The sequence below is a fragment of the Algoriphagus sp. AGSA1 genome (genome assembly GCF_021390545.1).
Taxonomy (GTDB): domain Bacteria; phylum Bacteroidota; class Bacteroidia; order Cytophagales; family Cyclobacteriaceae; genus Algoriphagus.
Map to the genome: position 1 here is coordinate 57,672 of NZ_JAJUWR010000018.1, position 57,671 is coordinate 115,342.

Below are 57,671 nucleotides of genomic sequence, written 5' to 3' on the forward strand. Positions count from 1 at the left end.
CGATCTGCTCACCACTTCGGAAAAATACAGGGTAACTATAGAAAATTACCTGGACAGCTACATGAACTATTATGTGGTAGATACCGAAGCCCAGGCGATTACGGCCATTCAGCTTTTGAGCGATTCCGCCAGAGGTAAGGCAAACTTCTTTGTGCTGGAGCATTTTGAGCGGTTTAAACCCAGTCAAAACAAGCTTTTTTCCAATGCCACAGCCGCCACGGAAATTATAGAATTTGACGTCAAGTACTCCCGTCTGATCAACTTTATCCTTGATAATGTCTATATAGTCCAGGGTGAACACAGGGACTTTCCGCAGGATAGTGAGGCCATATTCATCAGTGAAAACGGCAAATACACCAAACGGAAATTCAGTTTATCAGGTGGCTCCGTGGGACTATTCGAGGGGAAAAGAATCGGTAGGGCCAAGAATCTGGAAAAGCTGGATAAGGAAATCAAAGAACTGAATAAAAAAGTAAGCAGCACCAGAAATAACCTTGACAATAAGCTTTCGGAACTGATGAAGCTGAAAGAAATCAGCTACAAAAAGACCCTGGAAGAATGGCAGAATAAGATCAATGGTATCAACCAGGAGTTCGTGTCAGTACGGACCAAAAAGGAACAGCTGGCGGAATTGCTGAGCTCAAACGCCAATAAACGGGAGGATATTCTGGATAGAATAGCGTCTATTGAAGAGAGTTTGTCCGAGATTCAGCCGCAGCTATTTGAAGAGCGGGCGGAGTTTGAAGCCCTTCAGGATGAGCTGGAAGAACTGAACGAATCCTACGAGAAGGAATCTGCCTTGCTTACCGAAAAATCACAAGCCTTCAACGCAGAGAACATTCTTTACCATCAGCACCTGAACCGGGTAAATAGTCTGGATCAGGAAATCGAATTCAAGCAATCTGCCTACGAAGGTTCTAAAGAAAGAATAGAAAAATCCCAGAGTGAACTTTCGCAGTTGGACACGGAAGTCAAATCCCTGCTCGACAATAATGAGGTCAAGGATGATGAACTGATCGAGTTGTATGCTGAAAAAGAAGGAATAGAAAAGGGAGTTCAGGAAGCTGAAAAGGATTACTATGCCAGTCGGGGCGCAATAGACGAGACCGATCAGCAGATCAGGAGTCTCCAGAAGTCAAAGGAAAGTTTTGATCAGCTGATTCATGAACTGGAAAATGCCGTCAACGAGATCAAGCTCAAAATGACCGGCATGAAGGAAAGACTGAGCGTGGAATTCGAACTGGATCTGGATGAGCTGATGGAAGAAAATCCTGAAATAGACGAGGAATTCAGGGAATTTGCCGAGGAAAAACTTCGGGAGTTGGTAAGCAAGCAAAAGGAAAAGCTTGAAAAAATAGGCCCAATTAATCCGATGGCGATGGAAGCTTATGATGAAATCAAGACACGCTATGACTTTATCAGCAGCCAAAAAGAAGATCTCATCAAAGCCAAACAATCTCTGCTGACTACCATTCAAGAAATAGATCAGGTGGCGAAGGAGACGTTTTTGGATGCTTTTGCCAAGATAAAGGAGAATTTTGTAAAGGTATTCCGCTCACTCTTTACCGAACAGGATGACTGTGACCTGACTTTGGTAGATCCCGCAAATCCTCTGGAGTCTGCCATTGAGATCATGGCCAAGCCAAAAGGTAAGCGTCCCCTTACGATCAACCAGCTTTCGGGTGGTGAAAAGACGCTGACTGCCACTTCCCTGCTCTTTTCCATTTATCTGTTGAAGCCAGCTCCGTTCTGTATTTTTGATGAGGTAGATGCCCCGCTTGACGATGCCAATATTGATAAGTTCAACCAGATCATCCAGCGATTTAGCGGCGAATCCCAGTTTATCATAGTCACACACAACAAGCGAACCATGGCCAGTACTGATATCATCTATGGGATTACCATGATTGAAGCAGGTGTGAGCCGGGTGGTTCCGGTAGATCTTAGGGAGCTGGTTTAGCCAGAGCCAGTGGTTATAATATTCCCTATCTGCTTGGCGATGCCTAAGCTGTAATGAGGATATTACGGAAGGAAAATTCAGTACATAGGTGAAAAATGGAATTGGAAAGTGTCTCGTTCTGTTGCTGAGTGTTTTATAAATCCCTGAATTTCCTTTCGCTTGACTGGGAATTGTAAATGGGTATTTCTTTGGTCTCCAATAAGTTGAGATAGTACAAAAAGGCCTTCTACACAACTATGTGTGTAATCTTATATTTTGTCCCCATACTATCTTATTACACTTCGATCGCACTGGATTTCCATCCAATATTTCCCTAAAACATTTGTATTTTTTATATATTTAGTTAATTTAAAATCTAATTTTCAAGCTAATGAAACTTTATACCGTAGCTGTTTTTCTCATCTTTATTTCGTTTTCACTGGAACAGGTACATGCCATTAATCCTGATCGGGAATATATCCTAACCCCGGATTCTGTGGGATGGAATTACGAGCAACTACTTATCAAAACCACCGATGGCTATCAACTGAACTCATGGATCTATGAAGCCAATAAGAAAAACGACAAAGATACTGTCCTGATTTTGGCTTATCCTGATGCAGGTAATATGTCTTACTTTGTTTACCATTCCGCGGTTTTAGCCGATGCAGGCTTTACGGTGGTCACGTTTGATTATAGAGGTTTTGGGGAAAGTGATGATTTTGAAATTCAACGGGAATACCTGTATTACACGGAATTTGCTTTGGATTTAGAAGCAGTAGTGGATACTATTTCCCTCAAATTCCAAAACAAAAAAATAGGAATCTTGGGAATGTCCATGGGAACTACAATCGCTTCAAGAGCCTATCCTCAAATTAAAAACCAGATTGACTTTATAATCGGTGAAGGGTTTGTAACGGATACCTCTGCTATTGTGAATTATTACAAAGGCAAAGGTAAAAGTATTTTGCTGCCCGAAGATCCGGAACTATACCTGGATTCCGTCCAGTCCATAGTCTGTCCAATGCTGATATTAACCGCATCAAACGATGAAGTCACTACGTCCAGCGCAGCGTTTAGCCTTCAAAAGATGTTAGGCGCTACTTGTCATATCACTCTATATGAAGGGGAACATCTTGCTGGATTTCAGATAGATTATGAGAATAAAGGTTTTGGAGGTTGGTACATTGAGCAACTGGAAAAATTTTTGGAAAAAGCATAAGTGATAGATTGAGGTATGGAGCATGGTGCCACCTGCAAATCCGTCTAGACTTTAGCCCTTTTACTAATAACTTATAGACTTACAAACTACTGATGATCATGAAATACATTTGCCTGTCATTACCGCTTTTTGCAGTATTCCTATTCACCAACTGCGGTAGTAATAGCAATGTTGATTTCCATGAAATTCCCAATACCATAGAAATCCATAAAAGCGGATTAGTGGGTGATGCTACAACTTTCCAATTTGAGCCTATTGATACCATTCAACTTGATGCTCCAGGAAACCCTGCAATCACCTCCGTCCAGGATATATCTTTTGGGAAGGATTTTTTCCTGATTGTGGATGTAAAACAAGGCTTGTTGAAGTTTGACAACCAAGGGAATTTTCTACAAAAGATAGGCGCTAAGGGAGAGGGGCCGGATGAGTACGATGTGACCCCTGCTATTTATCTGGATGAGAAGGAAAAAGTATTCCTTGTAGCAGATTGGGGAAAAATGCTGGTGATTGCCTATAATCTACAGGGTGATATTATTGGCACCAGTAAGAAACTGCCAGGTAGACCGGTTTCATTTTATTTTGAGCAAGATGAACTTCTTGTGATTCAAGAAGGCACCTCATCAGATAGGGCAAATCAACAAACGGTACTAGTAAGTTCTATAAACCCACAGACGCTAGAGCATAAAGGACTGGAAACTCCATTGTATAGCTTTGTTTCCCCATTAAATAGGATACATAGCTTTCTAAGACCGTTTGGGAATTTCAAAGAAGGAAGTCTATTTTATTTCCCCCGTGAACGTTTTGAAGGTTTGACAGAACACCAGGATACGATTTACAGAAAATCGCAAGATGCTCTTGTTCCGGAATACCTCCTTCAATTCAAGGGATTCAATGTGGCGGATACCCTTCATTTATCCTACATGGAGATAGTTGATGACCATGCTTCTATTCTCTTTAGGTACAAAAAGAAGCCCTACATTATAGTACTGGACTTGGCAAATAATATCCCAATATCTTACCAGAACCAACTTTTTTCAAAGGAGCTTGTTCGGATAGATTATGAGGGTTTTCCTAAACATCTAAAGGAGAATGCTTATTATTCCATTATCCGGGATGAGGAAAGCGTCGAAGAGAAAAATCCCTCAATTGTATTTTCTAAGCTTACTGAACCTAATTAACTACAGTAAATTGCCTGTTTATTAAGCTGATTGGCGAAAAAAATAGCCTTGTATATTCCTCAATCTATTTTCTATTTTGTCCAATAACCGGAAATCACGGCAGTATTGAGCGTAAGAATTGAGGAAAAACATATCAATTGAATGAAGAACCCAGACCTATTTCACCACGAATTGGCGAGTAAAGCTGAAAACCTTGGACATCTTCCTGGGGAATGGTTAGAAAAGATATATAATGAAAAATGGTTTAAGCTTTTTGTGCCAAAAGACTTGGGAGGGCTAGGCTGTACACTGCCCGAAGCCTTGAAAATTGAAGAAAAACTGGCAAAGCTGGACGGGAGCTTGGGCTGGACGGTGACGTTATGTGCAGGTGCAGCCTGGTTTGTAGGTTTTATGGAAGAATCTCTTCGAAATGATATTTTCCCTGACACAAAACTTTGCCTGGCAGGAAGTGGGTTTGTAGGAGGAAAAGCTAATTTGGTCGGAAACAAATACAGCATTTCTGGTAGTTGGACTTATGCGTCAGGGGCTTTGCATGCGACACATCTCACTGCCAACTGTGAGATTTTTGAAGAGGGAAATGCAGTATTGGATAAGAAGGGCGAGCAGGTGGTCAAAGCTTTTTTGCTGGATCGAAACGATGTGGAAATACTTGATGGCTGGAATTACATGGGTATGATAGCCACAGGTAGCCATGCCTTTAGCTGTGAAAATCTAGAAGCACCAATAAACCGTTGCTTTGAAATTCTTCCCGAAAAAGCCCTATTGACTGACTCCGTTTACCAATACCCATTTCTGCAATTTGCCGAAGTTACGCTGGCGGCTAATATCTTGGGCATCTCCCTTCATATGAAGGAGTTGATTGAACAATCCTTCTGGAGAAGACATGAGTACAGAGAATATGATAAAAAGCATCTCAAATACTTCCGTAAACTTCTTAGTAAGCAGGAGGAAAAATTGAAAGAAGTACGGCATGAGTTTTATCATCAAGTCAATGCTTCGTGGGATGAACTGGAAAAGAATGGAGTAATATCAGATTCAAGACTGGAAAAAGTCAGCAGAATAAGCCGAAAACTAACCCAAAAGTGCAGAGCGATTAATAGTAAGCTATATCCTTTTGCCGGATTGGAAGCTGCGAAAACCCATACAGAACTCAACCGGGTTTGGCGGGATTTTAACACGGTGAGTCAGCATGCGCTGTTGATATTTCCTTTTTAGGTCATAGTATCAGTTTTACCCGCAGATTTTTCGCAGATCAATTTCGCAGACTTTCGCTGATCCCAAATTCCGAACAACTTAACCCAAGTAAAATCTGCGTTTATCAGCGGATTTTTCAGCGCAAACCTAAAGGACGGCAGTCAGGTCTGTGGGAAATATCTTTTTACAATAATATCCAGCAATTGCCTACTATTCTATTCTTTCCTTACATTAGACCGCTCATAAATTAACTTTTCTTAGCGCTTTCTATTATTCCATGAAGTTCAAAGTCCCATTTCATTTCCTGTCACTTCTTATTTTATCATTTGCTTTCACCGCTTTTCAGCAACAAACTGTAGAGAAGAAAATCCTCTACCTCATCGGGGATTCCACAGTAAGAAATGGCGGAGAAGGAAATCTACAGCGAGGTTGGGGAAATTTCCTTCAAGAATTTTTTGACACCACGAAGTTAGAAGTGAGTAATCAGGCCATGACCGGAAGAAGCACCAGAACTTTTATCAAAGAAGGAAGATGGGATAAAGTTCTCGAAACGCTGAAGCCTGGAGATTATGTAATTATGCAATTTGGGCATAATGAAGGAAGCGTTCCTGATACTACCAAAGCGGGCTACCGTGGTGTACTTAGAGGCATAGGGGACGACACCAAAGAATTGACTTGGCCTGATGGCACCACGGAAACAGTTCATACCTATGGATGGTATTTGGAGAAATTCATCAGCGACACCAAAGCGAAAGGAGCAATTCCCATCGTGGCCTCCATGATCCCGAGAAACAAATTTCATGATGGAGAAACAGAAAGAGCCAATCAGGATTTTGGAAAATGGGCCAGGGAAGCGGCAAGAAAACAGGGCGCATTCTTTGTTGACCTCAATTCAATAGTAGCTGACCAATACGACAAATGGGGTCAGGAAGTCGTAAAAGGCCTTTTTGAACGCGATCACACCCATACCAATGAAGCGGGTGCACGAATTAATGCATGGTCAGTGACAGAAGGAATACGTAATTTGGAAGAATGTTCACTCAAAGACTATCTGACTAAGGACATCCCTACCCTATTCCTTATCGGTGATTCCACCGTGAAAAATGGCCTAGGAGATGGAGCCGGAGGACTTTGGGGTTGGGGAGATTTTATAGCTCCGTATTTTGATAAAAATAAAATCAAAGTCCAAAATCATGCACTTGGTGGCACAAGCAGCAGGACGTTTCAGACTTATGGACATTGGGACAAGGTGCTGGAGAAAATAGAGCCCGGAGATTATTTGATTATGCAGTTTGGACATAATGATTCAAGTCCGCTGGATGATGAAGCCAGAGCCCGTGGCACGATCAAAAGTGCAGGATTAGAAGCTGAACACATTTACAATCCCATCACCAAACGTCAAGAAACGGTTTACTCCTACGGTCAATACCTACGTCAGATGATTTTGGCAGCCAAAGCAAAAGGAGTCACTCCTATAGTCTGTTCACTGATTCCCCGAAACAACTGGAAAAATGGCAAGGTCATCACAGCGGAGACGGATTATGGCCTCTGGGCAAAACAAGTCACTGAAGATACCGGGACGGCTTTTATCGATCTCAATCAATTGGTAGCAGATCAGTACAATCAATTGGGTGAGGAGTATGTGAAAGCACATTTTTTCAATGACACCGATCACACTCATACGATTGAGGAAGGTGCTGGATTGAATGCCAGGATTGTGGTAGAAGCCATTAAAATTATTCCTGAAAATGATTTGAAGGGTTTTCTAAGGTAATAAAAAGTCCAATCGAAGCAGTTTAGTCCCGTTTTTGGTAGTGCCTTGCTGCCTTATGTACCTCTTATATTTTCTGCCGTTTCCACGCTATTACTTTTACACCATCTGAATAATGTGCCAAGTTTAGCTGCCTTTCATTTAGATCAATTTCACCTATTTTATAATTCAATTTTAAGTTCTTAATATTCACATTCTTTAGTTCCCATTCTTTATGATGAATGTCGTAACGATAGAGCCTGTTGTCTTTGTCAAGATATAGGCAGTAACGTTCTGTAAGCCATTTATCAAGTTCCGTTTTGTTGTCTATTTCCTGCCCAATCTCAAATTCTGCATTTAGACTAAATCCTTTATGTGGGTTTTCTGAGCTGTACAATTTGTCTGTCCGATGGGTTTTTGCCTTCTCGTAGGGTAATCCTGAAATTGTTTTTGCAACAAAAGCAGAAATAGATTTACCTGCTTCAATATTCAAGAAGTAAACTCCTTTTTTGTCGTCATTTTCAATGTATGTCCTCACATTGATTTCATCAAAATCTGATACATATTCAATGGAAGGCAATAATCTTCGTCTTATTTTTTCCATGGTAAAAGCAACCAAAGAAATGTAGCAGTTTCCTTCAAAAGTGTCTATGTTCAAATTTGGAGGAACACATTCTCTTAATAATTCAAAAGGGACTATCCAATGTAAAAATAAAGCTCTGTTCCATTCTTGGTAGTATATCCAATTCCCATGAGGAATTTCAAAAGGTCTGTGGGATGTGCTGTTTAATATTTCATCTATTTCTCTCATTCGGTGGGTCGTGTCAGTATAGTCAGGTAACTATCAATTAATTTCTCAGTTCTACCACGAATTTAAGGGAAACATGGCTAAATAAAGGCAGTCTATGGTTGAGGTCTTAAACGGGAAGCCTTTGATTTTGCATTTAATCGACCCTTAGGGGTAAAATAATTTACAAACCCTTTCAATAAACACTTCGGTCTTCCATGATCAATCCAGCTCTCCTACTCCTCTGTCTTCACCAGCTCTTTCACCTCTTTGCCATTGATTGTCACATTAGTAAACTTGACATCCTTTAAGTGATTAGTTTTAAATAGCTCATCTACACCATTGATCGTACTGTTTATCATTTGGAAGTTTTCCACCGGGGAATCCTCGTAGGCATCTATCATCACGGCATATTTTCCACCGTCTTCTACCTGTAGATTTTCCACGATTACATTCCTGATCTGGGGAATATGGTCTCCCTCCTCTTCGTAGAACATATTGAATCGTACCGCAGCCTCTTTGTATTTACCTACTTTCACATTTCTCATATAGACATTCTCCACGGTTCCGCCCCGCTTTGAGCTGGTTTTGATACGAAGTACACGATCGAGATTCTCACTGCTCATCACTAGGTTTTGTGCGAAAATATTCTTCGCTCCACCGGAGATTTCACTGCCGATGACCACTCCCCCATGGCCTTCTTTCATGGTGCATCCCTCGATAATAAAGTTCTCTGAAGCCACTCCTATATTTCTTCCATCCTGATTTCTGCCAGACTTGATGGCAATGCAATCGTCTCCTGTATCAAAATATGTGTCCTTGATCAATACATTTTTGCAAGCCTCAGGATCTACTCCATCGTTGTTCGGCCCTAAGGTTTCTATCCTCAATCTTTCAATCGTGATGTTTTCGCTCAGCACAGGATGAATGTTCCACATGGGTGAATTGATCAGTTTTATGTCTTGAATGAGAATGTTTTTACACTTGTAAAACTGTACAAACTGGGGACGTAAATAATGGCCTTCTCCAAATATTCTTTCCTCTGCAGGTACTTCATCCGCGACCATCTGATGGAGCAGCGTTCGGGCTTCCGTCTGTCTGCCCATGCCCTCTTTCCATCCATAATGCTTTGCCCCACACCACCACCACCAGTTTTCCATATCCGAATTCCCATCCAAAATCCCTTTTCCGGTGACAGCAATGTTTTCCTGCCCAAAAGAAAATATTTTTTGAATGGGAGAAAAATGTAATTGACTTCATTATGGAATTGAATTATGGTTTCTTTTATAGCTTTTAGCAGATCCGTTTTTATGCAATTTTGATTAAGCCTCTTTGCACAATCGATCCCATCTAAACTAGCTCAAGAGCTACATTTATCTATTTTTTAAGATTTAGAATATGACCTCTTCTGCGCAATAATCATTTGGTTTTTGCACAAAAAACTCAGCGTTTCGCTTGAATAAGCATCTTTTTACGGATTAAATCAATATTTCTATGATTAGCACCTTAATCATTTTTCTAACCAACCAGCTTTTATAAATTACACGCTGAATATATTCTTACTACCAATCTTCACTTTTCAAAATGCCAAGAAAACTAGCCTTCCGGATGAAATTGATCCCGGGTTTCGAAGAGGAATATGAAAGAAGACACAGAGAGATTTGGCCGGAACTGGTCGCTTTACTCAAAGACACCGGAATCGTGGATTATCAGATCTTTTTTGACAAAGAGACTTCCTGTCTTTTTGCTTTTCAGGTGATCGAAGGACAAGCCAACTCGCAAGATCTTGGCAGCACAGAGATAGTCCAACGCTGGTGGAAGCACATGGCTGATATTATGGAAACCAATCCTGACAACTCTCCTATTTCGGTAGAACTCCCAAACGTTTTTGATCTACAATAACCTCCATTTCCAATGACCCCAAAATACAAAGGCTTACTTACCCTCATCATCCCAACACTCCTGTTCTTTGGTTTTCAACAAATAGAAGAAAAAGCACCTATTTCAACTGAATGGCCAGAAATCACCCAAACTGCCAAACCATGGACGCGCTGGTGGTGGATGGGAAGCGCGGTGGATGAAGAGAATCTTTCCAAACTATTGGAAACATACCAGGAAGTCGGGCTCGGTGGAGTGGAAATTGCGCCTATCTACGGAGCAAAAGGCTTCGAAGATCGATACATTGACTTTCTTTCTGAAGATTGGCTGAGTATGCTTGATTTTACGATAAACAAAGCTCATTCACTCGGAATGGGCGTGGATATGACCCAGGGAACAGGCTGGCCATTTGGAGGCCCGCAGGTAAATGTGGAAAATGCAGCAACCCGAATGGTGATTCAGGATTATGAAAAAGAAGATGGCCTGACGCTCGCTACTCCCATTCTTTTTCAGAAGAAAAAAGAAAACCAGCCCGATGCAAAACTCATTGCTGTCATGGCTTACGATGAAAATAACCAAGCCAAAGAAATCACTTCCTATGTGGACGATAAGGGAAAACTAACTTGGGACGAAGCCGGAGATTGGAAGATAAAAGCCATTTTCTTGGATAAAACAGGCCAGATGGTAAAGCGGGCAGCACCAGGAGGAGTTGGATTTACCTTGGATCACTTCAGCAAATCGGCAGTTGATACATATAATTCGCATTTTCAGAAAGCATTCTCGGGTAAGGATTACGGTTTCAGAGCATTTTATAATGACAGTTTCGAAGTGTATGGAGCAGATTTTACTCCCAATTTTTTTGAAGAATTTGAAAAACGCAGAGGATATGATTTGAAGGAGTATCTACCCTACTTGGAAAGTGAAGAAAACTTGGAAATAGTGCGGAGAGTAAAATCTGACTATCGGGAAACCATCAATGATCTCCTACTGAACAATTTCACGAGGAATTGGACAAGTTGGGCTCACAACCAATCCAAATTGACCAAAAACCAAGCTCATGGTTCTCCCGGTAATCTGCTCGATCTCTATGCCGCAGTGGATATTCCTGAATGTGAAACCTTCGGATCAAGCTATTTCCCTATTCCCGGTTTGCGAAGAGACAGCGCGGATATCCGAAATGTAGATCCTGATCCCATCATGCTGAAGTTCGCTTCCTCAGCGGCACATGTGACAGGCAAAAATCTGGTTTCATTGGAGACCTTTACCTGGCTGGGGGAGCATTTTAAATCCTCTTTTGCCCAGATGAAGCCCGAAGTAGAGCAGGCATTTCTTGCGGGAGTCAATCACATTTTCTATCATGGTGTCACCTACAGTCCGGAAGATGTCCCCTATCCCGGTTGGTTGTTTTATGCTTCGCTGAATCTTACCCAGCATAATAGCCTTTGGCCTCACTTCAAGGGATTCAATGACTACATTGCCAGATCACAGGCGATTTTGCAAGCCGGAAAAGCGGATAATGAATTGTTGGTCTATTGGCCTGTATATGATGTCTGGGCAGAGCCAAAAGGCAAAATGGAGATGATTACCGTACATGCGGTAGATGAATGGCTGCATCCTACAGAGTTTTACAAGCAATCCAAAAAACTGATGGATGCAGGATATTCGGTTGATTTTATTTCTGATGATATGATTTCAAAATCCAAGGCAAAAAATGGAACCATACAGACTTCAGAACAAAATTCGGCAAAGGTGCTGCTCATTCCGGATGCGGAATTCATGCCCACTGAAACGCTAAGAAATATTCTAAAGCTGGCAGAAGATGGAGCCTATGTGATTTTTCAATCCAAGCCTAAATCCATCCCCGGGCTACACTCTGACCAGAATTCAAATGAAGCTATTTTCATTCAACTGTGGGAAGCCATAGATTTCAAAAACGGAAAATCAAAAGTAGGAAAAGGTCAGGTATTCCTTTCCGGGGATCTGACAGAGACATTGGAAAGCCTGGGAATCTATAGAGAAACCCTCGTGGATTCCGGGCTTGATTTTATCCGAAGAAAAGTAGCCGACGGTACCTATTATTTTCTTGTAAACCATACTTCCGAGACCGTGTCCCAGGCAATTTCACTTAACACTAAATCAGGAGCAGTGATGGCAATGGATCCTCTTACAGGGAAAACCGGAACGATACCTTCCGGAAATTCAAATTCAGGGACTAGTGTAAACATATTTTTGAAATCAGGAGAATCGATTTTCCTAAAGACTTTTGATGACCAAGTTGACTTAGGCATTTCCGGCTGGCCTGATTACAGTACCCCATCAAATGTCACTGATATTTCAAAAGATTGGAAACTTTCTTTTACACAGGGACAACCAAAACTCCCTGCTTCCCAAACTATGGAAAATATCAAACCCTGGACAGGCAATGGAGATCCTATAGCGGATGATTTCTCAGGTCAAGCTAGCTATTCCTCTGAATTTCAATTTTCAAAGACGGAAGGAAAGCATTATTTACTGACTATTGACAAGGTGTATGAAAGCGCCAAAATATGGATCAATGGAGCGTATGCGGGAAATACCTGGAGTATCCCCTATCAACTTGACATAAGTGAACAACTGCAGAATGGGAAAAACATAATCAAAATAGAAGTGGCCAACCTAATGGCAAATAGTATAAGGCATCTGGATCGAAAAGGCATAGAATGGAGAAATTACCATGAAATAAATTTTGTTACGATAGATTACAAGCCTTTTGATGCGAGTAATTGGAATACCATGCCTTCCGGACTCGATGGGAAAATTGAGATTATAGAGTTTGACTGACAGTATAAAAATTCAAAATTATGTCTATCCGTTTTTCTATCGCTAAAGAGATTAAAGCACAAAAGGATTTTGTAAAGTTTATCTTTTGGGTCACTTAGGTCATCCCTGTCTGTCGGCAGGCAAGGATCTTCTAGCCTGGAAAACAAAGAAAATATGGCTACTGGCATCATTGCGGATCATCATATATACAATTTTCCATCTATCTCTAACCATATACTACAGGATACTTGAAAGCGTCCCATAGCCTAATTTAAACTTCAAGCCCATAAAATAAACCTATGTCATCAAACCAAAACCTAAAACAGCGTCTGGAAGCTGTCAATGAATACGAACGGACTCCCATACCCAAGAACAAACTTAAAGGATGGAAAAGCTTTATAGGTACCTATGCGGGTGAGCATACAGCAGGAACTGAGTTTGTACTAGGTCCACTTTTCGTAGCACACGGAGCTTCTGCCGGGGATTTGGTGAGTGGCCTGATTGTAGGAAATATTCTAGCTATTCTCAGTTGGGCATTTTTCACAGGAAAAGTAGCCGTTAAAACCCGTATCACGCTTTATTACCAATTAGAAAGAATCGCAGGAAATCGCTTTACACTTGTTTATAACTTGGTAAATGCGGCACTGTTTTGCTTCTTGGCTGGCTCCATGATCGCAGTATCTGCTACAGCTGTCGGCATTCCTTTTAATCTACCCATGCCGTCTCTTACCGATGTTTATCCGAATAGCGTGGGATGGATTATCACTGTTTTTGGGATTGGAGCTATTACGACGGTTGTAGCCATGTTTGGATTCAATGTTATTTCAAAATTCGCCAATATCGCAGCTCCATGGATGATAATGATCTTTATTGCAGCTGCAGTAGGCGTATTGCCCAGATTGGGAATCAACTCCTTTTCCGAGTTTTGGCCAGTTGCTGAATCCACGATCTGGACTGGAGTGCCACTTGAAGGCCAAAGTAAATTCACCTTCTGGCATATTATGTTCTTTGCCTGGTTTTGCAATATGGGCATGCATATCGGGATGGCAGATATGTCTATTTTACGCTATGCCAAGAAATGGACATTTGGTTTTTCTACTGCCGGAGGAGTATTCTTGGGACATTTTATTGCATGGATGGCTTCAGGGATATTGTACTCCCTATTCCTCTTGGAATCTCAGGGCAGCTTGGTATTTGCGCCAGGCCCCATCGCCTATGAAGCTGCAGGTATAGCAGGTGCCGTTTGTGTTGTAATCGCAGGCTGGACCACCGCCAATCCTACACTTTACCGGGCAGGACTTGCCATCCAATCCATTAATCCAAAATGGAAAACTTGGAAGGTCACGCTTTTTGTGGGTTTGGTGACGACGATTGCAGCTTGCTTTCCCGCCTTGGTGATGCAATTGCTGGAATTTGTGGCTCTGTACGGACTGATCTTGATGCCTCTGGGAGCGGTGATTTTCTTGGATGTGTTTGTCCTTCCAAAAATGGGACTTGCCAGCAATTATGCAGAATTGACCAAGTCACATTTCAATCCAGCCGTGGGAATCACCTGGGCCATATCTCTGGTCTTCTGTCTGGGATTGAATATCTGGGGAGGAATTGAGATTTTCTTCCTTGGCCTGCCGGGCTGGTTTGTAGCCGTTTTTGTTTATCTAATAGCTTCAAAAACCATTCAGAAAAAAGTGACAACCGCCTCTCCTATAATACCATTAACCTATTAAATATGAAAAGTTTATTAAAAATTATATCATTCGCTGCTTTAGCATTGACACTCATTCCATCTTTCTTGGTTTTAAATGGAATAATTACCCCTGAACTTTCCAAAACATTGATGCTGATCGGCACGATAATTTGGTTTGGCTCAGCTTCCTTTTGGATGAATAAATCAGAGAAAGAAGAGGAAATTGGATAGGTTATATTAAAAAATATGATTAACCGTAATGATGCCAGTACCACTATTCTCTTTGCTTTACTGGACGGAAGACCGAAGACGGGTGACCGAAGTGACCTTGACGCTAGTGTTTTCCGAATCCTATTATGCTTTTATTGTTTTACTGGAAGAAAAGCGGATATACATATTAAAAAAAATAAAGTCCTACTTCTGGATAAGCCAGGCATCTATCATTAAAGCCCAACTGCTAAGAATATTTATAATCAGCGGAAATCTGCGACCTTTTCTGCGGAAAAAAATTCAGGACATCGACAACTTTGAAAAATACAACCGTGCCCTCTGCAGTTAAAAAAATATAATCTATGAAACTTACATCAGATCAAATACAAGATCAGAATTTAGTAAAATTAAGCGAGCATGCCCGAAACTTTGAATTTCTGGAAGCAAGTCTGGATAGGAAAGGCTACAAGGTAGAAGAACTGATATCCAAGCTTCAAGCCTTGCAAATAGCTATCCCAAGTTGGGCGCTGGGAACCGGTGGGACACGTTTTGGAAGATTTTCAGGTGGTGGGGAACCCGCAACTCTAATCCAGAAAATCCAAGATGTAGGAATTCTTCATGCCCTTAACCAATCCAGCAATGCAATTTCACTTCACATACCATGGGATATACCCAATGATTACCAATTCATTAAAGACAGTGCATCGGAAGTAGGAATCGGTTTCGATGCCGTCAATTCAAATACTTTTCAAGACCAGGCCAATCAGGAAAACAGCTACAAATTCGGTTCCTTGGCCAATTCTGAGGCATCCGTCCGTGAATTGGCAGTGGAACACAACAAGCGGGTAATTGAGATTGGGGAGAAATTGGGTTCTAAAGCTTTAACAGTTTGGCTGGCGGATGGAAGCAGTTTCCCTGGCCAACATAGTCTGAGAAAATCTCTGGAAAACACCCACTTGTCCCTACAGGAAATCTATAAAGCCGTACCTGAACACTGGAAGCTTCTTATTGAATACAAGCCCTATGAACCTTATTTCTACAGCACGGTAATCCAGGATTGGGGAACTTCCTTCCTGCTGGCAAATAAACTGGGCAAAAAGGCCTATACGCTTGTGGATCTTGGTCACCACCTGCCCAATACAAATATCGAACAGATAGTGGCCACATTGATGACAGAAGGAAAACTGGGTGGATTTCACTTCAATGATTCCAAGTATGGGGATGATGATCTGACTGTGGGTAGCATCAAGCCATATCAGCTATTTCTGATTTTTCAGGAACTGGTGAAGGGTTTTGAAGAAACCAATAATCCCCCACTTTCATGGATGATCGATGCCAGCCATAATCTGAAAGATCCTATGGAAGATCTGATCCAGTCAGTTCAGGCAATCAAGCTCGCTTATGCACAAGCTCTTTTAGTGGACAGCAATTCTTTGGAAGCGGCTCAGGAAACCCATGATGTGACAGGAGCTCAAGAAATACTGCAGGATGCTTATAGAACCGATCTTCGTCCCTTGCTTGCTGAAGCCATACGTAGATCAGGCGGCGCTATTGATCCAATTCACGCCTTCCGAAGCCTTAAAGTAAGAGAATCCTTAATCAAAGAAAGAGGCTTAAAATCAGTAGCTTCAGGGTTATGATTTAATCAAATTCAAAAATTAACTTTTCCAAAGTTTCGAACTTTGGAAAAGTTACAAAACTCTCGTAAACTGATATTTTAAGGTTCGAGATATTTTTTCTTAATGAACCGCTCTTTGCGGTTCTCTGCGAAAACCTCTGTTTGCTTTGCAGTTTAATTTTAATTTTTTTTTCCTACCCAACTAAGGGTAAATCCTCCCCCTACTGTCATAACTGCAGCACCACAAAAAAGACAGTATGGGAAAATATAGCCAACTCCGAAAAATCACCCAAGTTTTTGGGGAATACGGAATAGTATTGACAGGAGTACGTAAACACGACCACTTTATCTATGATCTCCAAATGGACAAAATCTTCCTGAATGGATTGATTTTCGAACTGGAATATGCACTCAATAAGGAGTTGGAAGATCACAAAGTTTTCCAAGTCAACGCCCCTTCCCAGCTGATCGCTTTGCTGCTCGATTGATCCTTTACTAAAAATATTCATACCATTGGTCTTCCTGCCAATCGACAAGGTTGGCACAAATAGGTAAAAGGGGGTTAAATCCAGCTTCTGGAGAGGCAGGATAACGCTAACCAACGAGGGAGTTAACGTCATTGCGAGACTTAACATTTGGTTGCCAACCGCACAAAATCGGAATGACGGTGTAATGTCATCTCGACCAGAGGGAGAGATCTCAAGCGATGCTACATTGATCACCATTCCCGCAAACGTCATCGGTAGGAACGAAGCAACACTTAGCTCCCGCAGATCCTCGCTGAAAAGGTCGCTGATTGACGCAGATTAAAGAAGCTCCTTTATCATTCGGATTTTCTGCATTCGTGGAGGCCAATTTCCTTCCTACCGATGAGGTGCACAAAAGTATGTCTAAATAAGTACTCCTGATCTGTGCCTTCTCCGAAAACCTTGGTTGATAAGCATGCCGAACTACCGCTTTCTCTGCAGTTAAAATACACTTTCAAAAAATCACCATTTCAAATGAAACCTTTAAAATTAAAAACCACCCTTCTTTCATTTCTTTTCTTGGGAATAATCTCTATTTCTTATGCCCAAGAGGAAAGCCCTGCCCACTTGGGCCTATTTTATCCTGTATCCACCCATGGAAGCACTGCTGCTGACTATACAAACAGCTTCAGTCTTCACTTACTTACCGGGTTGTCCGGTGGGGAAACCGGTGCCGCCATCTATGGTTTGGCAGGTATAGTCAAAGGTGACCTCCATGGCGCGCAGATCTCCGGGCTATGGAACAATGTGTCAGGAAAGGTATCCGGAGTACAAGTGGCAGGCATTCTTAACCAAAGCGCTGACGCAACTGAATCCGCCCAAATAGCAGGAATAGGCAATATAAATTTGGGAAATTCAGCTTTTCAGGCTTCGGGCATATTCAATACAGCCAAAAATGTAACCGGAGGTCAAATCGCCGGAATCTCAAATCTGGCCGACAGTGTAGATGGTTTTCAGGTTGCCGGAATTGCCAACATCTCTAAATCTGTAAATGGACTCCAAGTAGCAGGTATCGCAAACATTTCCCCCGAAATAGACGGAGTACAAGTAGCGGGGATATCCTCAGTAGCCAAAAAAGTGGACGGATTGCAAATCTCGGGAATCGCAAATGTAGCTGATCACGTGGAAGGAATCCAGATTTCAGGGCTAGTAAATCGGGCCAAAACTGTCAAGGGCATACAAATCGGTCTGATCAATATCGCCGATAGTAGCGATCTCACCATAGGCTTGATCAATATCGTAAAGGACGGAGATAAAAGATTGGGGATTTCCATAGATGAGAACCTCAATTCCTTCCTTACTTTTCGCTCAGGCGGGAAGCGGTTGTATGGGATTTTAGGCATAGGAACCAACTTTGATAGGAAAGATTTGCCCTATGGATTTGAAGGAGGTTTAGGCTTTAATCTGATAGAAAGCAGGCTCTTCCGTTTGGAAGTGGAAGGAGTCAGCAAATACCTGACGGATTTTGAAGACAGCGATTTCTCCAAGTTCAGTTTCCAGCTACTCCCTGCGCTGAAGATTTCAGAGCGCGCACATGTCTTTGCAGGGCCTAGCCTCTCCTATATCCACTCAGAAGATTTGGATAAAGTCCAGGTCTCCGGATTGGTGATTTGGGATGAGATAGGGCGAAATAAATACCAATCTGTTCTTCTGGGATTCACTGCCGGGGTAAATGTGAGGTTTTGAGAAGCTGGGAGACCGAAGACCGAAGTATCAAAAAGCGGGAATTGCTAATCAAAAGAACATGTGATACGATTTCATTGAGATGCTGCAATCCTCCCGTCTTCCGTCTTCGGACTTCCCGCTTTTTTACTAATATTCCATATTTTTACCAAAGAACTAAGGGTAAGACCAGCTCAGCTTGTCATATCAATGAAGCATCCCAAAATCTCAGGTGACTGAAAAACTACTACAGCCGTCAAATACGTTAGCGATAATTGATGAAGAGGCATTTGAAGCCATTTTCAAAACTTACTTCAAGCCTTTGCATGCCTATGCCTTGGCAATTCTAAGAGAATCAGAAAATGCCGAAGAAATAGTCCAAAGTGTCTTTCTAAAGCTTTGGGAAAAACGCCAAACCTTGGAAATCAACACTTCCCTCAAAGCCTACCTCTACCGGGCGGTGTACCATGACAGTCTGAACCATATCAACCATCAGAAAGTGAAACGAAAGCATTGGGAACATGCGCATTACGAAATAACCCAAGGAAAACCCGAACAAGTTGGAGATCAGATCAAGGGGCAGGAAAACGAGCTTTATGACCGTTTTCAACTGGCACTTGAGAAACTACCGGAGAAATGCAGGATGGTCTTCAATCTAAGCAGGTTTGAGGAACTGAAATATCAGGAAATAGCCCAAAGGCTGGATATTTCTATTAAAACTGTAGAAGCACATATGGGGAAAGCCCTGAAGGCACTACGGGTGGAACTAGCGGAATTTCTTCCGTTGCTATTGTTATTTCTGATGAATGTCTAAGCTGTGGAAACCATGAATGAAGAAAAACTGATAAAATACTTGCTTCAGGAAAGCGATGTAGAGGAGTCCAAAGCTGTACAGGATTGGATCGAAAGTGATTCAGAGAATAAAAAGCAATTTGAGCAGATTAAATGGATCTGGGATTCCGGCAAATCTCATCTTGAAAAAAGCCAAGTAGATGAAAACCTTGCCTGGACAAAATTCACTAAACTACGGGATCAAAAGCCATTAGTTAAGCCTCAGCCAATCCAGCGTTTCATGGACAATAATTGGCTGAGAGCTGCTGCTTCCATCACGTTGATTTTAATAGCTACTTGGGTATATACGCTCTTTCTCCCCCAGTCCGGAAAAGCATATTATAGTTCGGTTGAATTCCAGTCAGAAAATCTTCCTCTGGAAATCCCATTGCTGGATGGTACAGCTATCACTTTAAATAAAAACTCGCAGTTAAGCTATTCACAAAAGCTTTTTTCGGGAAAAAGAAATGTGAATATGAAAAGTGGAGAAGCCTATTTTGATGTGAAAAGAATTGAAAGCAAACCATTTGTAATTGAAAATGATGGTGTGGAAATCACGGTATTAGGCACCAGCTTTCATGTGAAATCTGTAGAAAAGAACACAGAAGTGATCGTCACATCGGGTTCGGTACAGGTGAAAACAGCGGAAAATATGGAAATACTCCATCCTAATGACAAGCTTCGGATAAACAGGGAGACTGGCCAGATGATAAAGAGTCAGCTGGAAAACTCATTATATAATTACTATGTGAGCAACAAGTTCCATGCTGACCGCACCCCTTTGCAAGAGTTGGTAAATGTTCTGAATGAGGCGTATGATTCAAAAATCGTAATCAAGAGAGTAGAACTTAAAGATTTGCCTATTACCACAACTTTGGAATATGGATCATTGGACGATAACCTTCAAGTGCTTCAAGAAACCCTCAATCTAAAAATATCGAAGTCAGATGATAAAATTATGGTAGAGTAAGTAACTTTATAAGATGGGATCATGGTAAAAAATCATGGTCCTTGCTTTGTTTAATTCAATTAAACTCTTGTTTTTATCTTTAAATGCTCCATACTAAAGCTATTTTTAAGGGGTCTTCCCTACTCTTGTTGTTTCTATGCCTCTCCTATTCTGGATTTTGCCAGATGATGCTGGCGAAAAAAATCCAATTTGAAAATTCTGATGAGCTTACACTTCGTCAGATGCTGGATACACTTTCCACTACCAATAATTTTTACTTTTCTTATGAAAGTAGCTTGCTGAAGCTCGACAGGCCTTTGATAAACAATCACTATTCAGGGAGTATTGGAAATTTACTGGTGCAAGAACTAGGCAATGAATACGAGTTTAAGGAATTGCCCGGCTATATTATTATTAGGTATGCACCTGAGAAACTGGATCTGGATGCGGAGATGGAAACGCAATTCAACCGGGTTACGGTAAAAGGATATATCAAAAACACAAGAACAAATGAGGGGGTAAGTCAAGCTAGTATTTATGATAAAAATAGCCTGGTCTCCACATTAACGGATGAAAATGGATTCTTCAAGCTTAAGTATAAGAAAAATAACGCATCTATCTGGCTGACATTAAGTAAAGAAAATTATCGTGATACCACTTTCTTGCTTTTGCCTGTTGTAAATATAAAAGCAAAGAAAGACAGCAGGACTTTCAGATACATACCCGGAGATGGTACCACGCAGGAGATAGAGGAAAGCTTTCTGGGAAATCTTTTCATAGGCTTCCGACAGCGTCTTCAGGGAATCAATGTGGGAAGCTACTTTGCCGAAAGTCCCGTTCAGATGTCACTAGTTCCAGGAGTCAGTTCCAAAGGCATGTTTAATAGCCAAACCATCAGTAATTTCTCCCTCAATCTTATAGGCGGATATACCGCGGGAATAGAAGGACTAGAGGTAGCGGGTATATTCAATATCAATAAGAGAGATGTAAAATCAGTCCAAGTAGCAGGGATTTTTAATCTAGTGGGTGGAAGCTCACAAGGGCTTCAGGTCGGGGGGATTTATAATTCTGTATATAAGAATGTACAGGGACTTCAAATCGGGGGGATATACAACCATGTAAAAGGCAATGTAAAAGGCTTGCAAATAGGCGGTATAGCGAACCGGGTGGACAGGGTAGCGGATGTCCAGATTGGGGGCATTGTGAATCACGCCCAAACCTCCAGGAATTTTCAATTGGCGGGGATAGGCAACCATGCATCTGAATCTGCCGCTTTCCAATTGTCCGGAATCAGCAATGTAGTTTCTGATTCAGTCAACAATCAATTTACTTCTATAATAAACAGGGCAAAAGTCGTGAATGGATTCCAATTTGGCTTAGTCAATATTGCTGAAGAGAATGACTATCCTATAGGATTCTTAAACTTCATCAAAAACGGTGAGATGAACCTGGCGTATCATTTTGACGAATCTGGATTCTCACATCTCAATTTTCGGTCAGGAGGCAAGAAAACCTATGGGATTTTGGGAATCGCTTATCAACACCGGGATGTAGATGCTCCTTACGCCTTTGAAGTTGGTTTTGGCTTCCATATACTTACTGATCATAAATTCTCCTTGGATTCGGAGTTTGTGGCTTTGACTGCCAGTGATTTTGTGTCTATCTACAATAATGTCCAGTCATTCAGACTGATCGCAGGAGTTAAAATGGGGAATAGTTTAAGAATATTTGCAGGACCTAGTTTAAATTTCGCCTTCCTGGATCCAGGACAGACGGACTTTGTTGGGGGATGGAACATAATGGAGAAAACCACCATACATGGTATATACCGTAGTTATGGAGGGGTTACTGCGGGATTGCAACTGATTTTGTAACATATCAGTCACTATTATACATGAAATTATGAGAAAGACTCTTCTAATGAGATCAACATAGAAGATAGTGTGTCTGAGGCTAGCTAGAAAATAGCGATTTTGGGATTTTCTGGCGTATGGATAAAGACCTATTACTGGCGTTTTCTGCAGGCCTTGGATAATGATGACATCTATAGCAGCAGTTCGTGTCTGAGATGATTCCAGATTGCACATACGAAAAAACCCGGCCTAAGCCGGGTCTGGGCGATGTGAACAACTTTTGATTAGTTCCTTATCCGGATGTTGCCACTAGAGACAACGCCTGACACGGTATAAGGAGAACCGTTATTGATCTTCAATGAGCCGGAAGAGAAACTTTCTCCCACGGTAATGTTCCCACTGGAAGACTTCAGATCAAAGTTGAAATCCTGCAAATTAGAGCTGGTCTGAACATCAAAATTCCCCGAAGAGCCTTCCAATCTCGTTGTAGCTCCCAAATATGATTCCTTCACGGTATAATTGCCTGATGAAGTTTTCAGCTTTCCGATGTCCTGGACTTTATTCAAGTCCCCGTTACCCGAGTTCAATGTGCTGTTTACTTTGCCGTTGATCTCAGAGAAAGTAAATTTCCCACTGGAACCGACTGCATTGATGTTCCCTTCAAGCTTGCTTATTGTCGCATTTCCCGAAGAGATTTCCACGTCAACATTCCCTACCAGATTTGAAGCCTGGATTTTGCCGGAACTTAATTCCAGCTCAATGAGCGGAGCACTGATATTGTTGAGTTCCACATTACCGGAACCACCCTCAAATTCAAATTCATTTGATGAAACATTCTGGATCAGGATACTACCAGAACCTGCTTCCAGATCCAGATTCATGAATTCAGGACCGCTGAGGTTTAAAAAACCACGGTTTTTACCTGTACCCATTCCACGCTTTTCCACTTCAATGATGAGTTTATCACCATCCACTCTATATTCAATAGAATAATTTCCACTCCGGTTGGATTCCATATTACCTACTAGGTGAATCTCTTGTTTGTTTGGGTCTCCTATATAAGTCACATCAAGGAAAGCAGACTCAATGTCTAAAGAAGAAATTCCTGAAAATTCCTGATCTACGGACTGGACCAGTTCCATTTCCGTAGTACAGGAGGTCACTCCTATCACAATAGCTCCCAATACTACGTAAAGAAAAGAGCGAATTTTAAATTGGTTATTGCTCATAAACAGATAGATTTTAAAATAATGTATTGACTTTATAAACTTACTATTCTGCTTGCATATAAATATACGTTGGATTTGTGCGGCCAGTTTCTATCTCATTTTATTCCTTGGTTTAGATCAAACGCCAAGAATTATCCGTATGACCTAATCCCTGTCCAAATTAGGATCCAAAGATTATGTTGCCTTAGAAAGTCTTGAAGCGGGCTTTTTGTTTTCTTGGATTTAAACTAATAGAACGTGATTTCAAAATCATTTTTAGCAGATAAAGATTAGACAGTTAACTTTATATTTACCCTTATAAAAAAAATAAAAATGATCGCCAATACCCCTGAACCACCCTACTACGCCGTGATTTTTTCAAATATCAGAACTGATATTGAAGAGGGATATGAAGAAACAAGTATGGAAATGGTCACTCTGGCTACTCAACAGAAGGGATACCTAGGCCATGAAAGTGCGCGCAATGATCTGGGGATTACTATCAGTTATTGGGATAGCCTGGAGTCAATCCGAATATGGAAGCAGCAGACTGATCACCTGTTGGCGCAAAGAATGGGTAGGGAAAAATGGTATGCTGCTTATAAAACAAGGATTTGTGTAGTACAGCGAGATTATGCTTTTGGCCTTTGAAAAACCAACAATAAAATGCCCGCATAGCATAAGCCATCCGGGCATTTTATTCAGACTCTTTATTTTTTAATATGTATATCCGCTTTTCTGCCAGTAAAATAATAAAAGCATCATAGGATTCGGAAAACACCAGCGTCAAGGCCACTTCGGTCACCCGTCTTCGGTCTTCCGTCCAGTAAAGCAAAGAGAATAGGGTTACTGGCATCATTGCGGATAATCACATTTTTTAAAATGCATATCCAAACCCTACACCGGCAAATAAGGGCCAAAAGCCATTATTGTTGAATATGGGATTCAGGTTGATCTTCCACATAAAACCTCCGTCGGTAGGCATTCTGCGGTAACCAAAGTTCAAAACACCCATCACTGAAGGTGACCCATCAATATCCAATATGAAGTTAGTGCCTGCGTCAGAAGTAGAGGAACAGGTATAAATACCGTTTTGATCGTAATAGCAGTTTGTGTAGGTATCATTGTTAAATGCCAGAAAAGTAGCACCAAACCCCATTTCAAAGAAATGATTACCTTTTCCATACAACTTGTTGACCATTACCGGGAGGGAAAAAAAGGAATCGCCTTCCATAGCATATCCCCCAAAACCGACGCGCATTCCCCAGGAATCTATCCTGTTTTTGTCAAAACGGAAGTCATAATTGAAACTATAGGGTAAACCCACACCTCCCAATTCCGCATATATTGCGCGTGTAGCTGGTTTTGAATCTGTATCTTGCGCAACAACAATGTAACCGCTGAATAAAAATAAGCAGAAGATAAAAAGGACTTTCATAGTGGTTTATTTAAGTTTTATTAATACCAAATAACGTAAATATCCGCAAATAGCTTACTAGATTTAAGTAAATTACGTGGGTAATTATAGATTTCAAACGATAGCACCATACCATATGTCCTCAATTTTAAATATCAAGCGCATAAAGGTGACAGTTGGCATTCTTGCCTCCTATCTGTCTATGATGATTTTAATAGCCTGTGTAGATGACCCTGAGGTCAATCCTTTTGGGGAATGTGGGGGGCCAGTCAAAGCTAATGCTACAGATGTGTCGCTCTTTTATGAGCCTTATAGTAATAACCGTCACGCTATAGAAACAGATACCGTATCTATCGAAGACTTCAATGTTTATCTGCGGTTGGCATTCGAAACTTTCTCCCAAAGCTCCCACACAGGAAGTTTTCCTGGCCGGGCCTATGCGCTTTCCTGTGCTCCAAATCTTAATTTTCAAAATATCGAGGATATATCCATGATTCTTTTGGAGTCCTATGGGAACATAGAAGCAGGAACTGATATTTCAAATTTGGTTACCACTCATGATGATATCAAGATTTCAGATTTAAAGGATTTCACTGGATCTACGGGACTATACAGACTTACTATAGCTATACAACCTGAGAATAAATCACAGTTAAAGACCAAAACTATTTTACAGCTGAAGAATGGCTCTGAAAAAATAGTGGAATCTACCTCACCCGTACTTCTAACGAACTGATTATATGTTAAGAAAAATACTGCTAGGGATTTTTGCCACAGCAATGGTACTCGTACTTGTTTATATACTTGGGCCAAAGGTGGAGAAAAGGGAGATCACCATAGAATTCCCTGAAGTCCCAACCCGATTGAACGAGCTAAAAAACTATGTAAAACAACGGGAAGACACTGTTGTAGGTCTCAAAACCGGAAATGAGGCGTACATCCTCTGGGCAGACAGCTTGAATAAGCATAAGACGCCCTATTCTATTGTCTATATCCATGGATTCGGAGCCAGCCCAATGGAAGGAGATCCTGTACATCGGTTTCTCGCTGCCCATTTTGGAGCAAATCTATTTGTGACCAGGCTTCCGGAACATGGAATAAAACGGGAAAACGGAATGGAATACATGAGTGCGCAAGCACTTGCCAACGCAGCTGGTGAAGCTTATCAAATAGGGAAAAGTCTTGGTGACGAGGTGATTGTAGTGGGGACATCCATGGGCGGTGCTTTAACGCTGTTATTGGCAAGCCAACAACCTGATATAAAAGCTGTGGTGGTATATTCTCCCGCCATCCGGGACTACGAAGAGAGACTTTCCCAGCTTTTCTCTCCATGGATGAAACAGATCATGAATAAAACAGCAATGAAAAAACTGGCTCATCAAAAACGGGAAGGTGAGAAGGCTCTTTACTGGTCTGAAGATTATAATATCAACGGCTACCTCAGTCTTGCGGAAATTATGTATGGGAATATGAATGAAGCCACATTCAAAAAGATCAGCCAACCCCTTTTTCTGGCTTATTACTACAAAGACAACGTGTCGCAGGATATGGTAGTGTCTGTGCCTAAAATGAAGGAAATGTATGAGCAGATCTCTACTCCATCAGATCTGAAAATGGAAAAGGCTTTTCCTAATTCCGGTGACCATGTAATTGGGAGTTCCATCACCTCTGCTGACTGGCAAGGTGTACTTTTCAGCACGATAGAGTTTCTGGAAAATGTCGTGAAAATTCCTGCCAAGCCGGAGTATCAGGAGAAAGTCGAGGAATTGCTTTTAGTCCAAGAATCGTTTTAGGTCATTTAATACAAGAAATAGGGTATAATCACTTAAACAAGATCAAAAAGTATCTTTTCTAGACAAATTACGTTATCTTATTGGACAATTAACCGGTAGTGCTATGTCAAAGAAATCTTCCAAAGTGAGTGAGTCGGCTATGGCCATTTATCATAAAGCACGGTTATCTCCTAATGACATTCTCAACATAGATTCAGAATGGCTGATCGAGCCGCTCACTCGAGTGGATACATTTCGTAGTGGCTTAGACAAAAATGCACTGGAAAGTTTCAAAGAAGTTTCGGGACTTGACTATATTAGCCTTGCTGATGCATTAGGTATATCCGCCAAAACCCTCCAGCGCAAAGACGTCTATGATTCCGCTCAATCGGAAAAATTATACGAATTGGCGCAACTCTATGCAATAGGTATTAACTATTTTGGCCTTGAAGGATTCCGTAGATGGATGGATCGTCCACTTTTTTCAATTGGCAATCGAAAACCACTTAGTTTAATTGATGTGTCGGAGGGTATAGATTTACTTAAATCCGAAATCATGCGTCTTCAACATGGTATTGCTATCTGAATGTTGAAAGTTTACCGATTAGCTTTAACTGAATATTGTGAACTTAGCGGTGAAGGAGCCAAACGATTTGGTGGCCGATGGAATCTACCAGGCCATCCAGCCGTCTATGCTGGAGCAAGTATATCTTCTTCCCTACTAGAACGATTAACTATAGATCCCGAATTATTTTCATCAGAACGCTATGTTTTATATTCTGTAATGGAAATCAGCATCCCTACTGATCTCATCTTTAAACCAGACTTAAATGACCTGCCTTCTGATTGGAATCAAATTCCAGCAGTCAGAGCCTCCCAGGATTATGGAACCAATCTGCTACGATCCGGCATTCTTTGCTTCGCCGTTCCTTCAGTAGTGGATCCCAGCTCGTTGAATTATGTATTCAACCCACTTTCTGATAAATTCTCCCTGCTAAAGGCTAGCAAATTCCCGCTTGAATTGGATAAGAGAATATTGAGATAAAATCAATTACTATCAGCCATTGGAAATGATGTTAGATACAAGGAGGCTCTTTCTCTTTCTAACTGGCGTGATTATTTACTTGAATTTCGCTCTAAAAGGTTCAGCAGGTAATCCCAGATTATTTACCAGATTCACGGCTGGATTATCAGCCCAGGCATATCTGATCTCCCCTTCCTCCAGTCCTGAGGGAAGTGTGATCGTAACAGTATTTTTTCCGGAAAGTGTCGCTTTGACCTGTTGAAATCCTCCTTTCTCTCTAGCGGCTATAAATCCCCATACCTCATCTCCAGCAGTAAGTTTCAAACCTTCACCTGTGGACTTGAAGTGTACTATCAAATCATTTCCCTGTCGTAAAAGAGAATCAAACTGAGGGCCGGAAGCAAGGATTTTTTCTCCATAAGCCACTTTTCTGGCTTGAAGCCAAAGTCTTTCCCCTACATCTTTTTTATTTCTTGGGTGGATATCATCTGCCTCTCCTATATCTATGATCGTAGCCATTCCGGTATTGGGAAGATTCAACGTCTCTGTCTGAGCTTCTCTCAAAAATGCCCAATTGCTTTCGGGTTGCACATCTTTTCTTTCCATATAATTGGCCAGTTGCACAAACAAAAATGGGAAATTCTCCTCTCCCCAAGCTTCCCTCCAATTGGTAATCATACCTGAGAAAAGTTTCTTATATTCTTCATGTCGGCCTGTATTACTCTCTCCTTGATACCAGATTGCACCTTTGATGTTGTATTTGGTAATAGGGAAAATCATGGCATTATACATCATTCCCGGCATCCAGTTATACCATTCTACTTTTGGCAAATGTGGCTCAACAGCGGAATTTGAATAGGTCCAAGCTCCCTCCAATGACATTTTCTTTCCGGCCTGAAGCAGATACATCTCTCCTCCCTGACCTATTCTAGGCTGATTATTCCAGGTGTTTATCGCACGGATAGTAAGCACATTTTCTCCTTTTTGAAGCAAATCCGAAGATATTTCCAAGTCCGGCATGCTGACTCCCCAGTCCTTGTAATATATCTGTTGGCCATTTACATATACGTAGGCCATTTGGTCAATAAAGGGAAGATGAAGTTCAACCTTATCCACGCTGGAAAGCATGAATTTCTTACGTGCCCAAGCGATATGCTGCAAAGGATTTGACTGGGGGAGATTTACTCTCCCCCATTTAGAGTCATCATAAGAAAGCGCAGCTACCTGCAATGATAAAATTGAATCTGGCTTGCTGACCATGGAATCACGCTTGTGTCGGTTTTCATCGTTTTCTTTAAGCTTAGTATCCCAGGTCTCATTATTTTCGATGATATCTACGGCCTGGTCATGAAATGAGCCCTCCATCTCAGCCAGGATTCCTGCATCCATCCAGCCTTCCACCGGTGTTCCGCCCCAGTTTGACTCTATGATTCCTACTGGTACTTTCTTTTCCTGTTGGTTCCGCTTTGCAAAAAACCAGGCTACCGCTGAAAAATCCCTCATATTCAATGTATCTGCTACTTTCCATTCTCCTCCTACTACATCATCGAGTTTTACTGCACTGTATGAATTTGGGATCTTGAAAAAACGGATATTAGGATTTCCTCCCTCTTCAAATTCCTTCCCAGCTCCAATTACCTGTGACTTCAAGGCCCATTCCATATTGGACTGTCCACCAGCGACCCAAACGTCGCCTACATACACGTCCTCAATTTTCTGCTGATTTACTTCTAATACAAAAGGGCCACCTGCAGCCATTTTAGGTAATTTCAGTACCCATGTGCTGTCTGCATGCACAGTCCCGCTGGTGATCGTTCCATCCAGACTCACCCGCACGTTTTCTCCGGGTATTCCCTTACCCCATACTGCTATAGCTTTATCCCGCTGAATGACCATTCCATCTGAGAAGAGTTTAGGAAGTCGGACTTGGGAATCGAATTTTGACGATTCACAGGCAAAAAGGACAGCAATTATAAATAGTTTCCAGATTGTTTTCATAATACGGATAATTCTTAGGGAATTTGCCTAAAAAATCTGATACATCTATGAAAAACTTGAATTGGATTTACTTTTGTAGAGCTTCCAAAGAGTTGGCCAAATACGCAAATGGTGCATTCCAATTAATTGCTATTTCATTGGAGGCATAGCTACAGGTTTCATCCGTATAGGATTCATCAGCAAATGAACTTGGGTAATTGCATCCATCCTGTTGACCCGGATTTGGTCCACCTACTATATAACCAGGCAAGGGTGGCAAATCTGGTCTGGATTCAGCGAGTCTGTGGTGTGGATGAAGGGGTGTTTTACTTCCAAAACCAGTGATATAAGAATAGCCAGTAGCATTTCTTCCCAGAATATAATCCAGGTTATGCAAGGCCCCAGAAAGAAAAACCTGCTCTTTTGTTTGGCGATATGCATATAGCAATAATATTCCTTGATTAGATGCAACGGCGTTTGATCCCCAGATGAAATTTCCAGGATTAGTCTCCATAGGGCTTCTAAAACCTGTATTCCCAAGACCTTCCAGTTGGGATCTTGCCGCAGAGATTAAATTGATTTCAAGAGTGGACATCCACTCCTTGGGCAATAAACTGATGTTTTCCTGATGTCTCAGCAATGTATAATAACCAAGCCAAGCTACCTGGTTCCAAGAAGGTAGTTTGTAAGTCTGATCTGCCCCTGCCAGTTCATCCCAATAAGAGAGGTTATGTGTTGTGACAAAAAGTTCTGAAGCGGCCCAAATCCGCTCATCCTCTGCGCTACCATCTCCATAAGTTCCTGTGACCACATCTGGGTCATAAGTATCATTCATTTCATTTTGCCTGTACAGGACATCGGGGTTTTTCTTGGCCCAGTTCCAAGCCTTCTCGGCAGCTTTTAGATAAGTAACTGACTCCTCAGGAAAATAAGCTTTATAAACTCTGGAGGCCTGCGCCATCACTGCGGCAAAATCAAAGGTGGCTGTTGTGCTTTTGGCCACTACATATCTTTGGGATACAGCCAAGTGAGGGGCCACCATTCCTTCAAACTTAGCTGTGGTCAGTTTGTGATATACCCCACCGTCCGCAGGATCCTGCATAGTGAGCATCCAGTCCAGATTCCAACGAACCTCATCCAGCAAGTCGGGAACCTGATCACCTGATTCGGGGATATTTAGATCTAGGTTTTCAAAATAGTCCGGGTGATCTTCAAATAGAGAAAGTAAGGTACCGACGGTGATTCCTGAATTCACTACATACTTATTATAATCACCGGCATCATACCAGCCTTTAGGTGACGCGATCAGATCTCCGCTATTTCTACCGGGGGATGTTGCCGAAGGATGTATCATCACCTCCTCATCCGGATGCCCCAGTGGTCTGGCCCAGATTCCGGCATACGCTTCTTCCATTTCCATACCAGCACGCTGATAGTAGAAGGCTTTTAGGCTGGCTATTCCAAGTTCCTGATTCACGTCCGCACGGATTTGAAAAGGATGGGACTTGCCAACTCCCCTCAATAGAAAAACATAATTACCTGATTGACTGAATTTGGAAAAATCGGCTATCCTGGAGGTACGGCCAGATAGTGTTCTTGTAACTCCTTCCGTTAATTCCCCTTCAAATACTATAGCTCTTTTATCTATGTCCCAGATGATATAATCTTTGGCGTTTTCACTATCCACGACTACGGCAATCTTTTGTTGGTCTGGGTAAAAACCGATCTGATTGAGACGTATTGATTCATGGAAAGGAAGGTCTTTATCCACCTCTGGAGCTTTGCAAGCCCACGGAGCCAATAGCAATACATAGACTAAAACACTTTTGATTTCTTTTAACAACCTGATTTTCAATTGCATAAGATTTATTTGTCAGAATAATATCCGTATTTAAATATTCCATAATTTGGCACACCTATCCAAACTACATTTTTGATAGCAGCTGCACTGCTTACATTTGACCTTACGGGGAGCAAAGCCTGATCCGCATCCAATGCCTCCCAAGTCCCTTTTTTGCTTTTGGTCAGTCTCCATCCTGGATTAGCATCAATCCTACCGATTTTAAGACGCGCGTTTTCTTGATTTCCTAGAAGTAGAATATCGTGTCCACTGGGTGTTTCCATAGTAGAAATCGCCTGAATAGGAGAAGACTGTACGAGTACGGGTAAGGCTATTCTCTGGAAAACTCCGTTCTTCAACGTGAACATTTTTGTTTCCAGGGATTGAGCTTCGATCACCTTAGCCCTCCCCAGTTCCTCGGAGGTGAGAATATCCTGGATTTTGGCTTTGGAAAAAGCCTCGTGGCTGGTAAAAAGTGCCTTCTTCCTATACATCTGCGCAGCCAATTCATCTCTGGATAAAAAGGGATACTCCTCTCCCATTACCGAAAAAGTCATTAGAGGATCGACGGATCCATTGCTGTCAAAATCCTCATAATAAATCCGTACCGGCACATCAGGAGCTGTCCGTAGTCTGGAATTTAAGCCCCAGTTCCCGGCAAGCAATTCGGGGTTGCCATCCCCATCCAAGTCCTGAACTAAAACTGAAGACCAAATACCCGATTTTTCACCAGGCAAGAATTCCTCTGACCTATCGATCACATTTCCATCCTTGAGATTTAGAATGCGGATCTTATCGAATTCCGACGCTATGATCAATTCATCCAATCCGTCCTGATCCAGATCTAAGCTTTGGGCAGCTTTTACCCTGCTTATTCCTTTTAAAGAAATAGAAGTGAATGTACCATCTCCTTTATTGATCAGAACCTGGCTTTCTGCCGATTCCGGCCATCTACCCGGTACATAGCCTGATCCTACAAAAAGATCATCCATCCCGTCACCATTCGCATCCCATGCAGTAACAAACTCTGAAGATTGAACCCCAAAATCCAGGGAAGATTCGGTAAAAACTCCATTTCCTTGATTGATCAGCAAGATGTCCCGCTGCCTAGGATCATTTTCCTCTAAATCAAAATAACCGCCTTTGGCTATATAGAGATCCAGATCAGAATCCCCATCCACATCTAAGGCAGCTATGGAAGTGATCAGAGGAGAATCTGAAGTGTGGATATTATAGCGTTCATGAGGCAATCCAAGTCCCTCAGGTGTCAGCGAGTAGATATGCGTCCCGTCCGAAAACACCAGTTCAGGCTCACCATTTCCACTGAGGTCAGCTAATATCATTGAAACTTTCTCCTGTGAAAGGCTATAAAGCAACTGGCTTTGTCTCTTAAAATCATTGGGTAGCTCGGCATTCCATTCTCTTTTATACACTCCCAACTGCTTGAGAATAGGAAAGTTAAAATCATCATAAACGATTTCTTTCTCAGCATCAGCTTCTACCACTTCAAGCAATTGATTGGATTTCGGACTGATTATCCTGCTGATTTTCTTGTTTTTCCAGTGTACTTCTACCGAATCTACCTTCGCTTTTCCCAAGCCAAAATGCATAACGGCACCGACATTTCCCTGATACCCCTTATAAACCTGCTGTTCCTGATAGTTTAGCTGTCCATTTTGATAAACACTTACTTTCGCCCCTATACCATCAGCATTCCCCTGAAGACCTATCAACCTGATTTGTAAAAAATCCGAATCCCCATCTTCAGATGTACGATTCCTGAAAATCTGGGCTGGTTCATTTAGATTGTTTACTACCAAGTCCAGATCCCCATCCTGATCCAGATCCACATACACAGCTCCATTTGAATTACCTGGCGTATTGAGTCCCCAGTTTTCGGATTGATTTTCAAATTGGATCCCATCTATATTTTTGAATGCATAATTCCCTACTTTAGTTGCAGGCATTTTTTTAATCAACTCTCTTATCCCCTCGCCTGTTACCTTGGAATTCTGCAGGTACTCATTCCTATAATTGATAAAATCCAGGTTAGTAAAGTCTTTCAAAAAGCCATTGCTCACAAAAAGGTCTGTAAAGCCATCATTGTCAAAATCCGCAAACAAAGGAGCCCAGCTCCAGTCTGTAGCACTTATTCCTGCCAGCTGTCCTATCTCCGAGAAAGTACCGTCACCATTGTTCAGCTGCAGCATATTGCGCATCAGCTGATGGTGAAGTCCAGCTTTAAGGAAAAGGTTGTAGTGTTCATAATTTTCAGGAGTAAAAAGCAACTTCTGCCTCGCATTGTCCTCCGGAAGCATATCCAGGCTCACTATATCCAACCTCCCGTCTCTATTGATATCTGCTGCATCTACTCCCATGGTATAGAGACTAGTATGCCCCATCCGCTCTTCTATTTGATTCACAAAAGTGCCATCACCCTGATTGATGTATAGATAATCAGGTGCGGAGTAATCATTTCCCAGATAGATATCAGGATAGCCGTCTCCATTAAAATCCGCAATGGTAGCCCCCAAGCCATAGCTCAAACCAGTTTCTGACAAGCCAGTTTCTTTGGTTGCATTTCGAAAAACCCCATTCTCATTTTTAAAAATCTTGGAGCTACTCAAGGAATCTGCTGAACTAAGCATAGCTTCGAAAGCATTGATATTCAGGTTACTGAAAAGCCGTGGATTATGATTGAGTAGTAACATGTCCAAGTCCCCATCCTGATCCAAGTCAGAGAAATATACAGCTGTACTGAAGCCGGGATCGTCTAACCCATAATACGCAGCCATTTCCTTGAAAAATGGAATACTGTCTTTATCCAACCCTTGATTTACAAACAATTGGTTTCTCCGCTGGCTTTCTGGCAAGTCGCCTGAATAGCACACGTAAATATCTTTAAGTCCATCACCGTTGATATCCACAATGGCAGTACCGGTGGACCATGCATTTTCCCTTCCGCCTGTACCGGTAGCAAGAGTGATGTCCCGGAATTTCATATTCCCGAGATTCAAAAAAAGCTTGTTTTGGCCTTGATTGGAAGTAAAATATAAGTCTTCCAGGCCATCATTGTTCACATCTCCTACAGCTACTCCACCACCATTGTAAAAATACTGGTAGGTAAGAATATTGGCTGCTTCGGTTTCTATGATCTGATTGGTAAATATGAGGTTAGAAGAATCCTGATTTACCAGTTCAAAAAGTGTTTGTGGTATTGCTTCTCCCTTTTTCTCACAGGAGAAAAATAAAAATCCTGCTCCAAACAGAAGGAATTGGAGTAATCCTGAAATGTTATACTTATTAACTATATGTTGGGGATTCAAGCTCACTAGATAGATTAACAGAAGAAAGGTCCTACTACAGATTCTGCAAGTAAATTAAAGCACAGTGCTCTCTGCGGAAAACCCTGTGTCCTCAGTGGTAGAGATACAGTTTAGAAAAAATCTCCGAGGCAAAACATTTCACCCCGGAGATTGACTTAATAAACCTCTTATGCTATACTATTTAATTTATTGCCCGGATTACGCGGACATTATCCACGCCTACTACAGCCGGAATATCATTGGAAGTGGTATTGATCACCACAAGTCTGAGTTGATGGATAATATTTCCATTTTCATCATAATTCCCCGCTAGAAAGTCTCCATATGTATTCAAACGCGTACTTCCATTAGACAACTGGCTCAAATTAGCAGAAATTGTATGCCAAGATCCATCAGTGGTGCGCACAAAATTCGAAATCGGAACGTTATAGCTCAATTCATTTCCATTAATATCAGGATACCAAAACTGTAGCTCCAGTCCATTAATAGAAGATGTTGTATTTACAGCCATTTCAAGTCTAATGTCAAAGCTAGCTGCTGGAGCACTGGGTTCATATCCTTCGCCCTCAGGTAAGATTTGAGCTCCTTCCCAGTTTGCAAGATTGATCACTTTGTCATTATTCCAGCCATAACTAGCTGGGAAAGCTTGGTTCATTCCACCAAAGTTTCCGTCTAAGCTTGCAATACCAGGCTGAGAAGATCTGATCATGTCGCCCGACATACCCCAGCCCCAACCCCATGGCCATTCTAGGGCTCCATTGGTATCAAAGTCTGCCACCATGCCTTTGTCCGCATAGATCTGTGTATTTCTATTGGTAGATGATCCACCGGACTTGGTTACCACCCTGATTGATTGTCCTTCGGAGAAGTCCAAGTTGTCAGGAACTTTCACTGTAAGTGAGGATCCTGCAGAATTGGTAGTGAATCCCGAGGTGACATATACATCCTCTCCCGGGAAATATACTGTATCCACAAAGAAGAAATATCTACCCAGAAGGGTAAGGTCATCACCAGGTTGGACGTACTGGTTTTTTACCTGCAATACCTGAGGGGCAGGAGGAAGTGTCTGGAATTCCATGGTGGCTTCACCTGCCTTATTCACCAATCTTAAGGTATTTGGCACATTTGGATCAGTAGCTACGGTAGGGACAGAATCTCCTACTGTGACGATCACCGTATTGTTGGTCACATAGGCAGTGTTCACGCCTAGTGGGTAATCGTTAAGGTACACTTGCTGGGTGCCCAATAGATTGTTACCCAAAATAGCAAGTGTGCTTCCCAATGTGGCAGAAGTGAACGCACTGTCTGCGGTAGTAGGATCCGTGTTGCGTACCCGCTCTATGGTCGGCGGGCCTACGTTGATTTCATCCTCATCTTTACATGCTCCCAATACAAGGACCATGACCAGCGCGGAAGCTACCAGAAATGAGTGAGAGGATCTTATATTTTTTATGATGTTCATATGTTTTGCATTTCAATGTAAGTCCACAATTCAATTTTCTTGAGCAGAGAAATCATACGGTACGGCAGGTTTTCTCAGGTTTGGTGCTCTTGACAATTCCGCGGATGGAATCGGAATCCTGAAATTGGATTCGTTCACCGTAAAGAATCTCGGGGAGGTATCATCCGCAGGGATCTCGATTTCCCACATGGTAGGATCCGGGATCTGATCGGCATAAATTCTGAATGTGCCACGGTCTTGATTAGACAAGATGCTGTAAGCCTTGGCAGGATCGTAATAGTGAAGTTTGGTGAATTCATACCATGCCTGACCTTCCATAGCAAATTCCTTGATGCGTTCTTCGAACACGTCTTCCCAAGTCACAGAAGAGAGGGCATTTACACCGGCTCTTGCTCTCACCATATTGACATACTTCAATGCTTCTGCAGGATCTTTATCCAATACTGCTTCTGCATACGTAAGGTAAACATCAGCCAAACGAAGAATATACGTATTGATTTCAGTTCCCTGCTGCACGACTTTGCCATCATTATCCTCGGGTCTTCCCACGACGTATTTCTTCACCCAGGCTCTGGTATTATATGATCTTCCAGCATCCTCATTTCGAGCAGGTACTTCCAATTCTTGGGCAGATCCCCCAGGAGGCACTTGGGTTATATAAGGATAATGATCACCAGGGAACATAAAACTACCTTTTCTTCTCTTGTCAAAAACCAGGTCGTCATACATATCAAGCAACCACTTGGAAGCTCCTATGTCTCCACCCCATCCATCTCCAAATCCTGTGATCTCTGAACCGAAAGCAAGAAAAGCCTGAACTGAGTTCTGAGCCCCCCACTGTCCTGCCTGGCCTGCATTATAGACCCACTGAAGGGCAGCAAGTGTTTCCTTGTTGTTGTTATTGGCGGTCTTAAATAGGTCTTCATAATTCTCCATCAATTCAGCACCGCTGTTGTCGATCACTCTTTTGGCAAAATAGGCTGCTGAATCCAAATCAGATTGGTTTCTTGTTCCAGAAACCCCTGCTTTTGTAAGGTACATTTTGGCAAGCATACCCTCAGCTGACCACTTGGTCAACCGCCCGTTCATCACGGCACTTTCAGGTAGGTTTTCCACTGCATAGCGGAAGTCTTTGATGATAAACTGCCAGACAGACTCCTCCGTATTTCTTGCGATAGTAGTATCCTGAAGTAAGGCTGTGTTATTTGTAATAATCGGAACTGGCCCCCAGTTTTGAACTAAATAAGAATAGGCAAGCCCACGCATAAATCTACCTTCAGCTATGCCATGGTTCTTGATCCGTTCAGTGACATCCTCTCCCACAAAAGAGTTTATGTTATTGATCAAGGAATTTGACTGCGCCACCACATTGTAGAATGCCCGCCATGAGGCACCGTTTTCAGCAGTTTCTCCGGTTGTATTGAACCTTACGTTTTCCAATTGATAAGAGCCTGAGGTCAATGTTCCGCCTCTTGCATCCCCTATTCCATGGCTCGCTTTATCATTGTAAGCAAACCATACCATATTATATAGTGGCGCAGAAGCAGCCAATATCTGATCGTCAGTTTTGTAGAAGTTCGCATCTACAATCGAGTCCAATGGGGGTCTATCCAAGAAATCTTCAGAACAGCCCACCATTCCTCCCAATAGCAACGTAGCTCCCAGGATAATTTTTTGGAAATTTGTGTTTGTTTTCATTTGGTTATGATTTTTGGATTAGAAGTCAACACCTAGGCTGAATGTGTACATTCTGGTCTGAGGATATCTTCCATAGTCCACGCTGATCAATTGATTTCCGGCAGACACATTATTGCCTACAGACGCCCCTACTTCAGGATCATATCCTTTGTATTTGGTAAACGTGAATGCATTCTGCACACCAAAAGCCAGTTTCAGACTTCTTACCACATTCTGCTTTCCAAGTAGTTCATTAGGGACCACATAAGAAAGGTTGATGTTTTTAACCCTTACAAAAGAGCCATCCTCTACAAATTTGTCCGAGATTCTGGTCCCATTACCATTGAGGTCTGTAGCTGTGATTCTAGGAATATCTGTTTCTGGATTGGTTATGAATGGATTGCCTGAACCGTCCATTTCGATTCTTGCATAATCGTACGTCTCCAAAAGCATGTTTCTTCCAAGATTTACGTTATTAGGGTTGGTATTTAGAAATCTATTGTAATTGTAGATATCAACTCCCAGCGCACCTGTAAGTAAGATATCAAGGGAGAATCCTTTATATGTAAACTGCTGGGTCATACCAAAAGTGAACTTTGGCCAAGGGTTTCCTATGAAAGTCTGATCACGCTCATCGATCACTCCGTCACCATTTAGATCTTTGTATTTGATATCTCCTACATAGATGCCGTTTTCACGATCTACCTGGATTGGGTTTCCTTTATTGTCAACCGGCCTGGCGCTTGATTCTACCTCCTCAATAGTCTGGAACAACCCATCAGCTTGATATCCATAAAACAACCAAGGTGCATACCCCGGCTGGGCTCTTGCTGTAAAGTTGTTCAACCACCAAGCTGTGCGGTCAATAAAGGCCGTTTCAGAGAAGAATTTGGTTACTTCAGTTCGGAATCCGGAGAAGTTGTAATTGGATGACCAGGAGAACCCGGTGGCTCTGTTGTCTATATTGATCGTGTTTATAGTGATACCATACCCTCTGTTTTCCAAGGCCCCAATATTCACAGTAGGAGTCCCTATGCTACCTTCTGCTGAAGTCCCCATGTACCAAGGGAGTGGATTTGGCAACAATAAATTATCAGTTTTCTTCAGATAAAAATCTCCTTCGATCTGGATTCTATTGTTCAGAATATTCAAATTGAAACCAAGGTTTACAGTAGAAGTCTCTTCCCACTGCAGGTTTGGATTACCAAACCTTGATACCAGGAATCCACCACCCCAAGGAGTAGGAATACTCGGTGAGCTAAGTGGTGCAAAGATTGCCATTGCATCTCCTTGGTTTCCAGTAAGACCAGTTTCGAAACGAATCTTGAATTCATCTAGCCAGGTGGCGTCTTGTAAGAAAGTCTCTTCGGAAACTCTCCATGCAGCTGACACGGAAGGGAAATAACCCCATCTGTTTTCAGGACCGAAGTTGGCAGATCCATCCGCACGGAATGCGCCTAAGAGGATGTACTTCTCATTGAAAGTATAATTAGCCCGTGCAAAGTAAGATTCCATCGCCCATTGGTTCGCCCCACCACTATTTGTAGCTCCTTGGGCAGATCCTAGTCCCAGTTCCTGAAGGTCATTTGAGGGGAAATTCACCCTGCCACCGTTCAGAAATTCGTACTGACTCTCCTGTGCTTCGTGGCTGACCATCACATCCAGCGCATGCTTGCCCCATACTTCATTGTAAGTGAACATCTGGTTCCAGTTCCAATAAAAGCTGTTGCTGGATTCCTCATTCAATGAGTTAGTATCATTGGTCACTACACCTAGTGTGTAGGTAGGAGTAAAGAAGTGTCCATTGTTGTAGTTGATGTTTGTATTCACCATTGAGCGGAATTTCAATCCCTTTACAATATCAATCTCTACATCAAATCCACCTTGGGCTCCCCTTCTTTTATAACTACGGTTCAATAGATTAGCCAAGGCAATCGGATTGGCCGGAGTAAATTGTAAACTGGATCCATTCACAGGATCCGCACCGCCCCAAGATCCATCAGGATTGGTCACCGGTACGTTTGGAGCCATCTGTATGGCATTGTTTATCACATCCGAACTCCCAGTGGCCAGCTGTTCATCGGTATGGAAAAGCTGTAGGTTCAAACCTATTTTCAACCATTTTCTGGTTTGGTTATCTATGTTTGTTCTCAGGGAATACCGGTCAAAGGAGGAACCTATCGCCACCCCTTCCTGATTGAAGTATTCACCGGAGATATAGAATTTGGTTTTTTCATCACCACCCGTGAGCGTTATATTATGCTTGTTCAACGGAGCAGTTTTGAAAAGGGCATCTTGCCAGTTGGTACCAGGGCCTAATAGAGAAGGATCTAAAAAAGCAGCGGGAGGATCACCGCCAGTGATTTCACTGATCTCATTGGTCATTGTGGCATATTGATCCAAAGACATGACATCTAGGTTATCAGGCTTATCCTGGAGCGTGTATAGGTAATTGTAGGTAATTTTGGTCTCACCCGCTTTACCTCGCTTGGTAGTGATCATGATTACCCCATTTGTACCTCTAGACCCATAGATCGCAGTTGCTGAGGGGCCTTGCAGGATTTCCATTGACTCTATATCACTTGGGTTGATTCCAGCGAGCGGATTAGTCGCGGATGTGTTGCCAAAAGACACAGCGGCAGGTTGCACCTGTACTCCATCTATCACATATAGCGGTTGGTTAGTCCCCCCGATTGAGTTGACGCCACGTATATTGACAGAGATGCCTCCACCCGGAGCCCCTGTGTTTTGTGTCACATACACTCCGGCAGCACGTCCTTGTAGCGCTTGCTCAATAGTAGTATTGACAGTACGTTCTATGTCCTCGGAAGTCACAGAGACCTGAGCGGAAGACATATCACGTTTTTTCATCGTACCATACCCAACTACCACTACTTCATCCAGAGAAGCCATGTCTTCTTCCAATGAAACGTTAATAGTGGACTGGTTGCCTACTACGACTTCCTGTGACTTGTAGCCAATAAAGCTGAAGACTAGGATGGATTCTGAAGAAGGAGCTGTAATAGAATACGTTCCATCTACATCAGAGGCTACTCCAGTAGTGGTTCCTTTCACCAGTACTGTTACTCCGGGTAGAGCCAGTCCATCGCCTACTGCTGTCACGGTTCCTTTGACCGTGACCTGGGCCTGGACTACACCTACTAGCAGCATGAGCCAAAGCGGTAATAGTTTTTTCATCTTTAGGGGGTTAATTGTTATAAATTGGTAAATAGGTTGAGTGCAGGAAAAGGTGTTCCTGCGATAAATTTTAAGCTAATAGATTGTAGGTAGTGTTTCATTCAGTTTGGGTTTGGTTTAAAAATCATTGATACAAACACCAAAAACTGACAGGCATTCCTAGCACCGGACTTGCATATCCGATGAACATTGAATCAATACAATCCAATGTTTAAAAGAATAGGACCAGGTTTTTGGGTTTACAGCTTTGATCCGAATAAATGTAGTTTTACTATTATGGCCGTAGGGTATCCAAATGTTTATAATAAGGGTAACAAATGTTAACCAAGAGTTAATATGATGTAAACCAGTGTTTTGTGAAATACAAATTCAATTGATAAAGGTTAAAAATCCGGATTTGTAGGGAATGTTTTATTTGGCTGATGCATACTTCCCTATTCAAGATTGTTATTCAAAGCATTTTTTACCATTGCACCCCAAGGCTTGATATGTGGATCTCCCCAGTCTCCCTCAGACGAAGCATCGGGTAAAAGCATAGAGCAAGTCTCGTCCTTGTCGGCAATAGACCATGCCGCCCAGGATATTTTTCTGAGTTCCATCCAATCAAGCCATGCATTCCAGGAAACCTGATCAATAGGGCCATCTCCCGAGGATTCCATTCCTGCACACTCAGTCACAAAAAGAGGCAAGCCGGCTTGGTATGCTTTTTCTGCCCTTTCGCGCAGATAGTCCTTATGGGTGGCGGCATAGAAATGAAGGACATACATGATGTTTTCCTCTCCGAGAATAGGATTCTCAGCCACCAGATGAATATCCTGACTCCAGGTAGGCGAACCTACCAAAATCAGATTGTCAGGGTCATACTTTCTGATCTCGCTTATGATATCCTCGCTGTATGCTTTCACTTCCTCCCAGGTTTCATAGTCCGGCTCATTGAATAGTTCATAGATCACATGAGGGTGCTCACCGTAGGTCTGTGCCATCTCTATGAAAAAAGCCTTGGCTTCCTCAGGATATAGGTCATGACTATGCCAATCTATGATGACATACATGTCCTCAGCTATAGCGGCATCGACCACTGCTTTGATTTTACTTATGGCAAATTCAGGGTTTTCCAGATAGGCACCAGCCGGATCCACTCCCATTGCAGCCCTGACCAAATTTGCATTCCAGTCATCTTTAAGCCAGCTAACAGCGGGAGCATTGTAAAACCTTGGCCACCAATTGTGCCAACCAAAACTCACTCCCCGAAGCATCACAGCGCCTCCTTCCGCATCAGTCAACTTACCATCATTTACCTCTAGTTGCCCATAGTACCTGACTTCACCCACAGGATCAGGTTCAGGAGTAGGGACAGGTGGATTTGCAATTGGATCTGGAACATTAGCCTCAGAGCAGGAGGAAAAAATCAATCCTGCCATAATCAGAAGTTTTCTCATCAATGGGTTATATTAATTGAACCTCCAATTTTAAGTCCATCCAGCAGAATACATGGGTAACAATTGTTTCCGATTAGGGTAGGAATAGTTAAGTAGTCAAAAAAAATGAATGTGATTATCTGCAATGATGCCAATAGCCATATTCTCTTTGTTTTACTGGATGGAAGACAGGAGGCCGAAGCGGCCTTGAGTCAAATGCTTTCCGAATCCTATGATGCTTTTATTGTTTTACTGGTAGAAAAGCGGATATCAATAAAAACCATCTTGTAGCATAATTGGATATCACAAGTCGCTAAAGCACCCTATCAGCTATGAGGAAAAGTGGAGAGTCTTAAAAATCATTCCCCAGCCAGTGCCTGATGCTGCGCCGCATACTCAGATGGAAGCATGGAGAATTCCGCTTTGAACTGCTTAGCGAAATACTTCGCATTGTTATAACCTACCATATAGGCTATCTCGGAGATATTCAGTTGGCTTTTGGCCAACAATTGGGAAGCCCGTTTCAGGCGGATCAGCCTAATAAATTCTATTGGGCTTTTACCTGTGATGGATTGAAGTTTTTTATACAAGTGAACCCTGCTCATGCCGAGCTCCTTACTCAGGAATTCTACCGAGAGCTGGGGGTCTTCAATATATTTTTCCACCAGTGCTACCGCTTTTTGGATAAGCTGATCATCTAAGGAAGTCACCTTTACTTCTGATGCGTTTATCTGGATTTTCTCACGGTTTTGTTCTTGGATCAGATTGCGCTCACGGAGTAGATTCTTGATGCTGAGTTGCAAGACCTCAAGATTAAAGGGCTTGGTCAAGTACAGATTACACCGACTATCCAAGCTCTGGACCATCACTTCTTCTGACTTCTTCGCAGTGAGTAGGATCACAGGTATATGGGATGTCTTGATTTCCCCTTTCACTTTCTGGCAAAACTCCATACCATCCATCTGGGGCATCATCAGATCAGAGATGATCAGATCAGGTATATGTTGCAGTGCCAGTTCCCATCCTTGTGCTCCGTTGCTTGCGGTGATGACCTGATAGGTTTCAGATAGACAATCTTTCAGGTAATTTCTAAACTCCACATGATCCTCAGCGATAAGAATGACATCTTTGAGATTTCCTCCTTCGAACCCTGCATCCTCTCCATACTCGTCCCATTGATCTGAAATGATAAGTCCCAGAGGTATCGTTAAGGTAAATACAGAACCCATACCCGGCTCACTTTCTACCTTGATGTCCCCATTCATGACCCGGGCAAAATCCTGGACCAGTGACAAACCAATCCCACTACCTTGGTTAAGTTGCTGCTTATGCCCTTCTGTTGTATAGAACCGTTCAAAGATCTTTTCCTGATCCTCTTTATCTATACCTACACCTGTGTCCGAAACGGAGAGGATCAATGTACCGCTTTCCTCATTTTCATGTAGCAATTCCAGCGTCACCGTGATGGCTCCATCCTCTTGGGTAAATTTGAAGGCGTTGGAAAGCAAGTTGAAAATGATCTTCTCCAGCTTGTCCGGATCAAATATCGCCTGCTGTCCATGCGTATTGGTTTCAAAGTTCAGGTGGATGTGCTTGTTCTCAGACAACTCATAGAAATCAGCCACACATTCCTTTACAAACTGAACCACATCTCCTTCTGACGGGTGAAAGGTAACCCCTCCGCCTTCCAGGTTTTTCACATCCAGCAGTTGATTGATCAACTTGAGCAAGCGTCGTGCATTTCTCTGTATAATTTTATACTGGCTGAGTAATCCCTGGCTCTGAGTGCCCGCCATTAAATGTTCCGTAGGGGTCAAAATTAAAGACAAAGGAGTTCTGAATTCGTGACTGAGATTCGTGAAAAACTTTGTTTTCAACCGATCCAGTTCCTGAACCCGCTTAGCTTCCCGCATCGCCTGTTCCCGGTCAAATTTCTCCCGCTGCCTGGTGAGCATCTGGTTTCTGAAATAGAAAATAATGGCCAAAATAGCCATACTATACAGAAAATATGCGATCGGGGTTTTCCAAAAAGGGGCCAGAATCTTGATGTCCAACTTATATTCATAAGGGCTCCACCCATCCAATACAGTGCCCGGCTGAACCACCAGCGTATAAGTGCCGGGATCCAAATTAGTAAAGGTAACCTTCGCCAGATCGTCGTTCAGATAAATCCATTCATCATTGAACCCGCTCAGCTTATACCTGTACTTGTTTTTTTCGGGGTAAAGAAAATTCAGCGCACTAAAGCCAATCGAGAAAATATTCTCATCATGTTTTAAGACTAGCTGATCCATTTTATCCAAGGCTTTTGGTAACAGAACCCTGTTCCCCAGCTTGTCTCCTACTTTGACCTCTTCATTGAAAAGCTGGAAATCGGTAAAAACCACGGAGGGGTTGTTCCGTTCAAACGCAAAATTTTCGGATTTAAAAATGTTATATCCGTTTGGTCCACCAAAGATAAATTCGTCTTCAGTTGTTTTCAGTGCGGCATTTTTATTGAATAAAGCTGCCTGAAGACCATCTTTCTGGTCAAAATTCTGAAAAGTGATGCTGAATGGCTTTTGTCTTCTGTTAATCTGGGCATAGCTTAATCCCGTCTGAGAGCTGATCCAGAGGTTTTTTTCCTCATCTTCCACCAAATCTACCAGGTAATCTGTGGGAAGGCCTTCAGCTTTACCAAAATGAATAAAAGTTGTATCAGAGGTATTAAGGTAAAACAGCCCACTCAAAGTCGTGACCCAGAGTATCCCTTCTGAATCCACATAAAGATCACTAATATTGGAATCGATCAGCCCCCTGCCCTCAGTTTCTGAATAAAATGCATTTGCCTTTGTCCGGTAATTCAGCATATTCAGGCCACTGCCTCCTGAAACCCAGATATTCCCCTCCTTGTCTTCTGCAAAACCGGTGATGTACTGGTTATTGATAAAAAAAGGCTCACTACCTGCAGGATAGTTGTGAAACTCTTTTCTTTCCTTATCCAATATCGATATTCCTGAGCGTAAAGTCCCTATCCAGATCTTACCTGTACTGTCTTCAAAAAGTTTCCAAATACTAGGCCCCGGAATACCTGAATCATTTTCAGGCAGGTAACTGTAGTTTGTAAATTCCTTGCCATCAAAACTTCCGAGGCCATTCAGGTAAGTACCTATCCAAAGAACTCCCTTGTGATCAATCATAAGATCAACGATTACATCTCCTGTAAGACTTGTATCATCATCTGGGTTGTGCTTATATTCCTTATAGGTGTTGGATTTTCTGTTGTGATAGTACAGACCTCCCCCATTAGTGCCTATGTACAGGTTCCCCAGACTATCCTCAGCGAAAGCATTTACATCATTAAAAGGGAGAGAATTGGGATCAGCAAAATTCTTGTTGACGTGTGAAAACCTCAATAGCCCCTGATGGTAATAAGCTACCCCTTTTTTATGGGTCCCTACCCAAATGATATCCTCATTATCCTTGTATAGGGAGTAAACCACATTATGGGGCATGGAATTATCCTGGGTGCTTTCTCCAGTCAGGAATTTGATTGTTTTGGTAGATTTAGAAATTATATTGATCCCCCCGTGATCTGTACCTAACCAAATCTGCCCCTTTTTAGCCTCGATAATGGTTTTCACCATATTGTTATTGAGCCGATAAGTCCCACTATTTTCCTTATTTCCTTCAATTTTATGGTCAAAACCATCTACATAGAAAACACCTAAATCCCGATCTGGATCAAATATCCAGGCGTCCCCATCAGAATCGATTAAAATTTCATAGGAAGCCAATGCAGGGATTTCATCTTTCGGAAGCCGTAATGTCTGAGTGACTATAAGATGGTTTGGATCCAATAGATCTATGATTCCTGAACTATGGACAACCCAGATCAAACCATCAGGAGCTTCAGCAACAGAAGCTACTTGATTAGAGGAAAGACCGCCCTTTTCTTTTTTCTTTTGCACATGTACGGTTTGGCCGGAATCTTCATAGTAAATACTGATCCCATTGGAAGGATGTGTAAACCAAAATCTGTTTTGGCGGTCTTTAAGAATCATCCCCAATGATTCTGATGCGAGTTGATAGACAGAGGAATATACGGAGGAAGCCCTTACAAAGCGCTCATTTTCGGGATCATATATATCAAAAATCCCATTTACATTTTTCACCCATAATTTATCTCCGGGGCCTACAAAAATTTTATGGATGTTGTTGTGCGATATGGAAGTGGAATCCTTGGTGTTCAAAAAAATCTTTGTTCGCGTACCATCGTATCTATAAAGTCCATAGGCAGTGCCGTACCACATCATCCCATCTGAATCCCTGACCATACTCAGGATATTGGAGTTGGATAACCCAAGACTTTCGTCCAGATTTCTAAAGACAAGTTTATTTGTTTTATCCTGGCTGCGCACGCTGCCCGAACAGATCAACATTAGGCTAATTATACCGCAAATCACATATCCTTTCATACACATCAATCTAGGGGCACCAAATTATGAGTATTATGGGAAACTTCTTGATTCTTTCTTCTGATTTTCCCAGAGAGTGATTCACTTTTCTAAAAAAAACAGAGGTATCCTTTAAGTACTTCTTGGCTTTCATTGAGCAAAATTCTACTTTTCTATTGGGAAGCGGGGAGACTAAACTAACTCCAGAAAAGCTGCATAGCAATATTTGAAAGTATATAAGAATTACACTAGGGTAATATGTTCCAGGTCTTTATCTTTTAAAGGTTTTACAATATAGGATAGCACATGTTCATAATTTTCTGCTTGCATTTTATCTTCAGGATTGATAGATGAAGTCACGATATGCACCTTAAGATCCACTTCATTGGCTTCTGATGAAATTGCCTTCAAAAATTCCCAACCATTCATTTTAGGCATATTCAAATCAAGAAAAATAACGTAGGAGTCAGCTAGGTTGGTTTTTATATGCATAAGTCCGGCTTGTCCATTTGTAAAAGTCAGCAACGGGATATCTGGGAATTTCTTCCGTAATAGCTTCGTATGGATGAAGTTGATAACAGGATCATCATCAATTAGTAATATCTGTTTTATCATCTTCTTTCACTGCTTCGGTTTTATTTACTATATCAAGGATCACCTGATCCAGTTCCTCTGCCGAAGCAGAAATCAGATCAATAATTTCATCAAGGGATTTGCCTCCTCCTTCATGCTCTTTCAGCAGGTAGATCAGACTCATAATTCGGGTCAGCGGAGCCCTGATTACATGGGACTGGAGCCATGCTATTTCCCTGAGTTTCTGGTTTTGATCCTTGATCCGTTCAAGCTGCTGACGTGATGCTGTCACGTCCAACACAGACCCAACTGATCTAAGGGGTCTTCCCTTCTCGTCTCTGAGGATGAAGCATCGATCGACAAAATAAGCGATGCCTCCTTCTTCCGTATTAACCATATACTCAGCAGACCAAAATGTCTCATTTTTATCAGCCAAAGCCTTCAGAAGAGAGGTCCAAATCCTATCCATTTCACTGGAAGGGAGGTTTCTGCACCAGGAATTCCTTCTAGTAAAAGGCTCATTTGCCTTGTAGTTTACCAGCCTGCTATAGCCGGCCCCGCGATAGATCGTCTGCTTTTGGTGATCAATCTCCCAGATCATTTCATTGCTGGCCTTTATCGCTAACTGAAACCGCTCATTGCTTATCGCAAGTTGAAGTTCATTTTCCTTTCTCTCTGTAATATCTTGGATGGTACCTTCTATTCTATAGGGGAGGTCGTTTTCATCCATAAGCATTCGAATCTCCTGATGCACCCATTTTATCTTATTTGTAGCCGTGATAATCCGGTGTTCAAAGCTTCTGACCTGGTCAGGTTCTAAATGCTCATTAGGATCTGCTTCTAGCAGATGTCTGTCGTCGGGATGAAAGGATAATTTAACATTCTCCATAGAAGGAATAAATGAGTCGGGCTCATAACCGTAGATTTGGTACGTTTCCTCACTCCATTCTGTTACATCGGTAGTAAAGTCTCTGTACCAATAGCCAAGCTTTGCGATTTTCTGAGCTCTTCTTAGCTTCTCATTGGAAGCACTTAGCTTGATTTCCACTTCTTTTTGTTCGGTGATATCTTTGGCTACCGCAATAATAATCTTTGATTCCTTGATGACTGTGCCTTTCCAAACCAACCATTTTACCTTTCCCTCTTTTGTTAAAAACTTTGCTTCAAAAGAATTTGTAGCTGCACCTTTTATAAGTTCTTTCAGCCGCTTGTTTGCCCTAGGGATTTCATCTTCCAATAAGAATTGAAAGACAGGTTTGCTCAATAATTCTCTTTTATCATATCCTAATACTTTCACAAAAGCATTGTTTACCTTCTTCAGATAACCATCGAACCCTAAAAGCCCATGAGGGTCGGGTGAAATATTAAAGAAGTTATGGTACTGCTCCTCCGTCATTTTCTGCTTCATTACAGCTCCTAGCTGAACTCCTAATTCGCTGAGTAATTTGACCTGAGGCAACAGCTCTTTTTTTGATCTCGGAGAAAAACAAACTATGCAGCCCAGGAATTCCTCATTATAAAGCACAGGAAAACCTATTGCAGTATTAAGTTTAGCTCCTCTTATTGCCCTGTTTCTCAAAAAGAGGGGATTTGTGCATAGGTCTTCCATAATCTGGATTTTCTTATGTTCCCAAACCATTCCGGGTAAGCCCTCCCTTTTCTTGAAACTATGAATATGATGGCTTTCTTGAAAAAATTGCTCCAGAAGATCTACATTCTCTGATATGGCAAATAAGTCCAGACGGGACTTATCTTCCGAAACCCACCACATCTCTGCGAGGGTGAAATCACAGCCTTCTGCTAATTTATTCATCGCATCTGAAAGACAAGCTGCTAAAGAACCTGGCTGGCCGATTGCTTTGGTGAGTGATGACAACAACTGTTCAGCCATCCTCTTTTCCACTTCCACTGTCACTTCCCGTGTATTGGCTACAATACCAGCTATCACAGGATCCGAAAGATGATTGGTAAGGTCTGTTTGGATCCATCGCCAGTTTTTGGCGGCATCTTGAAATCTGTATGGAGCAACGGATACCGATTTCTGAGTCTCCATCTGCTCCAGGTTCTTCAGTATTCGCTCCACATCATCCTTATGGATGTACTGAAAGGCATTTTTCCCTATAAACTCCTCTGGTGGTATCCCAAGTACTTTCATTGAGGTTGGAGCCACATAGTTGTAATTTCCCTCAGAGTCAATTATAGCAATCAAGTCATTCCCATTTTGTACTAATGAACGAAATTTTGCTTCATTGTCTGCCAAGATCTGCAGGATCTGGGCCTGATTTACCACATGGGCCAAATTGGACACAAGTGTTTGCAAAACCTGGGTTTCATTTTCCTGCCAGATCCGATCTTTTTTAGAGTCTTCTATGTTGAGGATACCCACAAGCTCTTGATTGATGATCAATGGAAGTCCTAGTATGTTTTTGATATTTTGACTCTTTAAAAGATCCTTTGCTTGGGAAGCAGGTAAATCCGAGACTTTAATCTGGACAGAGTCCCCAGCTTGTATGGATTCCATAAAATGGGGAAACTCAGAAAAAAGCAACTCCTGAGTCGAAGAATCAGATGAAGAGCTGGTATAGTCACTTGTACACCAACTGACTTTTGGATAACCTAACAGATTTGACTTCAATTCATCATAAAAGCAGATTCTATTTACTCCCAGGAAATCCCCGAGCGTTTTCAAACACTCTTCCAAAGCCAATGACCAACTCTCAGATTTTAGAAAAATCGCATTAATAGACCCGATTATGGCTAAAAACTGTTTTTGTTCCTCTACTTTTTTTTCCTGGATGAAGCGTTCAGTCAGATCAATGGCCGTCACAATTTCCGCATTCTTCCCCTGATATGATATCAGGTTACTTTTTATATGAACATGGATTACACTGCCATCTTTCTTCTGATGGCGAAAAAGCCCATTGTCTTTAAAGGTGCTTTGCCTTACCCGTGTAGCTTTCACAGCTTTCTCCACAATAGGAACATCCTCTGCTGACCTGATATCTTTTATAGTCATTTGTAAAAATTCAGATTCAGAAAAGCCATAGTGCCTTACTGCCTCCTGGTTTACAGCCAGAAAAGCATAAGTATCCAGATCATAAATCCACATAGGAACGGGTGCCAGATCAAGAATCAAGTTTTTTGACTCAATAGTAAGAACAGTAGGTTGGGTCTGGGACATTCATACTATTTAGTATTTCGGCAGCACTCAAACAAGTAAAATCACCGAAAAGCGTATATCATATGGAAACTCCTTTTTGAAATTCTATTCTACCACTGTTAAAACAATGGTACAGGGTACTTTTCGGATAATTCTTAAAGGCTGATTTCCAGATTTCTATACTAGGGGCTTATTCTATAATCCTGCCAATACAAAACATGGTTTCTCCTGCGTTGACAGGAGGGGTTCCTATTTTATATAGTATAATACCTTCGTATTCGGAGTGGATTTCCTGTAGTACTTCACCAAATACATTGGTAATATGACCAAGAAGCTGACCTTTGGAGACCTGATCCCCAGCTTTGATATCGCTATAAAAAAGGCCCGATATTGGGACTTTTAAATAGTCAGGACCGAAAATCCATTTTTGATCCACAGCGGTATGGATGGATCCGGAGATCATTTGCATTTCTATAAGCATATTCCGGATTCCTTTTTCTATCAAGTCTATATCAGCTACATCTGCTGACCCCAGTTTCCCGGCTTCTATACTCAGGGCTGTCTTCCCTTGCTGCACAGCCTCCTTAAAGGCATATTCTGAGGGTTGATTGGATTTTAAAGTATAAGGGTAAACCACATTGTACTCAAATCCAGCGGCAATCGTAAGTTTCCTTGCCATTTTCAGCTGGACAAGGGCATCCTTTCGCTCATAGTAACAGACAAAAGGCAGGAGATCTTCACCGGCATCTCCCCCATGGATGTCCAGAAAAACATCTGAGATGGGAATGATCTCCCGGCTTAAAAAAGCTGCTATTCTCTCAGTTGCTGAGCCCTCTTCGTTACCGGGAAATACCCTGTTTAGGTTTTTGCCGTCTTTGGGATGTATAAAGACCGAACGACCGAAAAAGGAAGACTCACTTGCCAGAGGAATTACAATAAGACTCCCTTTCAACTTCTGAGGGTCAATAGTCTTCAGTATTCTCTGAACTGCGAGAATCGGAGGATACTCAAATCCGTGAATGCCGGCAAGGATGGTAAATACCGGTCCCGGCTCCACACCCTTGATCATACTGACAGCAATGGAATCACCGTCTCCGAGATCCGCATATCTGTTTTGTATCTGCCCAGATGTACCAGTCAAAAGTGAAGAAACTTGTCCATAAGAAATATTGGCCAAGAACAACAGCGTAATTCCCACATAGCCTATTAAGATTATTTTGACGTAGTAGCCGGGCAAAGACTTTATTGGTTTATTTATAGTATTAAAACCCTGACACATTCAGCTCGAAATAATGTTGTAAGCTGATGTTGGAGGTAGAATTGGTATAGACTACCCCGAAGTAATATTCACCTGACTTCCAGCCGTTGTCTCCGGATGTCAAATCCGACGCAGGGACGTTGTTATCAAGCACGGCCCCGATTTCAAACTCGGGAGCTGGGCGTACATATCCCCCCTCCCCATCATAGATTACGTTGCCAAATGAGACCACATCCTCTTCATTTTCATGTTCAAAGTAGTCATATACTATTACTTTAGAGAAATCGATGGCATCTACAGATTCCGGAAGATGATCCTGGTCTTTTCTGATGAGAAGAAGGTATAATTTCCCGTCTCCTTTCACATTATTGATTGTGACATCCGAAGCAAGTATTTCTCCCTTGGAAAAATCCACGTTTTCGGGGTTTTCAAGAGTCTCATTGACAAAGTGAAAATCACCTTGGTCTGTGGTAATCATCCAAATATATAAAATGGGATCTACTGTGAGGTTGGAAGGATGAACAAGCTGGATTTCTGCCTTTTCTTCCAGAATTGTCCCGTTCTCATCAGTGACTATAAAGAAAAAATTGTATCTCCCTTCCAAGGCATCTTCGGGAATATCAAAGTGTTCATGCACATTGGTGTTTTTTATACCTTTAAACTTATCCCAAGTCAATTCAAAACTCCAATCGCCTGCGTAAGTCTCATCAGCTAACTGCTCAATCTTCACCTGTACCACATCTATTTTGTCCCCCGCAACAATATCTGCATTCAGGTGAAAATCACGGCCTATTACCGCTAAATGATTATTACCGGAACCTATCTCCAGATTGTCAATGCTGGGCGATGGCAATAAAGGGTCTGGATTATCCTCACAGGAGCTTGTGATTAGTAGAAGTAGTGATAAAAAAAGAGCCGTTACAAGACGAAAGCTGGATTTCATGATTTCAATTTTCAGTTTAGTTCAAGATGGTTGCATTGACAGTTGATTTATTACAGCAGACCTTATTGCAATTATGTTGCAAGTAAAAGAGATCTGATCACATTTGCAATCCAGTTGCAAGAGTGTTCCTGGAATTTATCTGAAAGGCTACAACTGGGGATAATCTGCATGAGAGTGCCGCACATCGATTGGTATCCATAATCGAACTCGAAAAAACAATAAAATAAGTGACCTTTGTGTTTAAGCTGTGTCAAACATTGACCAAACCACGTAATTCTGTAAAACCAATCAGAGACAACAGTATCAAATGAGATTTTCTTCTGGACATGATAAGCAAGAGCTACAGCGGGCGTCTTCCATGTCAGACGAAGAGTTGGTGCATAAAATACTCAAGACAAGGGAATCCACGTATTACGGGATTCTTTATGACCGATATGCTGACAAGATATATAATAGATGTCTCAGGTTCATTCCTATAAAAGCAGAAGCTCAGGATCTGACCCATGATCTGTTCATTAAACTTTATTATAAACTAAGTACATATGAAGGACGTTCCACATTCTCTACCTGGCTGTACAGCTTTACTTACAATTTCTGTCTGAACCATCTCAATCGAAAACATAAGGTAAAGCAGGAAAAAGAGCAGGTACTAAATGAGCAGCTAGAAGTAGAAGACATAAAAGACGATGAAATTCTTGCTTTGAAATCCGAAAAACTAAAAGTTGCACTTGACCAAATCGATCCAAATGACAAGCTACTGTTACTGATGAAATATCAGGATGATTTCTCAGTCAAAGAAATAGCCGACTCTCTCCAACTTGGGGAGTCAGCCGTAAAAATGAGAATAAACCGAGCCAAGAAAAAGGTATTGGATAAATACAATAATTTGGAACAGTGAAGAATCCATTCAAAGACATATTGGAGCACGAAAAATTACCTGAACTGATCAAGGGCAGGGTTATGAAAGACATAAACCTAATCAATCTGACAATTGATCTGGCTGATCTGTTCCTGATCAAAAATCCCAGCGTATTCAAAACTATCTTTACCGAAGGCCAAGACACTCAAAGGGAAGGAAAAAAGAGCCCTGAAAACAAAAAAAATATAAACGACCAAAACAATGAATGATATAGTGCAGAATATGCAAGCCAGTTATGGGGTGTTCGAGAATTTGTTTCATCAAATGCTGGCATTTTTACCTAGTCTCATAGGCTTTGTTTTATTTTTGCTGCTTGCCTGGCTGTTTTACAAATTCTTCGTGTGGCTGGTAAGCAGAATCCTAAATTCCATTAGACTGGATCATTTCTTTCAGAAAAAATTTCCGGGGATAGAAACCTGGAAGTTTAGGCTGCGCCCCACTTCCATAATTCTTGTTTTCACCAAAATGACCTTGCTACTGATTTTTGTAGTACTGGGTTCTGAGATACTGGGATTGCCGGTACTGTCCCAAGAACTGGCCAAACTCCTGAATTTTCTTCCCAGAGTCGTTATAGCGGTAGCTCTGATATTCTTAGGTTTCAATATATCCGGAGCGGCCAGGAATCTGATTTTTACTGTGTTTAACTCTTTCGGACTGACCGGGGCAAAATTGATCTCAACCATCGCAGGATATATTATTCTGTTTGTCGTCTTGCTTATAGCTACCGAACTGATAGGAATAGATACCAGTATTATCACCAATAATCTGTCTATTCTCCTGGGCGCAATTCTCCTGTGTATCACACTGGCAGTTGGATTGGGCTCCGTGGAAATCGTCAAAAGAATCCTATTTGGCTTTTACTTCAAGAAAAATTTCAACGTGGGACAAGTGATCGAATTTGATACCATACGAGGAAAAATCATTAAGATGGACAATATCAATGTGGTACTTCAAAGGCAGAACGATAAACTGGTTATTCCTATCAGAGACTTGATTGATGCAAGGGTCAGTATCGTAGATAGGGACTGAAAAACCGTTGACATGAAAAATTGGCCAATTATTCAAAATCATAGATTTTAATATTTGCTGGCGTTTTCCAGCACCCTCATTAGACAGAGTTAACAACCTTCTCTGCAAAGTTCGAAATTCAATGCTTCCCTGAGTTCATGAAGTGTAAACGGTTTGGGTAAAAGGGAAAATATCCCCAAAGGAATCAACTCTGATTCCTGTTTTTGCCCACTGGATACTACTATTATTTTACTGGATGGGAACTCCTTCCTGATCAGCTCACCTGGCGACAGACCTTCCTGTATAGGTAGATTTGCATCTAATAGGATGATAGAGTAATTATTGATCCTAAGTAAGTCAATTGCCCGGTCCAGACTTTCCGCCGTATCACAGTGAACAGTCAATTCATCTAACTGCTTTCGGATGACTAGCCTATTGATAATAAACTCATCTACCACCAGAACCTTGTTTCCTATGATATTCCTAGGGACTCTGTCAAATTTGGGCAAGTAACTAGATCTTACTTCGAATTGAAGACTAAAAGAAAATATAGAGCCTAATCCCTTTTTACTACTGAGATAGATGTCACTGGCCATACTATGGAGAAGTTTCCGGGTAATAGCCAAACCTATACCAGCCCCTCCTTTGCCAGAATCAGTTCCGGAGACTTGTACAAAGTTATTGAAAAGCCTATCCTGGTCCTCAGAGCTGATCCCACATCCAGAATCCTTAACAGCAAAGTGTACTTTAATGGTTCCTTCAACAAACTTTTGCAGGTAAACTGATAGTTTTACCGTGCCAGACTCTGTAAACTTCACTGCATTGGAAATGAGGTTGTTCAACACCTGGGTTAACTTGGTGACAGATCCCACCACCAAAGGAGGTATGCGTGAATCTGTTTCCATGACAAAAGAAAGTCCATTGCCCTTACAGAGAATGGCATATTGGGAGGCTAAATCTTTTAGCGCTCCTTGTATATCGAATTCAGAAGCTTTCTCTACGGCGTTGTATTCCTTCTTTCTGTCAAATAGATAGCTATCCATTAGATTCTTCAGATGTTTGGCGGAATTATTAATAATATCAACCAAATCCCCCTGATCCTCTGGATCACCGACCTTTAACAACTCAGAACTATTGATGACGATATTCAAAGAATTCCTTATCTCATGGGATAATTCATCATACCTGTTAAGACTTTGGCTTGTAATCATTGTAGTGATATAAGTTGAAACGAACAGTTGGTAAAAAGAATTAAAGTGAAAGCCGCTGTAGCTGAAGAGCATAGCCCTATTCCCCGAGACAAAACTTCATTACTAGCTGGCTTAAGCTAACCAGGCTCTATAGGTTTGAAACAAAAAGATCAGAAAAGTCACGCTCCCTCTTATATTTTTTTACTCATTTGAAATGGACACGATTAAAACCATTAAAACCATCATTAAACACGCTTCTACGAACATTTGCGACCCCTGCTGCCATCAGCTCTTCTCTTCCCCTATTCTCTTCTTTCAAAAACCCTTGAGGCCAGAATTCTTTTCCGGATCAGCCAAGGGGAACTGGTACTTAACATCTTTGTGGTGGGTACAGAACGTCATTCCAAAAATTCAATAGCAGTGAAACTACTCAACCTGCCCCGACCCTGATTTGCAGCCAAAGCCATCCACCCACTTTTTGGACCTGGATCGAAATATAAAACAAGCATGTTGCAGGAACCTATACAGTGCTGTTCAAATGCAGAGGAATTGGACAAAAAAGCTACTACCAAAAAACGTCCGGGGCCTGATCGCCATATCAAGCCAGACGCCGAAATACGCTGTTATATATCAAGCCAAGTCATCCGATATCACCTTATACGAAGGATCTTCCAGAATATTGATTTCCAGAATTTCGTCAGCTTTGGCCAGTAATCTTCTGCAATCCGGGCTCAGATGCCTCAAATGCACTTTCTTACCAACCTTCGAATAGCGCTCGGTGATTTTGTTGAGCGCTTCGATGGCAGACATATCCACTACCCTGCTCTCAGCAAAATCAATTATCACTTCATCTGGATCATTGAGCACGTCAAACTTCTCATTGAAGGCTGATACAGAGCCAAAGAACAAAGGACCGAAAATCTCATAATGTTTCACCCCATTTTCATCTATGCGCTTGCGTGCACGGATGCGCTTGGCATTATCCCAGGCAAAGAATAAAGCTGCCAGGATCACCCCGATCAGCACTGCGAGTGCCAAATTGTGCAATACTGCTGTCACAATGGTAACCAAAAACATCAGAAAAATATCCCTCTTGGGCATACGGGTAATCGTCTTGAAACTTGCCCATTCAAATGTCCCGATAGCTACCATAATCATCAGACCGGTCAAGGCCGCCATAGGTACCTGCTCGATAAGGCCTGAGCCAAAAACAATAAACACCAAAAGCATCACTGCGGCCACGATTCCTGAAAGTCTGGCACGTGCTCCGGAAGAAATATTGATTAAACTCTGTCCTATCATTGCGCAACCGCCCATTCCCGAGAAAAACCCTGAGGTGATGTTAGCTAGTCCTTGGGCAACAGCCTCTTTATTGCTTCTACCGCGAGTTTCGGTGATTTCATCGATAATATTAAGTGTGAGTAGCGATTCTATCAGCCCTACTCCCGCCATGATCAGTGCATAAGGAAATATAATCTGAAGGGTTTCGAAAGCAAACGGAACCATTGGAATATGGAATGGGGGAAAACCTCCTTTGATGCTGGCTACATCACCGACGGTTTTTGTATCAATTTTCAGAAGGGCTACTATTCCAAATACCACCAAAATAGCAGCAAGTGACGAAGGGACAAGCTTAGTCAGCTTAGGCAATCCCCAAATAATCAGCATAGTCAGCAATACCAGTCCCAAAAGCACAAACAAAGTCATACCGGAAAGCCAAGCCCCTTCTTGGGTTTTAAACTGGTCCAACTGGGACATAAAAATGATAATTGCGAGCCCGTTGA

45 protein-coding genes (2 of these 45 cut by a window edge) are annotated in these 57,671 nt (G+C 41.9%); 26 read left to right on the forward strand and 19 right to left on the reverse strand.

Annotated features, from left to right (window positions below; translation table 11 throughout):
- The 5 genes from smc to LZF95_RS15410 form a co-directional block, all read left to right on the forward strand.
- Positions 1-1,960, forward strand: partial view of a chromosome segregation protein SMC gene (gene smc / locus LZF95_RS15390; RefSeq protein ID WP_233755988.1) — the 3' portion only. 1,580 nt of this gene lie to the left of the window's left edge; only the last 1,960 of its 3,540 coding nucleotides appear in the window; its start codon lies off the left edge, out of view; it ends in the stop codon at positions 1,958-1,960.
- Positions 1,961-2,330: 370 nt separating this feature from the next.
- The gene (locus tag LZF95_RS15395) at positions 2,331-3,161 is read left to right on the forward strand and encodes an alpha/beta hydrolase (protein WP_233755989.1); all 831 of its coding nucleotides are present in this window, start codon (positions 2,331-2,333) and stop codon (positions 3,159-3,161) included.
- Positions 3,162-3,259: 98 nt separating this feature from the next.
- Positions 3,260-4,339 carry a 6-bladed beta-propeller gene (locus tag LZF95_RS15400; RefSeq protein WP_233755990.1) on the forward strand — a complete coding sequence of 360 codons (1,080 nt, stop codon included), beginning with the start codon at positions 3,260-3,262 and terminating at the stop codon, positions 4,337-4,339.
- A 141-nt stretch (positions 4,340-4,480) separates the two neighbouring features.
- The gene (locus LZF95_RS15405) at positions 4,481-5,554 is read left to right on the forward strand and encodes an acyl-CoA dehydrogenase (RefSeq protein ID WP_233755991.1); all 1,074 of its coding nucleotides are present in this window, start codon (positions 4,481-4,483) and stop codon (positions 5,552-5,554) included.
- A gap of 256 nt (positions 5,555-5,810) precedes the next feature.
- Positions 5,811-7,307 carry a rhamnogalacturonan acetylesterase gene (locus tag LZF95_RS15410; RefSeq protein WP_233755992.1) on the forward strand — a complete coding sequence of 499 codons (1,497 nt, stop codon included), beginning with the start codon at positions 5,811-5,813 and terminating at the stop codon, positions 7,305-7,307.
- Between the two features lie 64 nt (positions 7,308-7,371).
- Here LZF95_RS15410 and LZF95_RS15415 read toward each other — a convergent pair whose 3' ends face one another.
- Together LZF95_RS15415 and LZF95_RS15420 are read right to left on the reverse strand one after the other, a co-directional pair.
- Entirely contained in the window at positions 7,372-8,094 is a 723-nt protein-coding gene (locus LZF95_RS15415) for a YqjF family protein (RefSeq protein WP_233755993.1), read from the reverse strand.
- 212 nt (positions 8,095-8,306) lie between these two features.
- Entirely contained in the window at positions 8,307-9,230 is a 924-nt protein-coding gene (locus tag LZF95_RS15420; RefSeq protein ID WP_233755994.1) for a glycoside hydrolase family 28 protein, read from the reverse strand.
- Positions 9,231-9,654: 424 nt separating this feature from the next.
- Between LZF95_RS15420 and rhaM the strand changes: the two genes are divergently transcribed.
- The 12 genes from rhaM (at position 9,655) to LZF95_RS15480 (ending at position 22,102) form a co-directional block, all read left to right on the forward strand.
- A complete protein-coding gene (gene rhaM, locus LZF95_RS15425) occupies positions 9,655-9,972 on the forward strand; it encodes an L-rhamnose mutarotase (protein WP_233755995.1) in 318 nt (105 codons plus the stop codon).
- A gap of 12 nt (positions 9,973-9,984) precedes the next feature.
- Positions 9,985-12,768, forward strand: coding sequence for a glycosyl hydrolase (locus tag LZF95_RS15430; protein WP_233755996.1), 2,784 nt, complete (start codon positions 9,985-9,987; stop codon positions 12,766-12,768).
- Between the two features lie 278 nt (positions 12,769-13,046).
- The gene (locus LZF95_RS15435) at positions 13,047-14,471 is read left to right on the forward strand and encodes a cytosine permease (RefSeq protein ID WP_233755997.1); all 1,425 of its coding nucleotides are present in this window, start codon (positions 13,047-13,049) and stop codon (positions 14,469-14,471) included.
- 2 nt (positions 14,472-14,473) lie between these two features.
- The gene (locus tag LZF95_RS15440) at positions 14,474-14,662 is read left to right on the forward strand and encodes a hypothetical protein (RefSeq protein WP_233755998.1); all 189 of its coding nucleotides are present in this window, start codon (positions 14,474-14,476) and stop codon (positions 14,660-14,662) included.
- A 28-nt stretch (positions 14,663-14,690) separates the two neighbouring features.
- Positions 14,691-14,990, forward strand: coding sequence for a hypothetical protein (locus tag LZF95_RS15445; RefSeq protein WP_233755999.1), 300 nt, complete (start codon positions 14,691-14,693; stop codon positions 14,988-14,990).
- Between the two features lie 13 nt (positions 14,991-15,003).
- The gene (locus LZF95_RS15450; RefSeq protein WP_233756000.1) at positions 15,004-16,281 is read left to right on the forward strand and encodes a sugar isomerase; all 1,278 of its coding nucleotides are present in this window, start codon (positions 15,004-15,006) and stop codon (positions 16,279-16,281) included.
- A gap of 235 nt (positions 16,282-16,516) precedes the next feature.
- Entirely contained in the window at positions 16,517-16,747 is a 231-nt protein-coding gene (locus LZF95_RS15455) for an acyl carrier protein (RefSeq protein ID WP_233756001.1), read from the forward strand.
- Between the two features lie 184 nt (positions 16,748-16,931).
- Complete coding sequence (locus tag LZF95_RS15460) at positions 16,932-17,069, forward strand: hypothetical protein (RefSeq protein WP_233756002.1); 138 nt, start codon at positions 16,932-16,934, stop codon at positions 17,067-17,069.
- A gap of 191 nt (positions 17,070-17,260) precedes the next feature.
- The gene (locus tag LZF95_RS15465; protein ID WP_233756003.1) at positions 17,261-18,472 is read left to right on the forward strand and encodes a hypothetical protein; all 1,212 of its coding nucleotides are present in this window, start codon (positions 17,261-17,263) and stop codon (positions 18,470-18,472) included.
- Positions 18,473-18,680: 208 nt separating this feature from the next.
- Positions 18,681-19,262 (forward strand): RNA polymerase sigma-70 factor, encoded by a 582-nt coding sequence (locus tag LZF95_RS15470; protein ID WP_233756004.1) that lies wholly within the window; start codon positions 18,681-18,683, stop codon positions 19,260-19,262.
- A 12-nt stretch (positions 19,263-19,274) separates the two neighbouring features.
- Positions 19,275-20,249 carry a FecR family protein gene (locus tag LZF95_RS15475; protein WP_233756005.1) on the forward strand — a complete coding sequence of 325 codons (975 nt, stop codon included), beginning with the start codon at positions 19,275-19,277 and terminating at the stop codon, positions 20,247-20,249.
- Positions 20,250-20,413: 164 nt separating this feature from the next.
- Positions 20,414-22,102 carry a carboxypeptidase-like regulatory domain-containing protein gene (locus tag LZF95_RS15480; RefSeq protein ID WP_233756006.1) on the forward strand — a complete coding sequence of 563 codons (1,689 nt, stop codon included), beginning with the start codon at positions 20,414-20,416 and terminating at the stop codon, positions 22,100-22,102.
- Between the two features lie 263 nt (positions 22,103-22,365).
- Here LZF95_RS15480 and LZF95_RS15485 read toward each other — a convergent pair whose 3' ends face one another.
- A complete protein-coding gene (locus LZF95_RS15485) occupies positions 22,366-23,310 on the reverse strand; it encodes a DUF4097 family beta strand repeat-containing protein (protein ID WP_233756007.1) in 945 nt (314 codons plus the stop codon).
- 312 nt (positions 23,311-23,622) lie between these two features.
- Between LZF95_RS15485 and LZF95_RS15490 the strand changes: the two genes are divergently transcribed.
- Positions 23,623-23,940 (forward strand): antibiotic biosynthesis monooxygenase, encoded by a 318-nt coding sequence (locus tag LZF95_RS15490; protein WP_233756008.1) that lies wholly within the window; start codon positions 23,623-23,625, stop codon positions 23,938-23,940.
- Positions 23,941-23,986: 46 nt separating this feature from the next.
- Here LZF95_RS15490 and LZF95_RS15495 read toward each other — a convergent pair whose 3' ends face one another.
- Both LZF95_RS15495 and LZF95_RS15500 read right to left on the reverse strand, forming a co-directional pair.
- Entirely contained in the window at positions 23,987-24,148 is a 162-nt protein-coding gene (locus tag LZF95_RS15495; RefSeq protein ID WP_233756009.1) for a hypothetical protein, read from the reverse strand.
- An 18-nt stretch (positions 24,149-24,166) separates the two neighbouring features.
- Positions 24,167-24,727: a hypothetical protein gene (locus LZF95_RS15500; protein WP_233756010.1), complete on the reverse strand. Its 561-nt coding sequence runs from the start codon at positions 24,725-24,727 to the stop codon at positions 24,167-24,169.
- Between the two features lie 115 nt (positions 24,728-24,842).
- Here LZF95_RS15500 and LZF95_RS15505 point away from each other — a divergent pair, with 115 nt between their 5' ends.
- The 4 genes from LZF95_RS15505 to LZF95_RS15520 all read left to right on the forward strand — a co-directional run bounded on the left by LZF95_RS15505 (position 24,843) and on the right by LZF95_RS15520 (position 27,523).
- Positions 24,843-25,442, forward strand: coding sequence for a hypothetical protein (locus LZF95_RS15505; protein WP_233756011.1), 600 nt, complete (start codon positions 24,843-24,845; stop codon positions 25,440-25,442).
- Between the two features lie 4 nt (positions 25,443-25,446).
- Positions 25,447-26,499 carry a carboxylesterase gene (locus LZF95_RS15510; RefSeq protein ID WP_233756012.1) on the forward strand — a complete coding sequence of 351 codons (1,053 nt, stop codon included), beginning with the start codon at positions 25,447-25,449 and terminating at the stop codon, positions 26,497-26,499.
- 103 nt (positions 26,500-26,602) lie between these two features.
- On the forward strand, positions 26,603-27,064 hold the full coding sequence (locus tag LZF95_RS15515) for an antitoxin Xre-like helix-turn-helix domain-containing protein (protein WP_233756013.1): 462 nt from the start codon (positions 26,603-26,605) through the stop codon (positions 27,062-27,064).
- Positions 27,065-27,523, forward strand: coding sequence for an RES family NAD+ phosphorylase (locus tag LZF95_RS15520; protein WP_233756014.1), 459 nt, complete (start codon positions 27,065-27,067; stop codon positions 27,521-27,523).
- Positions 27,524-27,598: 75 nt separating this feature from the next.
- On the opposite strand, the gene LZF95_RS15525 is transcribed toward LZF95_RS15520, so the two are convergent.
- From LZF95_RS15525 to LZF95_RS15555, 7 genes are all read right to left on the reverse strand, one after another.
- Positions 27,599-29,500: a sialate O-acetylesterase gene (locus tag LZF95_RS15525; protein ID WP_233756015.1), complete on the reverse strand. Its 1,902-nt coding sequence runs from the start codon at positions 29,498-29,500 to the stop codon at positions 27,599-27,601.
- A gap of 67 nt (positions 29,501-29,567) precedes the next feature.
- Positions 29,568-31,340, reverse strand: coding sequence for a glycoside hydrolase family 9 protein (locus tag LZF95_RS15530; protein ID WP_233756016.1), 1,773 nt, complete (start codon positions 31,338-31,340; stop codon positions 29,568-29,570).
- Positions 31,341-31,345: 5 nt separating this feature from the next.
- Positions 31,346-34,651 (reverse strand): VCBS repeat-containing protein, encoded by a 3,306-nt coding sequence (locus LZF95_RS15535; RefSeq protein WP_233756017.1) that lies wholly within the window; start codon positions 34,649-34,651, stop codon positions 31,346-31,348.
- 175 nt (positions 34,652-34,826) lie between these two features.
- Positions 34,827-36,107, reverse strand: a complete 1,281-nt coding sequence (locus tag LZF95_RS15540) for a glycan-binding surface protein (RefSeq protein WP_233756018.1) — start codon at positions 36,105-36,107, stop codon at positions 34,827-34,829.
- Between the two features lie 30 nt (positions 36,108-36,137).
- Positions 36,138-37,805, reverse strand: coding sequence for a RagB/SusD family nutrient uptake outer membrane protein (locus LZF95_RS15545; protein ID WP_233756019.1), 1,668 nt, complete (start codon positions 37,803-37,805; stop codon positions 36,138-36,140).
- 18 nt (positions 37,806-37,823) lie between these two features.
- Complete coding sequence (locus LZF95_RS15550; RefSeq protein ID WP_233756020.1) at positions 37,824-40,982, reverse strand: TonB-dependent receptor; 3,159 nt, start codon at positions 40,980-40,982, stop codon at positions 37,824-37,826.
- Positions 40,983-41,416: 434 nt separating this feature from the next.
- Positions 41,417-42,421, reverse strand: a complete 1,005-nt coding sequence (locus LZF95_RS15555; protein ID WP_233756021.1) for a glycoside hydrolase family 5 protein — start codon at positions 42,419-42,421, stop codon at positions 41,417-41,419.
- A 105-nt stretch (positions 42,422-42,526) separates the two neighbouring features.
- Between LZF95_RS15555 and LZF95_RS15560 the strand changes: the two genes are divergently transcribed.
- On the forward strand, positions 42,527-42,691 hold the full coding sequence (locus LZF95_RS15560; RefSeq protein WP_233756022.1) for a hypothetical protein: 165 nt from the start codon (positions 42,527-42,529) through the stop codon (positions 42,689-42,691).
- A 68-nt stretch (positions 42,692-42,759) separates the two neighbouring features.
- Here LZF95_RS15560 and LZF95_RS15565 read toward each other — a convergent pair whose 3' ends face one another.
- The 5 genes from LZF95_RS15565 to LZF95_RS15585 all read right to left on the reverse strand — a co-directional run bounded on the left by LZF95_RS15565 (position 42,760) and on the right by LZF95_RS15585 (position 52,770).
- Positions 42,760-46,821, reverse strand: a complete 4,062-nt coding sequence (locus tag LZF95_RS15565; RefSeq protein WP_233756023.1) for a hybrid sensor histidine kinase/response regulator transcription factor — start codon at positions 46,819-46,821, stop codon at positions 42,760-42,762.
- Between the two features lie 258 nt (positions 46,822-47,079).
- Entirely contained in the window at positions 47,080-47,451 is a 372-nt protein-coding gene (locus tag LZF95_RS15570) for a response regulator (protein WP_233756024.1), read from the reverse strand.
- Positions 47,426-50,590 carry a PAS domain-containing protein gene (locus tag LZF95_RS15575; protein WP_233756025.1) on the reverse strand — a complete coding sequence of 1,055 codons (3,165 nt, stop codon included), beginning with the start codon at positions 50,588-50,590 and terminating at the stop codon, positions 47,426-47,428. Before LZF95_RS15575 ends, LZF95_RS15570 begins: the two co-directional genes overlap by 26 nt.
- 169 nt (positions 50,591-50,759) lie before the next feature.
- Positions 50,760-51,806 (reverse strand): succinylglutamate desuccinylase/aspartoacylase family protein, encoded by a 1,047-nt coding sequence (locus LZF95_RS15580; RefSeq protein ID WP_233756026.1) that lies wholly within the window; start codon positions 51,804-51,806, stop codon positions 50,760-50,762.
- Positions 51,807-51,831: 25 nt separating this feature from the next.
- On the reverse strand, positions 51,832-52,770 hold the full coding sequence (locus tag LZF95_RS15585) for a DUF4625 domain-containing protein (RefSeq protein WP_233756027.1): 939 nt from the start codon (positions 52,768-52,770) through the stop codon (positions 51,832-51,834).
- Positions 52,771-53,077: 307 nt separating this feature from the next.
- Between LZF95_RS15585 and LZF95_RS15590 the strand changes: the two genes are divergently transcribed.
- Genes LZF95_RS15590 through LZF95_RS15600 form a run of 3 tightly spaced genes read left to right on the forward strand, consistent with a single transcriptional unit; the run spans position 53,078 to position 54,718 of the window.
- Complete coding sequence (locus tag LZF95_RS15590; RefSeq protein ID WP_233756028.1) at positions 53,078-53,668, forward strand: RNA polymerase sigma factor; 591 nt, start codon at positions 53,078-53,080, stop codon at positions 53,666-53,668.
- Entirely contained in the window at positions 53,665-53,898 is a 234-nt protein-coding gene (locus LZF95_RS15595) for a hypothetical protein (protein ID WP_233756029.1), read from the forward strand. The genes LZF95_RS15590 and LZF95_RS15595 overlap by 4 nt, the downstream gene beginning before the upstream one ends.
- Positions 53,891-54,718: a mechanosensitive ion channel gene (locus tag LZF95_RS15600; RefSeq protein WP_233756030.1), complete on the forward strand. Its 828-nt coding sequence runs from the start codon at positions 53,891-53,893 to the stop codon at positions 54,716-54,718. Before LZF95_RS15595 ends, LZF95_RS15600 begins: the two co-directional genes overlap by 8 nt.
- 89 nt (positions 54,719-54,807) lie before the next feature.
- Here LZF95_RS15600 and LZF95_RS15605 read toward each other — a convergent pair whose 3' ends face one another.
- Complete coding sequence (locus LZF95_RS15605; RefSeq protein WP_233756031.1) at positions 54,808-55,908, reverse strand: ATP-binding protein; 1,101 nt, start codon at positions 55,906-55,908, stop codon at positions 54,808-54,810.
- 609 nt (positions 55,909-56,517) lie between these two features.
- On the reverse strand, positions 56,518-57,671 hold the 3' portion of the coding sequence (locus tag LZF95_RS15610) for a SulP family inorganic anion transporter (protein ID WP_233756032.1). Its footprint extends 379 nt past the window's final position; 1,154 of the gene's 1,533 nt are visible here — the last part of the coding sequence; its start codon lies off the right edge, out of view — the gene reads right to left on this strand; the stop codon is at positions 56,518-56,520.

What these genes read in the sequence shown, in the direction of transcription:
- rhaM (WP_233755995.1), top strand. Translation starts at nt 9,655, where the DNA reads ATGCCAAGAAAACTAGCCTTCCGGATGAAATTGATCCCGGGTTTCGAA.
- LZF95_RS15480 (WP_233756006.1), top strand. Translation starts at nt 20,414, where the DNA reads ATGATGCTGGCGAAAAAAATCCAATTTGAAAATTCTGATGAGCTTACA.
- LZF95_RS15395 (WP_233755989.1), top strand. Translation starts at nt 2,331, where the DNA reads ATGAAACTTTATACCGTAGCTGTTTTTCTCATCTTTATTTCGTTTTCA.
- LZF95_RS15510 (WP_233756012.1), top strand. Translation starts at nt 25,447, where the DNA reads ATGTTAAGAAAAATACTGCTAGGGATTTTTGCCACAGCAATGGTACTC.
- LZF95_RS15600 (WP_233756030.1), top strand. Translation starts at nt 53,891, where the DNA reads ATGAATGATATAGTGCAGAATATGCAAGCCAGTTATGGGGTGTTCGAG.
- LZF95_RS15575 (WP_233756025.1), bottom strand. Translation starts at nt 50,590, where the DNA reads ATGTCCCAGACCCAACCTACTGTTCTTACTATTGAGTCAAAAAACTTG.
- LZF95_RS15515 (WP_233756013.1), top strand. Translation starts at nt 26,603, where the DNA reads ATGTCAAAGAAATCTTCCAAAGTGAGTGAGTCGGCTATGGCCATTTAT.
- LZF95_RS15460 (WP_233756002.1), top strand. Translation starts at nt 16,932, where the DNA reads ATGTCATCTCGACCAGAGGGAGAGATCTCAAGCGATGCTACATTGATC.
- LZF95_RS15450 (WP_233756000.1), top strand. Translation starts at nt 15,004, where the DNA reads ATGAAACTTACATCAGATCAAATACAAGATCAGAATTTAGTAAAATTA.
- LZF95_RS15410 (WP_233755992.1), top strand. Translation starts at nt 5,811, where the DNA reads ATGAAGTTCAAAGTCCCATTTCATTTCCTGTCACTTCTTATTTTATCA.
- LZF95_RS15570 (WP_233756024.1), bottom strand. Translation starts at nt 47,451, where the DNA reads ATGATAAAACAGATATTACTAATTGATGATGATCCTGTTATCAACTTC.
- LZF95_RS15435 (WP_233755997.1), top strand. Translation starts at nt 13,047, where the DNA reads ATGTCATCAAACCAAAACCTAAAACAGCGTCTGGAAGCTGTCAATGAA.
- LZF95_RS15505 (WP_233756011.1), top strand. Translation starts at nt 24,843, where the DNA reads ATGTCCTCAATTTTAAATATCAAGCGCATAAAGGTGACAGTTGGCATT.
- LZF95_RS15455 (WP_233756001.1), top strand. Translation starts at nt 16,517, where the DNA reads ATGGGAAAATATAGCCAACTCCGAAAAATCACCCAAGTTTTTGGGGAA.
- LZF95_RS15490 (WP_233756008.1), top strand. Translation starts at nt 23,623, where the DNA reads ATGATCGCCAATACCCCTGAACCACCCTACTACGCCGTGATTTTTTCA.
- LZF95_RS15415 (WP_233755993.1), bottom strand. Translation starts at nt 8,094, where the DNA reads ATGAGAGAAATAGATGAAATATTAAACAGCACATCCCACAGACCTTTT.
- LZF95_RS15555 (WP_233756021.1), bottom strand. Translation starts at nt 42,421, where the DNA reads ATGAGAAAACTTCTGATTATGGCAGGATTGATTTTTTCCTCCTGCTCT.
- LZF95_RS15545 (WP_233756019.1), bottom strand. Translation starts at nt 37,805, where the DNA reads ATGAAAACAAACACAAATTTCCAAAAAATTATCCTGGGAGCTACGTTG.
- LZF95_RS15420 (WP_233755994.1), bottom strand. Translation starts at nt 9,230, where the DNA reads ATGGAAAACTGGTGGTGGTGGTGTGGGGCAAAGCATTATGGATGGAAA.
- LZF95_RS15520 (WP_233756014.1), top strand. Translation starts at nt 27,065, where the DNA reads ATGTTGAAAGTTTACCGATTAGCTTTAACTGAATATTGTGAACTTAGC.
- LZF95_RS15585 (WP_233756027.1), bottom strand. Translation starts at nt 52,770, where the DNA reads ATGAAATCCAGCTTTCGTCTTGTAACGGCTCTTTTTTTATCACTACTT.
- LZF95_RS15430 (WP_233755996.1), top strand. Translation starts at nt 9,985, where the DNA reads ATGACCCCAAAATACAAAGGCTTACTTACCCTCATCATCCCAACACTC.
- LZF95_RS15495 (WP_233756009.1), bottom strand. Translation starts at nt 24,148, where the DNA reads ATGATGCCAGTAACCCTATTCTCTTTGCTTTACTGGACGGAAGACCGA.
- LZF95_RS15560 (WP_233756022.1), top strand. Translation starts at nt 42,527, where the DNA reads ATGAATGTGATTATCTGCAATGATGCCAATAGCCATATTCTCTTTGTT.
- LZF95_RS15400 (WP_233755990.1), top strand. Translation starts at nt 3,260, where the DNA reads ATGAAATACATTTGCCTGTCATTACCGCTTTTTGCAGTATTCCTATTC.
- LZF95_RS15605 (WP_233756031.1), bottom strand. Translation starts at nt 55,908, where the DNA reads ATGATTACAAGCCAAAGTCTTAACAGGTATGATGAATTATCCCATGAG.
- LZF95_RS15405 (WP_233755991.1), top strand. Translation starts at nt 4,481, where the DNA reads ATGAAGAACCCAGACCTATTTCACCACGAATTGGCGAGTAAAGCTGAA.
- LZF95_RS15550 (WP_233756020.1), bottom strand. Translation starts at nt 40,982, where the DNA reads ATGAAAAAACTATTACCGCTTTGGCTCATGCTGCTAGTAGGTGTAGTC.
- LZF95_RS15445 (WP_233755999.1), top strand. Translation starts at nt 14,691, where the DNA reads ATGATGCCAGTACCACTATTCTCTTTGCTTTACTGGACGGAAGACCGA.
- LZF95_RS15530 (WP_233756016.1), bottom strand. Translation starts at nt 31,340, where the DNA reads ATGCAATTGAAAATCAGGTTGTTAAAAGAAATCAAAAGTGTTTTAGTC.
- LZF95_RS15475 (WP_233756005.1), top strand. Translation starts at nt 19,275, where the DNA reads ATGAATGAAGAAAAACTGATAAAATACTTGCTTCAGGAAAGCGATGTA.
- LZF95_RS15540 (WP_233756018.1), bottom strand. Translation starts at nt 36,107, where the DNA reads ATGAACATCATAAAAAATATAAGATCCTCTCACTCATTTCTGGTAGCT.
- LZF95_RS15590 (WP_233756028.1), top strand. Translation starts at nt 53,078, where the DNA reads ATGAGATTTTCTTCTGGACATGATAAGCAAGAGCTACAGCGGGCGTCT.
- LZF95_RS15440 (WP_233755998.1), top strand. Translation starts at nt 14,474, where the DNA reads ATGAAAAGTTTATTAAAAATTATATCATTCGCTGCTTTAGCATTGACA.
- LZF95_RS15525 (WP_233756015.1), bottom strand. Translation starts at nt 29,500, where the DNA reads ATGAAAACAATCTGGAAACTATTTATAATTGCTGTCCTTTTTGCCTGT.
- LZF95_RS15465 (WP_233756003.1), top strand. Translation starts at nt 17,261, where the DNA reads ATGAAACCTTTAAAATTAAAAACCACCCTTCTTTCATTTCTTTTCTTG.
- LZF95_RS15565 (WP_233756023.1), bottom strand. Translation starts at nt 46,821, where the DNA reads ATGTTGATCTGTTCGGGCAGCGTGCGCAGCCAGGATAAAACAAATAAA.
- LZF95_RS15485 (WP_233756007.1), bottom strand. Translation starts at nt 23,310, where the DNA reads ATGAGCAATAACCAATTTAAAATTCGCTCTTTTCTTTACGTAGTATTG.
- LZF95_RS15500 (WP_233756010.1), bottom strand. Translation starts at nt 24,727, where the DNA reads ATGAAAGTCCTTTTTATCTTCTGCTTATTTTTATTCAGCGGTTACATT.